We start from the raw sequence: 56,122 nt of genomic DNA, 5'->3' as shown, positions 1-56,122 counted from the left end.
GCCGGGACGAGCGCGGATCAGCGGTTGCGACTGCTTGAACAACAACTGATGGCGCGGGACAACCTGATCGGGGTGATCGAGCGTTTCGAGCTTTTTGCCGACACCGATCTGTCGCTCAGCCTCAGGGTCGCGCGGCTGCGCGAATCGGTGCGCATCACCCAGATCACCGATCCGAACGTGCCGTTCGGCGTGTCGCAGATGCCCACGGGGATGATGATTTCCGTGACATATGGCGATGCGGAAACCGCCGCCGCGATGGCCAATCTCTTCCTGTCGCAACTGGTTGAGCGCAACCGCGAACGGCGCTCCATCTCTGCATCGCGCAACCTTGAATTCTTTCAGACCGAAGCCCAGAGAATCGAGGGCGAGGTGGCCGAACTGGAATCGCGGATTGCCGATTTCAAGGAAAGCAATGCGCCCTACCTGCCCGAAGGGATCGCGGCACAGCGCGATGAACTGGGGGGTCTGCGCACGACCCTTCTTGAAATCGACCAGCGGATCATCGAACTTGAGGCGTCGCGAACCCGTCAGCGCGCCGAGGTGATCGAGCGCCAGCGCGCGCTGCTCGAAGAACAGCGGGCATTGATCAACACCCGAATTTCCGAGATCGAGGAGGTCATCGCGAGGGCACCGGAAATCGACCGGCAATTCGGGATACTGAACCGGCAGTTGGAGCAATTGCGTGAACAGTACAGCATCGTGACCCGCCGCGCGACCGAGGCCGAAATGGGTCAGCTTCTGGAAAGCCAGCAGCAATTCGAGCGGATCGAAATTCTGGAAACCGCGATGGCGCCCGAAAACCCGGTCTCGGGCAGCCGCAAGAAACGGGCGGCGCTGGGCGGGGTTATGAGCCTTTTGCTGGGTGTTGGCATCGCCTTTCTTCTGGAATTGCTCAACCCGGTGATCCGCACGCGGGCGCAGCTTGAACAGGCGCTGAACGTCAAGGCGGTGGTGGCGATCCCGAAACTGGAGCGGCCCAAGCAACGGCGCGGCCGCCGGTTCGTGATCCTGTCGGTGCTGTTGGCGCTGGGTGCGGCGCTGGTGCTGGGGTGGCAGGTGATCCGCGATGTCGTGGGCAGGGTGTTCGAAGCCTTGCAATGGCGCAAGACCCATGCCTGACCGGGTGGCCCGAGGCGGCGCGGGTCAATAACCGTAGCTGTAGCCCAGCGCGTCATCGCCCTCGGCCTGGTTGAGCACGACCCCGAGGAGCGGCACGTCCTCGCCGAGGCGGCGCATGGCCTCGTGCACCTCGTCCGGTTTGGTCTGACCGCCGCCCACGATCATCAGAATGCCGTCGAACTGATCCTTGAAGGCGATTACATCGTCGAACGCCAGTGCCGGGGGCAGGTCGAACAGCACGATATCGGGATCGAGCTCATCCACCATCCGGGCGAGTGCGAGCTTGGTTTCGGGGCCTCGAAGCACCTCGGCGGCATAGGGTTCGACCCGGTCGTTCATCGCCACGGCGAGGTTCGTGCCGATATTGAGCGCGTTGCGGCCCACACGTCTGAACAGGTCGGTCACGCCGGTCCGGCCTTGCAGGAAATCCCCCATGCTGCCCGGATCATCCACGCCAAGAACCGTCGCGACCGACGGGTTGCGCATGTCGAGATCCATCAGGATTGTGCGATGGGTTTCATAGCGCGATAGCGAAATGGCGAGGTTCACCGCCGTGAATGTCTTGCCGCAATCGCGGGTGGGCGATGTGATCGCGACGCGCGTCCAGCCGTGTTCGGCAAGCGTGTTGACCAGCCGGGTGCGCAGGACGTCGAATGCGCCATGGGCCGGGTCGTGGCGGGTGGCGGTGATGATCAGGTTGCGTTCGAGATGTCCGGCATCGACGGGTATGGACGCAAGTTGCGGCCATGAACGGCCGGGTGCGGGGGGCTCTGGCGTTGCGTCCGGGGATGTCGCGCCCTGATCTTCCTGATCCCTCGCGCGTGGCGGTTCCGGCGATGTTTGGGTCGACGCGGCGTCTTCGGGGCCGGGCGGGCGCGCAACATCATCATCGTCCGTGCTGGCCATGTCGGTCGAGATGTCGGGCATGTCCTCGGGCAGATCGGCGTCATCCGGCGAGGTGTCAGGGCTCTCCTCGGGGGCGGCCTTGGCGATTTCGGCAATCAGGCGGTCGCGCGCCGCGCGGTCGAGCCTGCGCCGTGTCTTGCGGGTGAGGGGGCGGTCGTCAGACATGGTGCCGCCCCGCCCGGATCGGCGGATGGCAAAGCCCGCACATGTGTTGCATCGCGCCTGTCACTCTCATGTCCTGCCTTTACACACCCTCTGGCCCCGGGTGTCACGATGGAATTCTCCATCTTTTGACCCGATAGAACAAGGAAATGGGGCCAAATTATGCCTATTGTTCGGAAATACGCATCAAAACCCCATCAGGTTGGCGCGCGTGATCGCCTGTTCGACAAAGCGCGCACGGTCGGTTTCAGGGCGCCAACCCAGCACCGCCTTGGGCCGCGAATTGTCGAAGGGCGAGAAATGCGCGCGGCTTTTCCAGTCCTTGAAGGATGCGCGGGTCAGCCCCTTGCGGCGCAGGATGCGGGTCTTGAGTTGGTATTTCACCGCGTCGGCGGCGCAAAACACCCAAAGCGGGCCGGGCGAGACGCGGATGCGCGCACCGAGCGCCCGGTGGATGGCTTCGAAATAGCCCCGTGCCGAGAGCATCGGCTCGCCCACGAGGTTGAAGCTCTGGCCCGCGGCCTCCTCGACCTCGATCATCCGCACCAGCGCCTCGGCGCAGTCGTCGATCAGCACGAAAGGCAGGATGTTGCGCCCGTGGCCCCAGATCCTGACCGCGCCCGCCCCGTGCCAGCGCCCGATGCCCCAATGCTGCAACGGCCCGCCATGGCCCACCACGATTCCGGGCCGGGCGATCACGATCTCGATGCCTGCCCCGTGCATGTCCATCAGTTGGCGTTCGCTTTCGGCCTTGGAACGGGCATAGATGTTGCGCGCCTCCAACGGGCCAAAGCCGGTCTCCTCGGTGATGGTCTGATGCGGGTCGGACATGTCGTAAGAGGCAATCGTGCCGGTATAGATCAGCCGCTTGACGCCCGCGTCGCGCGCCGCGCGGGCGATGCGCAGGCTCACCCCCACATCGTTTTCAAGCGCGGCCTCCCATGTCGTGTCGAGCGATTTGGCGAGGTTGTAGACATGGGTGATGCCCCGCATCGCATCGCGCAGTGCGTCCTCATCATAAAGCGAGGCCGAAACCGTTTCGACATGATTGGCGATGTCATCGAACGGGCCGGACGTGCCGCGCGAGAGCACCCGCACGTCATGGCCGCGCGCCACCAGCGCGCGGGTCAGGGCGCGACCGATGAAACCGGTGCCGCCGATCACCATCACGTCCGGTTTGGGCCGGCCCTTGGGGCGGGGCAGGTCGGGGTCGGGGCGCAGCCGGGCCAGCGTGGCGTCGATGGCCGCCATCACCTTGACCGCGCTGTCCCCCGAGAACCGGGCATCGGGTGCGCGGCCCGTGCGGATCGCACCATAGGTTTCGGCGCAAAGCCCGCGGAACGACAGCCCATAGGGCGATTTCTGGTTGAGCGAAGCAAGCTGACGCGCGGCGTTGCGCGCGCCTTCACGCAGATGCGCCCAGGATTGCGCGAGTTCTGCGCGAAGCGGGTTCAGCACGAGGTCCGAGGCGTTGGGCCGCGCGATCACCAGCGTGTCATTGGCGTAATCGAGCCGCGCCATGCCCGACGATCCGCGCAAGAGCACCGAGCGGTCGTCATGGGTTTCCACGAGGCTGAGGGTCAGGGTCACATCCACGCCGCCCGCCCGGGCGATGATGCGCCAGGATTGCGGCCTTGTGCCGCCGCCGGGCAGGGCGATCTCCTTGCCGGTCTCGACATGCAGGATCTCGGCCGGGCCGAAAAGGTCGATCAGGAACGCATAAAGATGCGGCCCCAGTTCGAGCAGCAGGTTGCGGCTTTCACGCAGGGGCCAGATGCCGAACGGGCCCGCGCGCAGGGGGGCGAAGGGGAACGCCCATGTGATTTCGGCAGTCGAGATGCGGCCCAGCCGCCCCTCTGCCAGCGCCGTTTTCAGCCGCTGGTAGGAGGGCAGACCGAGGAAATTGTGCCCGGCGGTGAATTGCACCCCGCGCGCCTTGGCGGCCTCGGCTATTTCACGCGTTTCATCGGCATTGAGCGCGACCGGCTTTTCCACCAGCACATGCAGCCCTGCATTGATGCATTTCATCGCCAGCGGATGGTGGAGCTGCGGCGGTGTCAGGATATGCACCGCATCGACCGCGCCAGCCGCAAGCATCTCGTCGAGATCGGTAAAGGATTGCACCCCGTAGGCGTCGGCGAACCCCTGCGCGGCGCTGGCCGATGGATCACAGACGGCGCTGAGCTCTACGCTCCTGGTGGCGCGCAGGGCGTCGGCATGCCAGCTTGCGATATATCCCGCCCCGACGAGGCCAACCCGTGTCTCTGCCATGCCGAAATCCCTTACTTGTATTCGATGATTTCCATGTCCCAGCCGCGCCGCTTGCGCTTGTGATACCGCATTGCGCCGATCAGGTTGGGAAATTTCGACAGAAAGAGCAGAACAGAATGTCGCATCGCGGTCGCCAGCGGCAGGCCGACGTCGTGCAGCCCTTTGACCGTGCGTCCATAGGACAGGGCATAGATGGCCAGCACCGCGAGGAAAAGCGGCCATGACAGGACCGCGCCCACGATTCCCAGGAATGGCAGCACCGCACCGAAAAGCCAGACCCGGCGCCGTTCCTTGATGAAATGGCCGGGATGCAGGTCGCCGACCTGGGCAAAGCCATGGCCCGAACGGACGGCACGCTGCCACCATTGGGCAAAGCTGTGCATCGCGGCGTCGTGATGGGTCATCGGCAGGGGCAGGCGATTGACGCGAAACCCCGCGTCGCGCACCCGCACGCAAAACTCTTCGTCCTCGCTGGCGATGACCTTCGGGTTGAACCCGCCGAGCCGGGCGAAAAGATCGCGCCGCACCATCATGTCGCCACCGCAGGCGTCGATATCGCCCACCGGACGGTGCCATTCGTAATCGCACATCTCGTTATAGATGCTGGCATGCGGGTCGATTTCGGCGCGCCAGCCGGTGATGATGCCGATATCGGGCGTTGCGTCCAGCGCCCGTGCCGCATGGGTCAGCCAGCCGGGCTCCAGCGTGCAGTCGCCATCGACGAATTGCACGTAATCGGGCGGCGGCAGATCGGTGGTCAGCGCCGCAAAACCGGCGTTGCGCGCGCGGGCGGCCGAAAAGGGCTCGCTGGTGTCGAGCAGCACAACCTGCGCCCCCGCTTCGCGGGCCGCGTCGACCGACCCGTCGGTCGAGCCGGAATCGACATAGACCAGCCGCGACGCCTCGCCCTGCATCGAGGCAAGGCAATTGACCAGCCGCTGGCCTTCGTTGCGCCCGATCACGACGGCGCTGATGATGGATTGGGTCATGACAGGGGGTCCGGTCGTTTGGGCGGGCGAGGCGTGCCCGGCGTGGCATAAGCGGCAAAGAGCGAGGCCAGGCGCGCGGCCTCGATCCGGCTGTTGAACTCGCGGGCAACAATTGCCCGTCCCCGCGCCGCCATGGCGCGCGCGCGGTCGGGATCGTCGAGCACGGCGGCGATGGCCCGGGCCAGCGCCCCTGCGTCGCCCGGCGGGCAAAGGTGACCGGTCTCGCCGTCGCGCACCAGTTCGGGAATGCCTGCGATCTGCGTCGTGACGACCGGGGTTTCACCTGCCAGTGCCTCCATCAGCACGACGGGCAGGCCTTCGGCAAAGCTGGGCAGGATCAGGAGATCGCTTTGCCCCAGCATGTCGGCGACCTCGGATTGCGAGCGGTAGCCCATGAAATCGACGCGGTCGGCAAGACCCAGCTCTCGCGCCAGCGCCTCGATCGCGGCGCGGTCCGGCCCGTCTCCGATGATTGCCAGATCGGGCGCGTCCGCCCCCATGCGGGCCAGCGCGTCAAACAGCACCGGCAGCCCCTTGACCGCCGCCAGCCGCCCCACGAACAGCGCCTGCCGCCCGCTGCGCTGTCGCGTGTGCGCATAGCGGGCGGGATCGACGCCGCAATGCACGATATGCAGCTTGTCCCAGTGATCCGGCGCGGAAAACGCCATCGCCTGTGATCGGCAGAACTCGGATATGCACGCGACAAAGGCGGCCCGGCGGATCTTCTCGTCAAGGCGCCAGTGGATCGGCTCGTAAAAGATGTCCGGCCCATGCAGGGTAAAGGAATAGGGGATGCCCGAGATTTCGGAGGCAAGCATCGCGACGGTGCAGCTCGACTTGGCGATATGGTTGTGCAGGTGGGTGACGCCGTGTTGCGCCATGTGGCGGGCCAGCAGGGCGGCTTCGGCGAAATAGATCAGTTGATAAAGCAGCGCCCGCGCGCCGCCCGGTGCGGTGCGGATGGCCAGCACCAGTGCGCGCAGCCAGGCCCCGGGGCGGCGCAAGAGCCAATGGAAATGTGCGCCGACAAGGCGGGCGGGGTTCTTCGCCGTCTCCAGCACGTGAAAGGTGCGGGCCGCCTCGGTGCGTTGTTCCTCGCCCACGTGATGTTCGGGCCCGGTGCGGCGGATCGAACAGGTCTCGACCGCAAGACCGGCGTCGCGCAGGCCCGCGACCTCGCGCTGGATGAACGTGTCGGTGGCGCGCGGATATTCGCCGGTGAGATAGGCGATCTTCATGGCCGCGTCTCCAGCGCGTCGCGCATCGCGTCGGCAAAACGCGTGGGCTGCCAGCCCAGCACCGCCCTTGCATGGGCGTTGGAATAACGCGCCGGGCGCATCCGCGCGCGCAAGGGGCGTGGGCGCAAGAGGCCCGGCAAACGCGGCGCAAGGCCGGGGACATGGGCCAGCCCCGGGGCCAGCCGGTCGAGGATACGCCACGAGAGCGGTAACACGAAGGAAGGCGCGCGGGGGCCAAGCGCGGACAGGAACTGTGCGCGGTCGGGCAGGTCGTCATCGACCAAAAGGACGGGCAGCATGCCGTGCCCGGGCGGGTCGGTTTCGGCGGCCAGCACCAGCGCCTCGGCGCAGGTTCGGACCGAGACGAGCGGGATCTGCCCCGCGCCGCCCAGCCGGATCAGCACCGGCCCGAGACGCGGCCCCAGATGCGCATTCCAGAGCCGCCCCGGCCCATAGACCGCCCCGGGCCGCGCGATCCATCCCGCAAGCCCGGCCTCGCGCACCATCTTCTCTTGCGCCAGCTTGGCGCGGGTATAGGCGTCGCGCGCGTCGGGGGCCTGTTCCAATGGGCCTGTCTCGTCGATCACCGTGTTTTCCGGCAGGGCATCGGCATCGTGCACCGCGACCGAGGAGACCAGCACCAGCCGGGGTTTGGGCGTGGTGGCACTCATTGCGTCGATGAGCGCCCGCGTCGGGGCGAGCGTGTCGCGCTGCATCGCCGCGTCATCGCCGCCCAGGGCGGCGGCACAATGGATCACCGCATCGACATCCCTGAGCGCCTTGGCCAGCGCGGCCCGGTCGTGCCCGAGGTCGAAGGCGATGCATTCCACGTCCCGCATCCCGGCAAACGCCGCACAGCTTTGTCGCACCAGCGCGCGCACCTTGTGGCCACGCGCCAGTGCCGCCGCGACCGCCTCGCGCCCGACGAAGCCGCCCGCCCCGGTCACAAGGAGGCTCAGCGCGCCCATGGCATCGGCTCCGGCTTGTCGCAGCGGCTGGTGATCTCGACCGCGCCGGTGCGGCCCGCGTTCTGAATGGCCAGCGTCACCTCGGTCAGGTGCAGCGCGAAATTTCCAGCAAGGCGCGCCGTGCGCCCCTCGGCGATGGCGTCGAGCATCTCGGCCGGGCCAAGCGCGAAATTCATCGCCGCGGCCCCGCGACGTTTCACCTTGGGATGGGTGGGGCCCTTGGGCTTGATCCGCTTGCCGACCGGGCTTTCCAGAAGGCGGCGGCGGATGCGCATGCGGCGGTGGAACCGCACCGGGGCGGCATTGTTCCAGGCCTCATTGACCGCCAGCACGCCGTTGTCGCCGATCACCCGAATCCGGTGGTCATGCGGTGCGGCGATCGAACAGGTCAGCCGCGCGGGCGGCCCGTCTTCGAAAAACAGTGTTGCCACCGAGAAATCGGGCGTGCCGCCCGTTCCGCCCGGCTTGTCGGGCAGGGTCTCGGCGCTGGCCGCGACCAGATGGGTGACCGGTCCGAACATGTTGATCAGCCAACTGAGGTAATAGCCCGCATGTTCGAGGGTGCAGCCGACGGCGAATTCATCCTGATACGGCCAGCGCGCGCCGCTCTCGCTGATCCAGCCCTGCACGGGGGCCTGTGGAATGAACCCGTCGTCAAGCTCGGCATAGACGAGGCGCTGCGCGCCGACCACGCCATCGCGCAGCGCACGGGCCAGCATCTGCGCCGCCTCGCCGAGCATCGACGAGGGCGCGGAGGCCAGTTGCAGCCCGGCGTCGCGCGCCATCTGTGCCACCTCGCGCGCCTCATCAAGGTCGAGCGCCATGGGCTTTTCGCAAAACACGTGATGCCCGGCAGTCAGCGCGGCGCGGTTGATCGCGCCATGCGAGGCCGGGTTGGTCAGGTTCAGGACCAGCCCGCCTTGGGGCAGCACGGCAAACGCCTGTTCGAGATCGGCGAATTCGGGGATGCTCCAATGCGCGCAAAACGCGCGCATCCGGGCCGCATCGCGATCATGCGCGCCGATGATGCGCAGACCGGGGAAGGTGGCCAGCCCTGCCATGTAGAGATCGGCGACAAAGCCGCAGCCGACAAGAACAACCGTTTTCATCGCCGTCCTCCATTGCATGACGGCGTCGCCCGAAGCCTGAGGCGGGCAGGGAAAACGGGGATTGCGGCCATACCGATCCGCCTCTTGGCTCTTGTCATCTCAGTCAAGCGGCTGCAGAACATTGAAAATTGTCATTACCGCGGCAAAACCCCGCAACAACGTGTTGTTTCAGGAGTCTGTCATGAAAGAACACCGGATTCCAGACAAGGCTGCAACCGCAAAGGGAATCGCGTGAAGATCCGGGTCGGAGAAGAGGAAATCGCGGTCAACCTGCCCGATGCCGATGCGCTTCTGGAGGCGGTGCGGCGGCGGATGCAATCGGGCGAGGGGTTCGCGCTGGCGACGATCAACCTCGATCACCTTGTGAAACTGCGTGGCGATTCGGGGTTTCTCGCGGCCTACCGCGCACAGGATTTCGTGGTGGCCGACGGCAATCCCATCGTCTGGCTGGCGCGGCTTGCGGGCAAGCGGCTGTCCCTTGTGCCGGGATCGGACATGGTGATGCCGCTGGCGCGGCTCGCGGCCGAAGAAGGGGTGAAACTGGGGCTTGTCGGCTCGACCGAGGAGAGCCTTTCGGCTGCTGGTGCGGCGCTGGAAACGGCGGTGCCGGGGCTTGAGATCGCCGCACGGATCGCGCCGCCCATGGGGTTCGACCCGGACGAGCCGCGGGCGGGCGAGATCCTGCGCGACTTGCAGACGGCGGGGGTCGGGCTGGTCTTTCTGGCGCTCGGCGCCCCCAAGCAGGAGAGGCTGGCCGCGCGCGGGCGGGCCGAGACTCCGGGCATCGGCTTTGCCTCGATCGGCGCCGGGCTTGATTTCCTGTCGGGGGCACAGAACCGGGCGCCCCGATGGGTGCGCGCCATCGCGATGGAATGGGCGTGGCGCATGTTCTCCGCGCCGGCCCGCCTCATGCCGCGCTACGCGCGTTGTTTCGCGATCCTGCCGGGGCATATGTGGCGCGCTTTGCGGATGCGCTGGCAAGACCGGTAAGGTCGGCCATCCCGGTCAATCGAGGCGCCGCAAGGGGGTGCGCCGCCCAAGCAGCCGGTCCTTGATCCGGGCCTTGAGACCGCGTGGCGGTGGGATCTCGACCGCCTGCTCGAACGTGGTTCCGGTGAGTGCCGGATCGTGCCAAAGCGCCAGTTCCGCCCCCCATGTCGCCGATTGCTCGGGCGCGATGCCATCGGGAATGCCCATGCGGGTGGCCAGCATCCCGGGCATCCAGTCGGAGATCACGATGTCGGGAAAGCGGTCGGCGAGATCCGCCACCAGCGCGCGGGTCAGGATGCGTGCCGCGCCCTTCGACACCGAATAGGCGGCCGAGGCGGGAAGCGGGTGCAGATCGGCGAAGGTCGCGACGTTGAGGATACGGCCAAACCCCGTTCCCGCCATCCGGTCGAGCGCGAGGCGGGTGGCGGCGAAGTTTCCTCCGAGATTGACATCGACGGTTTGCATGAAACTTTCGGGGGTTTCGTCGAACAGGTCGCGGCGCGGATAGAGTGCCGCGTTGTTGATCAGAAGGGTAAGGGGGCCAAGCGCGTCGACCTGCTCGAACGCGCTGCGCAGGCTGTTGAAATCGCTCACATCCGCCGTGATCGGCGTGATCCGGTTCGAGCCGTTTGCCGTCTCGGCGAGGCTTGCGGCATTGCGCCCCAATGCCGCCACCCGCATCCCCCGTGCAGCCAGTTCGCGCGCCAGCGCCCGGCCCAGCCCGCGCCCCGCGCCGGTGACAAGCGCCACGCCCGATTTCACCCTGTCGTCATCGCGCGCCATTCTTGCCCTCCCGGATGATGGCATCGGCCACGCGCAGCGCCTGCGCCGCGATGGAGAGCGAGGGGTTCACCCCCATCGAGGTGGGAAAGAACCCGGCATCCGCCCCCCAGAGATTGGCGATGCCATGCGCCCGCCCATCGCCACGCAGCACGGCGCGCGCCGGGTCGTCGCCAAAGCGCATCGTGCCCGAGGGGTGGCCGAAATTCAATTCCGGCCGGCGGGTCAGGAACATCTTGCGCTGGCCGCGCAACGCGCGCGCGATCTCGCGGCGGAAGAGGCGGCGGCGCGCGCGCAACTCGTCATGGATGCGATAGTCGACGGCAATCTCGTCGCTGTCGCCCTCGGGCGGCAGCACGCGGTTGTCGTCATAGGGCAGGTCTTCGAGCAGCCCGACGAAAATCTTGGCGGTACCTAGAAGCTTGGCCGCGATTGCCGCCGGTATGCGGGTAAGGCCCACCGCGCCGGGGATGCGCCCCAGTGCCGAGTTCTCGACCAACCCCCTGAGATACCATGCGATTTCACCGTAGGAGGCCGCCACCCCCATGGCCTGCACCATGCCCAGCCGCTGCCCCTCGCGCCAGTAAAGATCGCGCAGCCCCACCGCCTTAGACGGGCTTGGATCATCGCCACCGGGCCAGATCGCGAACATCTCGTTGAGGTGAAACATCAGGCCCCGCCCCACCAGCCCGCTGGCATTGGCGACGCCTTGCGGAAAGCTTTCAGAGGCCGACGCGAGGCAGAGCCGGGGCGAGCCGAACGCGCCTCCGGCCAGCACGACATGATCCGCCGTGAGGCTCAGCATTTCGCCCGCGCGTCGCGCCTCGATCCCGGTGATGCGCTCCCCGTCACCCTGAAGGCGCGTGACGGTGCAACGGTCGAGCAAGGCGGCGCTGCCAGTCGCCAAGGCCGGTTCCACCCCGGCGGAGCGCCCGTCCATCTTACAGGCGCGCGGGCATTTGAAACCAAGGCAGTCCTTGCAGCCGGGCAGATGGGCGATCGCGGAATGCAGCGCGTAGGGGTGCAGACCGGCCGCGCGAAACTGCTCGGTCAGCCGCGCATCGCCGCGCGACAGGGGCGGCGGCGCAGCAAGGTTGGGGCAGGGCGTGTCGGACAGCGGATCGGGCGTGCCGCAAACCCGGTAAAGTGCCTGCGCCCGGTCGAGCCACGGCGCGAATTCGGCCCATGACACGGGCCAGCCGCCGGTCGGATGCGGGCGCGCCTCGGAATGGTCGAGGTCATGCGGCTCGGGCCGCTCGAGCGTGGCGGCATAGAACACCGACGACCCGCCGACGCCCGCGCCAAGCGGGGCGAAAAACCGCGTTGCGCGCCCGTCCACATTGGCGCGCATCTGCCCGGGCCAGAACCCGCGCGCGACCCGCGCTTCGGGTACGAATATCCCGGGCGAGAGCGGCGTTTGCTCGGCCCGGTGCCCGGCGGGGCCTTTTTCGACGAAAAGCACCTTCAGCCCCGCCTCGGCCAGTGCGCGGCCCGCCGTGCCGCCGCCGATCCCGGTGCCGATCACGATCACGTCCCAATGCCGTTGCGCGATCTCGTGGCTCATGGTCCTGCCCCTTCGAACACTGGCGCGAACAGCGGTGCCAGCACCCGCGCGGCCCGGTTGGTCAGGTGGTTGTTGTCGAAATACCAGCTTTCACCGTCCTGCATCACCGAACATTCCGACGCATCGCACAGTTGCGGCCACGGGTCGATCAGATGCAGGCTTTCGGTTTCGACCCACGGCGCGAACAGCGCCTCGCCCGGCGCCGCCCGTGCCTGTGCCCGGTCGCGGGGCAGGGCGAGCGGTGCGTCCTCGGGCGTGATCCGCCCATGGGCAAGCTGCCGCGCCACCTCCCGGCTGTCATAGAAGGGAATTTCCGGCGGCTGGCGCAGCACGAATATCCGCTCGAACCTCTCGTCGAGAACCGGCAGGGTGGCGTCGAGCGCACGGGCAAAGACCGCCGGATTCGTCGCGCCGCCATGACCGGACAACGCGATGGTGTTCTGCGCATCTCGCCCCACGCCCGCACCGGTGGCGTAATAGGACCAGCGCCCCACCAACAGCAGGCTGTGCACCGCCTCAAGCGAGGTCAGCCCGGCGCGGATCGTGGCATTGGCCGTCGTGCAGGCCGCATCCTCGGCCCGGGTGGCATAGCTTTCGCGTTTCTCGATCCCGAACAGCGGCGGACAGCCCGCATGCCAGATGAGAAGCCCAGGCGTGCCCGCCTCCCACGCGGCCGTCTCGAGCCCCTCTTTCATCGCGCGCAGGTGGCTGTCGCCCCAGATCACGACACGCGGCGCCCCCTCGGGGCCGATGGGGCAAAGCTCGACCCCGGCAAAGGGACCGTTGGCCGGGGTGTGACAGCGCGAGAAATCCTGAAGAAAATCGGCCGACGCCGCGATATGCGGCCGGGTTTCGGAACCAAAGCGCCCCGGCATCCCGTCCTTGACATAGGCCAGCCCGCCAATCGCCAGCATCGCCCCGGTGGGCAGCGCCAGTGCGCCCAGCACCGGCCAGCCGCGCGCGCCCTCGATCTGCCGAAACGGCCGTTCGACATAGCGCCACGAGATCACCGCCAGCACAAAGGAAAGCGCCATCCAGCCCGCCGCCTCCCACGGGCCGGAATAGCCGTCGCGCCAGTATTTCGACAGCACCAGCACCGGCCAGTGCCAGAGATAGAGCGAATAGGATATTTGCCCGATGAACACCGGCAGCCGGGCCGCGAGCGCCCGGTTGACCGGGTTGGCCTGCCGCCCGTTCAGGATCAAGAGCACGGTGCCCGCCACCGGAATCGCCGCCTGCCACCCCGGAAAACCCTCGGCTTCGATCAGCGCCAGCCCGCCCAGCACCAGCGCAAGGCCCAGCCAGCTCAGCCCCGGGTGCCAGTCGAGCCGCGCCTGCCGCGACTGGCCATGGATCGCCAGAAGCACTCCGGCCAGAAGCTCCCACGCGCGGAACGGAAAAAGGTAAAACGCCGTGGTCTGGCTCATCGGTGTGATCCAGACCGAGGCGGCCAGCGAGGCGGCGAAACCGACCACCAAGGCCCAGAACAGCACCCGCCGCGATGCCCTCAGCACCAGCATCAGAAGCGGCAGCGCGATGTAGAACTGTTCCTCCACCGCCAAGGACCACGTGTGCAAGAGCGCCTTCACATCCGCGCCGATGTCGAAATACCCCTCACCGCGCCAGAACAGCACGTTCGACAAATAAACCGTCGCCGCGATCAGCGACTTGCCGAATTCGCGGAACTCGAAAGGCAGGAACACGAACCATGCGGCCATCGCGGTCACGCTCGCCATCGCGAAATAGGCCGGGGCCAGCCGCTTGACCCGCCGGATATAGAACCGCGCGAGGTGGAGCCGCCCGCTCTCGCTCATATCACGCCACAGGATGCCGCCGATCAGGTAACCCGAGATGACAAAGAACACATCGACCCCGGCAAAGCCCCCCGCCACGCCCGGCACGTCGAAATGATAAAGCACGACCGCCAGAACCGCGATCATGCGCAGCCCATCTATTTCGGGCCGATAGGCGGGGTGGGGCAGGGTCGAAATGGCGCTCTCCGGGGCTGGTTTGCGAAACGGCACAGGCTGACATGGTGTTTAATGCAAGAAAGGGGCAGAAATTGCACCGCTTCTTTGCGAATTTGCGGCAAGCGCGGAAACAGAACCGGAAAGGCGGGTTGTGAATGATTTGTGAGCGACCAGACGTCCCCCGGTTCAGTTTTCAGGACGCATCGTTCAGGAATCGTGTGACGGCCTTGAGCAACTCGCTTGGGGCCTCTTCCGGCAGGAAATGGCCGCCGGGAAGGGGTGCGAACTCTGGCCGTTGGCACCAGCGTTTCCATATACGTCGGACATCAAAGTGTTTTCCGATGACACCACGGTCGCCCCACAGGACCAGCGTAGGACAGGAGATCATTTTGCCCGCCTCTCGGTCGGCTTCGTCGTGCCGCGTGTCGATGTGGTAGCCAGCGCGAAAGCATTCGCACATCGCGGTGATCGCCTCTGGCGTAGTGTTCGCCGCAACATAAGATTGCATGGCGATATCGTCATAGGGAACTGGCCGATCGGACAAACCTTGAAGGATGAGCCGCAAAAAGAACTCCGGATCGCCGGAAATCAGCCGCTCCGGGATCGGGTAATCTTGCGTCAGAAACGAAAAATAGAAGTAGTCCTGGGCGATGTCCGCATTCAATCCGGCGTAGAAGTCCAGCGCCGGGATGATATCCAAGACGGCAAGTCGTGTGACAGCCTGCGGATGATCGAGCGCGAGCCGCCTCGCGACGCGCGCGCCACGGTCGTGGGCCACTAGGGCAAAGCGTTCATGGCCGAGCTCCCGCATGACGGCCAACTGTTCGGCGGCCATGTCCCGTTTCGTATAGGCGTTGGCACCTTCGGCATGGCCGGGTTTGTGCGTCTCGCCCCGGCCCCGAATGTCGGTCAGGACCACCGAGAAGTTCTCTGCCAGCGCCGGTGCAAGGTGGTGCCAGCACAAATGGGTTTGCGGATCCCCGTGGAGCATCAAGAGGGCTGGACCATTCCCTTTGCTCAGGGTCAGGACAGGCCCGCTGCCGGGATCAACGAATCGACGTTCGAAACCGGGAAGCAGCCGTGTATCCGCGTCTTCAAAGATGCTCATTCATCCACTCCTTGTAGTCTTTGATCGCGTCTTCGTTCCGCCGGAAGAAGGACCACCGCCCGATCTTGCGCACGGATACAAAACCCGCCCGGCGTAGCAGTTCCAGATGGCGGCTGACCGTCGGCTGGGCCATGGACAGCTTCTCGGTCAGAAGGGTGACACAGACCCCGATTTCGGATGGCTTGCCCGTTTCCTGATGTGCGAAATGGCGATCCGGCTCGGCGAGCCACGTGAGGACAGCGAGCCGCGCCTCGCCGGCAAGCGCCTTGGTTTGTTCAAGTCGGTTGGTCATGGTCGGCTAATACATCGTTAATTAGCTATTTGACAATATGTTAATCTCACCCCTCGGAATCCAAGGATGGGAAGCGGTAAGGTCTGGCTGCCAGGGGTATTCAAAAACGCCGGCCAAATGGCTGGACAACCATAATAGGAGGGCGTCATGCCGGTGAGGATCGAGAAGAACGGAGCGGTCTGGACGGTGATCCATTCCCGCGCGCAAGCGCGCAACGCGATGGATGTGGACCACGCGCGCGCGCTCTACGCCGCGTTTCTGGAGTTCGAGGCGGGTGACAGCGCATCCGTCGCCGTGTTCTGGGGCGAGGGCGGCGCGTTCTGCGCGGGTTGGGATCTCACCCAGGTCGCGGCCCTGGCCGAGGGCGAGGCGTGGGCGGCGCTCGATTTCACCGAAGAGGGGCACGTGATCGGCCCGATGGGGCCGTCGCGGCTCGATCTCTCCAAGCCGGTGATCGCCGCCATCGAGGGGCCTGCGGTGGCGGGTGGGATGGAGCTTGCCATCTGGGCAGACATGCGGGTGATGGGGCAGGGCGCGTTCATGGGCGTTTACTGCCGCCGCTGGGGTGTGCCGCTGATTGACGGGGGCACGGTGCGCCTGCCCCGGCTGGTGGGCGAGGGGCGCGCGATCGACCTGATCCTGACCGGGCGCAAGGTCACGGCGGAGGAGGCGCTGGATATCGGGCTTTGCGAATACGTGGTGCCCGACGGGCAGGCGCGCGCCCGGGCCGAGGAGATCGCCCACCAGATCGCCCGCTTTCCCCAGGGCTGCCTGCGCGCCGACCGCGCTTCGGCCCGGGCGCAGGCGGGGATGGCGCAACGCGCCGCCCTGCGCCAGGAATGGGAGGGCAGCAAGGACATGGTGCAAGCCGAAGGCGCCAAGGGTGCCGCGCGGTTTGCCGGGGGCAAGGGGCGGCATGGGGATTTCGGCGACATCTGATTGCGTGTAAGGCTGCGCGACACCGCGTGAAAGGCCGCCCCATGGACCCGCAATTCGACATCTTCCTCGCCACCGCCCCGGGGCTGGAGCCCGCCTTGCGTGACGAGGCGCAAGAGGCGGAGTTTGACGCGCCCCGCATGGTGCCCGGCGGGGTCGAAACGCGTGGCGGTTGGGCCGAGGTCTGGCGCGCGAACCTTGTCCTGCGCGGCGCGGGCCGGGTGCTGGTGCGGGTGGGCGCCTTCCGCGCCATGCACCTGGCACAGCTCGACAAGCGCGCGCGCAAATTCGACTGGGCCGCCTTCCTGCGCCCGGATGTGCCGGTGCGGGTCGAGGCCACCTGCCACAAGTCCCGCATCTATCACGACCGCGCCGCCGCCCAGCGGATCGAACGCGCCATATCCGAAACGCTGGGCGCGCCGGTTTCGCCCAAGGCCGCGCTGCGGGTGATGGTGCGGATCGAGGATGATCTTTGCACCATCAGCCTCGACACCTCGGGCGAGCCGCTGCACCGGCGCGGCCATAAACAGGCAGTGGGCAAGGCGCCGATGCGCGAAACGCTGGCGGCGCTCTTCCTGCGACAATGCGGGTTCACCGGCGGCGAACCGGTGCTCGACCCGATGTGCGGCTCGGGCACGTTCGTCATCGAGGCCGCCGAGATCGCCGCCGGTCTGCCCCCGGGGCGCGACCGGGAGTTTGCCTTCATGCAATTCGCAAACCATGACGCGGCGGGCTACGCAGCACTCCGGGCCGAGGCGCTGGCCCGGGCGGTCACACCCGCGCCGACGTTTCACGGCTTCGACCGCGACCAGGGTGCGATCCGCATGGCGACGCAGAATGCCGAGCGGGCGGGCGTGGGCGAATTCACCCGCTTTGCCTGCCAGTCGATCACCGATCTCGAACGCCCCGACGGTCCGCCCGGGTTGATGATCGTGAACCCGCCCTACGGCGCGCGGATCGGCAACAAGAAGCTGCTTTACGGGCTTTACGCCGCGCTGGGCCAGGTCGCGCAAGAGCGGCTTTCGGGCTGGCGCATCGCGCTTGTGACCAACGAGGCCGGGTTGGCCCGCGCCACCGGCCTGCCTTTTGCTGCCCCGGGGCTGCATGTCGCCCATGGCGGGCTCAAGGTGCGGCTCTGGCAGACTGGTCCGCTCCCCTGAGATGTTACAGATGCGCCGGTAAATCTGGAATTGGAGTAACAAAAGACTTGCTCCGAATCGCATTCGCGCATATCACCGACCATGCGGTCGGGTATTGGGAGATGCCCCGCCGCCCCCCGGTTTGCCGTAACGAAATCGGGGGCAAGGTCGGAAACGCGCGGGTGTTTCGCGCCGGATCGTGGCAGGATCGGCAGTGGACACCATTCGAGGAGAAACCATGCCTGACGCTTTCATCTGCGACGCCACCCGCACACCCATCGGCCGCTACGGCGGTGCGCTGTCTTCGATCCGCACCGACGATCTTGCCGCCCATCCCATTGCCGCGCTGATGGCGCGCAACCCGGATGTGGACTGGGCCAGCCTTGACGACGTGATCTATGGTTGCGCCAACCAGGCGGGCGAGGACAACCGCAATGTGGCGCGCATGGCGGCGCTTCTGGCCGGGCTGCCGGTCGATGTGCCCGGCGCCACGATCAACCGGCTTTGTGCCTCGGGGCTTGACGCCGTGGGCACCGTGTCGCGTGCGATCCGGGCGGGCGATTACGACATGGCGATTGCCGGTGGCGTGGAATCCATGTCACGCGCGCCTTTCGTGATGCCCAAGGCCGAAACCGCCTTTTCCCGCGCCAACGCGGTCTATGACACCACCATCGGCTGGCGTTTCGTCAATCCGAAGATGAAGGCGCAATACGGCATCGATTCCATGCCCCAGACGGCCGACAACGTCGCCGCTGACCATAACGTCAGCCGTGAGGATCAGGACGCTTTCGCCGCCCGGTCACAGGCGCGCTGGGACGCGGCGCAAAAGGCCGGCGTCTTCGCCGACGAGATCACCCCGGTCAACGTGCCACAGCGCAAGGGCGATCCCGTCGTGGTCGATACCGACGAACACCCCCGCCCCGGCACGGACGCGGAAAAGCTGGGCAAGCTCAAGGGCGTGAACGGCCCCGACCTGAGCGTGACCGCGGGCAATGCCAGCGGCGTCAATGACGGCGCGGCGGCGATGCTGATCGCCAGCGAAGCCGCGGCGGCGAAAAACGGCCTCACCCCGATGGCGCGCATCGTCGCCATGTCGGCGGCGGGGGTCGAGCCGCGGGTGATGGGCATCGGCCCGGTGCCAGCGAGCCAGAAAGTGCTGCGTCGCGCCGGGCTCAACATCGGCGAGATGGATGTGATAGAATTGAACGAGGCCTTCGCGGCCCAGGGCCTTGCCACGCTGCGTGCCCTTGGCGTGGCCGACGACGCCCCCCATGTGAATCCCAATGGCGGGGCCATCGCGATTGGCCACCCGCTGGGCATGTCGGGCGCGCGCATGGCGCTCTCGGCGGCCTATCAGTTGAAACGCACGGGCGGGCGCTATGCGCTCTGCACCATGTGCGTGGGCGTGGGCCAGGGTGCCGCGCTCATCCTTGAACGCGTCTGAGGGAGGACCCCGACATGTATGCACAGATGATCAAGACCGCCGGAACCGGGGTCAAACCCCGCGAAGAGATGACGCCCGAAGAGGCGGCGTTTCAGGACAGGATCGACGCGGATATCAAGATCGAGCCGAAGGACTGGATGCCCGACGAATACCGCGCCACGCTCGTCCGCCAGATTGGTCAGCACGCGCATTCCGAGATCGTCGGCCAATTGCCCGAAGGCAACTGGATTACCCGTGCGCCGACGCTCGAACGCAAGGCGATCCTGCTGGCCAAGGTGCAGGACGAGGCGGGCCACGGGCTTTACCTCTACTGCGCCGCCGAAACGCTGGGCGTTTCGCGGGACGAGTTGACCGAGGATCTGCTTTCGGGGCGGATGAAATATTCTTCGATCTTCAATTACCCCACGCTCAACTGGGCCGATATCGGCGCGGTGGGCTGGCTTGTCGATGGCGCCGCGATCATGAACCAGGTGCCGCTTCAGCGCACCTCCTACGGGCCTTACAGCCGCGCGATGATCCGCATCTGCAAGGAAGAGTCGTTCCACCAGCGCCAGGGCTATGACATCATGATGAAGATGGCCCAGGGCACCGAGGCGCAGAAAAAGATGGCGCAGGATGCGCTCAACCGCTTCTGGTATCCCTCGCTGATGATGTTCGGCCCCTCGGACAAGGAAAGCGTGCATTCGGCGCAATCCATGGCCTGGAAGATCAAGATCGACAGCAATGACGAATTGCGCCAGCGTTTCGTCGACCAGACCGTGCCGCAGGCCGAGTATCTTGGCCTGACGGTCCCCGATGACAAGCTCAAGTGGAACGAGGAACGCGGTCACTACGATTTCTCGGAACCCGACTGGACCGAGTTCTTCAATGTCCTCAAGGGCAAGGGCCCCTGCAACACCGAACGCATGAACGGCCGCAAGCGCGCCTGGGAAGACGGCGCATGGGTGCGCGACGGATTGATGGCCCATGCCCAGAAACGCGCCGCCCGCAAGGTTGCGGCGGAATAAGGAGACCGGCAGATGAAAAACGAATGGCCCCTGTGGGAAGTCTTCATCCGTGGCCAGCATGGCCTGTCGCACCGGCATGTCGGCTCGCTCCATGCGCCCGACGCGGAAATGGCCGTGAAGAACGCGCGCGACGTCTATACCCGCCGCAACGAGGGTGTGAGCATCTGGGTGGTCGAGGCGCGCCACATCACGGCGACCAATCCCGGCGACAAGGGCCCGATGTTCGAGCCGTCGGAATCGAAGATCTACCGCCACCCGACTTTTTTCGACATTCCCGATGACGTGGGGGCGATGTGATGGCGACCAAGGACCATTCCGCCGATCTCTTCGAATTCCTGCTGCGGATGGGTGACAACACGCTGATCCTCGGGCACCGCGTGTCCGAATGGTGCGGCCATGCGCCGGTGCTGGAAGAGGACATCGCGCTGGCCAACACCGCGCTTGATCTCATCGGCCAGACCCAACTCTGGCTCGGCCTCGCGGGCGAGGTCGAAGGGCAGGGCCGTTCGGCCGACGATCTGGCCTTCCTGCGCGACGCATGGGATTTTCGCAACGTGCTGCTGGTCGAACTGCCCAACGGCGATTTCGGGCAGACCCTGATGCGGCAATTCCTGTTCGATGCCTGGCAGGAGCTGATGCTCGATGCACTCAAGGGGTCAAGCGATGCGCGCGTCGCCGAGATCGCCGCCAAGGCCGCGAAAGAGGTGGCCTATCACGTCGAGCGCTCGGGCGACACGGTGATCGGGCTGGGCGACGGCACCGAGGAAAGCCACGCACGGATGCAGGCCGCGCTCGACTACCTTTATCCTTACGTGGGCGAGATGTTCGAAAGCGACGCGGTCGATGCCGCCATGGCCCAGGCGGGCATCGCCCCCGATCCGGCCAGCCTGCGCGACGCTTACGATGCGAAACTGGCCGCCGTGATGGGCGAGGCGACGCTGAGCACCCCCGACGACCGGTTTACCCATAATGGCGGGCGCACGGGGCGGATGCATACCGAACATCTCGGCCATATCCTGACCTCGATGCAATGGCTGCAACGCGCCTATCCGGGGGCGAGCTGGTAAACCCATGCAAGCGCCGGTGGAACAGATATGGAATTGGCTCGACCAGGTGCCCGACCCCGAGATCCCGGTGATCTCCCTCGTCGATCTGGGCATCATCCGGGGCGTCGAGTGGCGGGGCGATACGCTCCGTGTCACCGTTACGCCCACCTATTCCGGCTGTCCCGCGACCTCGGTGATCAATTTCGAGATCGAGAAGGCCCTGCGCGCCCACGGCATCGAGAAACTTGACCTCGAACGCCAGCTTTCGCCGCCCTGGACCACCGACTGGCTCACCGAAACGGGCCGCGACAAGCTCGAGAAATACGGCATCGCCCCGCCCCAGCCCGCCGGCGGCCCCGAACGCTGCCCGCATTGCGGCGGCAGCCAACTCGAACGCATCTCGCAATTCGGCTCCACCCCGTGCAAGGCGCAATGGCGCTGCAAGGACTGTCTTGAGCCCTTCGACTATTTCAAGTGCATCTGAGGAGACCGCGAATGGCGCGATTCCACGATCTCAAAGTCACCGACATCCACCGCACCATCCGCGACGCGGTGGTCCTGACCCTTGAACCCGACGATCCGGCGGCGTTCGATTTCATCCAGGGCCAATACCTGACCTTTCGCCACGATTTCGACGGCGAGGAACTGCGCCGCTCCTATTCGATCTGTTCGGGCAAGCAGGAAGGCAAGCTTCAGGTCGGGATCAAGCGGGTCGACGGTGGCGCCTTCTCGAATTTCGCCAACGAGGAATTGAAGGTCGGCGACACGCTTCAGGCGATGCAACCGATGGGCGGTTTTCACACGCCGCTCGACCCGGCCAATGCGAAGAACTATCTCGGTTTTGCCGGTGGTTCGGGCATCACGCCGGTGCTGTCGATCGTCAAAACCACCCTCGCGACCGAACCGCAATCGACCTTTACGCTGGTTTACGCCAACAGGGGCGTGGCTACGATCATGTTCCGCGAGGAACTGGAAGACCTGAAAAACCGGTATCTTGGCAGGCTTTCGGTGATCCATGTCCTCGAACAGGACGCACAGGAGATCGACCTGTTCACCGGCATGGTGACCGAGGAAAAATGCGCCGCCCTGTTCCGCGCATGGATCGACGTCGAAAGCGTGGATACCGCCTTCATCTGTGGCCCCGAACCGATGATGCTCGGCATCGCCAAGGCGTTGCGCGATCACGGGCTCAACGACGCCCAGATCAAGTTCGAGCTCTTCGCCAGCGCCCAGCCCGGCCGCCTCAAAAGCAAGGTCGTCTCGAAACAGGCGGGCAAACAGGCCAATCAGGCCGAGGTGGCCATCACGCTCGACGGTTCGACCCAGACCATCATGACGGCCAAGGACATGACCATTCTCGATGCCGCGCGGCAAAACGCGATGGATGCCCCCTTTGCCTGCACGGCGGGGGTCTGCTCGACCTGCCGCTGCCGGGTGATCGAGGGCGAGGTCGAAATGGTCGCCAACCACGCGCTCGAGGATTACGAGGTCGAAAAGGGATACGTGCTGTCGTGCCAGTCCTTCCCCGTCACCGACCGCGTCGTCGTCGATTACGACCAGTAAGGGCAACGATATGGATGACATGAGCCTCAAGGACTATCTTGCCCAGGGTGGCAAGCTCACCAGCCCGGCCAACGTGCCGCCGCGCTACCGCGCCGAGTTGTTGAAGCTGATGGCGACCTTTGTCGATTCCGAACTGGCCGGCGCGGCGGGCTTTGCCGACACGATCAATGACGGCCCCGGCATCAAGGAACGGATCGCGGCGGCCAAGATCGTGCTGGAAAAGACCGACAATGCCGACAAGGTTCTGAAAATCATGGGCGATTTCGGCGCGGATGAGGCGCGGTATGCCAATCATCACCCCTGGACCTCGCGGCTTGACCGTGACGCGGATATCGGCACAAGGCGGGTTGAGCAGGACATGCGCCTTGCCGTTTTCAACTACCCGCTTCAGGGCTGGGGGGATGCGGTGGTGATGAACCTCCTGATGGGGCAGGCCGTCGGCGTGCAGTTGGAGGAATTCACCAAAGTGAGCTATCAGCCGCTGGCCGAAGCCTTCCGCGAAATCGCGCCGGTCGAGGCGCGCCACGCCGAGCTTGCGTTCGAGGGCATGCAGCGCCTGAACGCTGAAGGGCTGGGCGCAAACCTTCAGAGCAGCGTCGATTACTGGTGGCCCCGCGTCGCGGCGAGTTTCGGCATCGGCAATCCCGACCGGTTCGAGGCGCTGCGGGCGATGGGCCTGCGCCACACCCCCAATGCCGAGTTGAAATCGGCATGGGAGGAGCGCGCAGGCGCAACGCTTGGTCAACTGGGATTAAGAACCGCCTGAGACCGTGCCAGCTTCCGTGACGGAATCTGCTCGAAACCCCGTCACGGATCTTTGCGTTGCACGCGACGTCAGTTGCCCCAGCCGCCCAGCCCGACCCCGAAATCGACACCCTTGGTGCCGAAATCATAGCCCAGGCTGACATCGCCATAAACGTCGTCGTCGAGATAGGCCGCGCCGATATTGGGCCGCAGGCTCTGCGACCCGAGCTTGTAATCGAGCCCGAGCGACACCACGCCCTCGTGCGGCGTGTCATCGGAAAAGGCGCGTGCGCCGATCGCCACGTCGCTTGTGCCGCCGCCAAAGACATAGGAAACGCCGAGCCCGAAGGCCGGATCGGCCTGCAGGGCAGGCGCGGAAAGCGCCAGCGCCAAACCGCTGGCAAGTGCGATACGTTTCATACTGGTCCTCCTTTCGTGGGCCGGTCGCATGATGCAACCGGTCTGTCCCAAGATAGGATGCCACACCTGCACGCGCCAACCATACGGCAGGAAACCGCGCGCCCGGCGTTCACACTGTCTTGAGTCCGCCCAGGGTGAGGTTGCTCACCAGCGTGGCATACTCGCGCCGCGCGGCCTCGTTGGCGTGGCTGTTCCACATGTAGAACCAGTTCAGCATCCCGAACACCGACATCGTGGCGGCGCGCAGCTTGGCGGGTTGGCCATCAAAGCGCTCGGGGGCAATACGCGACAGGATCGCGGCCATGTGGCCCACCATGTCGCGCTGATAGGATCTCAGGATCTTCTGTTGCTCCTCGGGCAGGGCGGAAAGGCCGCTGGCCTGCACCCGGTGTTCGTCATCCGCGCCCTGATAGGCCATCAGGATTTCCAGAACGATCTTGTGCAGCGCCTCTTCGGGCGGCCCGTCAGCGGGCCGGATCGCGCAGATCCGGTCGCGCAACCGGCTCAGGTAATTGTCGAGCAGATCGAAGAGCAGCGCATCCTTGCTGTCGTAGTAATGATAGATATTGGCCTTCGATATCCCGCATTCCCTTGCCAGCATCGCCATCGACGCCCGGTCGAACCCCTGCTCGGCAAAGACCTTGGCCGCCGATTTCAGGATCTGCGCGCGTTTCTCGCCGTGATCTTTCGCAATCGTCCGCGCCAAGGGTTCACTCCTTCGGGCGGTTGTCGACCACGCGCCGCGCCTTGCCCTGGCTGCGCTCGACCCCGCCTTCGGGATGCACCTCGATCTTGGTGGAAATCCCGACGACCGACTTGATGTGATGCGCCAACTCGCGGGCCGAAGCGGCGCGCGCCGCGTCGCCCGCCTGTTCCGGGGTGCACTCGGCATGGACGATCATCGCGTCCATCCGCTCCTTGCGGATCAGTTCGATCTGGAAATGCGGGGCGAGGCCCGCGCATTTCATGATCTGCTCCTCGATCTGGGTCGGGAACACGTTGACCCCGCGCAGGATGATCATGTCGTCCGAACGCCCGGTGATCTTTTCCATCCGCCGCATCGAGCGCGCCGTGCCCGGCAAGAGCCGGGTGAGATCGCGGGTGCGATAGCGGATCATCGGCAACCCCTCCTTGGTGAGCGTGGTAAAGACCAACTCGCCCATCTCGCCGTCTTCCACCACCTCGCCGGTTTCTGGATTGATGATCTCGGGAAAGAAATGATCCTCCCAGATGTGCAGCCCGTCCTTGGTCTCGACGCACTCATTCGCCACACCCGGCCCCATCACCTCGGAAAGCCCGTAAATATCAACGGCATGCATGTCGAACGCCTGTTCGACCTCGCCGCGCATCGCGTTGGTCCACGGCTCGGCGCCAAAGATGCCCACGTCGAGCGAGCAGTCGCGCGGGTCGATCCCCTGGCGCTGGAACTCTTCAAGGATATTGAGCATGTAGGACGGCGTCACCATGATCGTGCCGGGCTTGAAATCCTGGATCAGCGTGACCTGCCGCTCGGTCATCCCGCCCGAGATCGGCACCACCGTGCAGCCCAGATTCTCGGCCCCGTAATGCGCGCCCAGCCCCCCGGTGAAGAGGCCATAGCCATAGGCCACATGCACGATATCGCCGGGCCGGGTTCCGCTGGCCCGCATCGAGCGCGCCACGAGGTTCGCCCAGGTGTCGATGTCGCTTTGGGTATAGCCCACCACCGTCGGCTTGCCGGTCGTCCCCGACGAGGCATGCACCCGGATGATCCGGTCGCGCGGCACCGCAAAGAGGCCAAAGGGATAATTGTCGCGCAGGTCGGTCTTGGTGGTGAAGGGAAACTTCGCCAGGTCCGAAAGCGATTTCAGATCGTCGGGATGCACGCCCGCCGCATCGAACCGCTCGCGATACATCGGCACGTTGTCATAGGCATGGCGCAACGACCATTTCAGCCGCTCAAGCTGAAGCCCGCGAATCTCGTCGATCGAGGCGGTTTCGATCGGGTCGAGATCGGATTTATTCGGCGTCAGGTCTTTCATGGCGTTTTCCCCTTCATTCTTCGAACAACTGGCCCTTGATCGCGCGGGAAAATCCGCGAAATTCGGCGATCACCGTGCCGTCCTCTTTGGTCACTTTGATGTCGTAGATACCGCTGCGCCCCTGCAACGAAAGCTCTACCGCCTCGGCACGCAGCCGATCACCCGCGCGCCCCGGCACGAGATAGGAAATGAGGTTGTGCTGCGCCACCGTCGCCTGGTTGCGGCTGTTGCAGGCAAAGGCAAAGGCGCTGTCGGCGAGGCTGAACGTCACCCCGCCATGACAGATGCCATGCCCGTTGCAATGATGCTCGGCCACGGTCAGTTCGAGAACCGCGCGGCCTTCGTCCATCTCGGTGATTTCCATGCCGAACCACTTGCTGGCAGCGTCATCCGCCCACATCGCGGCGGCGGATGCCTCGGCGCGTTCTTTCGGGGTCATTTGCCTTTGAACTCCGGTTTGCGCTTGTCGAGAAAGGCACCTACGCCCTCGGCATAATCGGCGCTTTCACCGCATTCCTTCATGAACCGCGCTTCGAGATCGAGCTGCGCATCGAGCGTGTTGACATGCGCCGCCTCGATCGCCTGTTTCGTCCGGGCAAATCCCAGCGTCGGCCCGTTGGAAAGCGAGTCCGCCAAAGCCCGCGCCTCGCCCAGAAGCGCATCATCCGGCAGCGCCTTCCAGATCAGCCCCCACTGGGCCGCCTTTTCCGCCGGAAGTGGCTCGGCCGTCATCGCCAGCGCCTTGGCCCGCGCCTCGCCCAGAAGGCGGGTGAGATGCCAGCTTCCGCCGGTGTCGGGAATAAGGCCGACCTTTGAAAACGACTGGATGAATTTCGCGCTTTCGCCCGCCAGCACGATGTCACAGGCCAGCGCCACCGACGATCCCGCGCCCGCCGCCACGCCGTTGACCGCGCAGATGACGGGCATTTCCAGCGACCGGATCAGCCGCACCAGCGGCGCCCAGAAATCGCGCACCGTCACGCCAAGGTCGGGGGGGCCGTCCATCTTGCGCGGGTCGCGGTCGCCGAGATCCTGCCCGGCACAAAACCCGCGTCCCGAACCGGTCAGAAGCACCGCGCGCTTGCCATCGTCGCGCGCCCATTCCAGCGCCACGCGCAGCGCGTGATGCATCTCTTCGTTGAACGAATTGAGCTTGTCCGGCCGGTTCAGCGTGATCTCGGCCCATGTGCCGTTGTCACCGATCAGAATCGTGTCGCTCATGGTCTCCCCCCCCTCGCGTCTCCTCGGTTGCGAAGCTTGCATAAACCGAACGGTTGGTCAATAAAAGAGGCGAGTCCACCGGCTCCGACCGGGCGTGGGGGCCAGCCCCCACACCCCCGAGGTATTTCCGGTCAGATGAAGACCGGATTTCATCAGAGTCGCGACAGGCCGGGAGAACAAGGGGGGAAAGCGATGAGCATTCAACAGATCAACAGTTTCGTGGCCGAGGAGTGGCTTGCTCCGGCTGAGGGTGCGCGGCCGATTTCCAGCGCGATCACCGGCGCGGTGATGGCCGAGGCGGGCAACGATGCGCTCGATACGACCGCCATGCTGGCCCATGCGCGCGCGCATGGCGGCCCGGCGCTGCGCGCGATGACATTTCACCAGCGCGCGAAAATGCTCAAGGCGCTGGCGCTCTACCTTGGTGAGCGTAAACAGGCGCTTTACGATATCTCCTTTGACACCGGCGCCACGCAATCCGATCACCTGATCGATATCGACGGCGGCATCGGCACGCTTTTCGTCTTTGCCTCCAAGGGGCGGCGCGAATTGCCCGATGCGCACATCTATCTCGATGGCGGGCTCGAACAGCTTGGCCGCGAGGGGCGCTTTCTGGGGCAGCATGTCTGCACCTCGCTGCAAGGCGTGGCGGTGCATATCAACGCTTTCAACTTCCCGGTCTGGGGGATGCTGGAAAAGCTCGCGCCGAGTTTCCTGGCGGGCGTTCCGGCGATCGTGAAACCGGCAACCTCGACCTGTTACGTCACCGAACTGGCCGTGCGCATGATGCTGGAAAGCGGCATCCTGCCCGAGGGTGCGCTGCAATTCGTGGCCGGGGGGCTGGGCGACATGCTCGACCATCTGGGCGCGCAGGACGTGGTGGCCTTCACCGGCTCGGCCGACACCGCGCTCAAGCTGCGGGGGCATCCGAATCTTCTGTCGAACTCGGTGCGCTTTGCCGCCGAACAGGACAGTCTCAACGCCTCGATCCTGGGGCCGGATGTTACGCCCGAGGCACCCGAATTCGACCTCTTCGTGAAAGAGATCACCCGCGAGATGACCGCCAAGGCGGGGCAGAAATGCACCGCGATCCGCCGGATCATCGCACCGCAAGGATTGGTCCAGCCGGTGATCGAGGCGGTCAGCGCGCGGCTGGCCACGACACGGATCGGCGATCCGCGCGATCCGGCCACGCGCATGGGCGCGCTGGTCTCGACGGCACAACGCGACGATGTTCTAGCCAAGGCCGCGCTCATCGGCTCCGAGGCCGAGCGTGTCTTTGGCGATCCCGACGATCTGCCGATGAGCGGGCAGGGCGGGTTCGTCTCGCCGCTGCTGTTTCATTGCGCCGATCCCGACGCTGCACGGCGCGTGCATGACACCGAGGCTTTTGGCCCGGTCTCGACCGTGATGGGCTATCGTGACCCCGATCACGCGGTCACGCTGGCCAATCGCGGCGGCGGCAGCCTCGTCACTTCGCTCATCACCCGCGATGGCGATGTCGCGCGGCAGGTGGTGCTGGGGGCCGGGGCATGGCATGGCCGCATCTACATCAACAACGCCGACTCGATGAAGGAAAGCACCGGCCATGGCAGCCCCATGCCCCACATGGTGCATGGCGGCCCGGGCCGCGCGGGCGGCGGCGAGGAACTGGGCGGCATCCGCGGCGTCATGCATTACATGCAGCGCACCGCCGTTCAGGGCAGCCCCGACATCCTCACCGCCATCGGCGGTCGCTGGGTGCCCGGCGCGCGCGAGATCAAGGGCCCCGCCCATCCCTTCACCCGCCGCTATGGCGAGTTGTCGATCGGCGAGACGCTGCACACGGGCGCGCGCGAGATCAGCCTTGATGATATCGAGCATTTCGCGCAATTCACCGGCGACACCTTCTATGCCCACATGGACGAGGACGCAGCGGCGCGGAACCCGTTCTTCCCCGGCCGCGTCGCGCATGGCTACCTGCTGCTCTCCTTCGCTGCGGGGCTTTTCGTCGAGCCGAACGAAGGCCCGGTTCTCGCCAACACGGGGCTCGACAATCTGCGCTTCATGAAGCCGGTGCAGGCGGGCGACAGCATCCGCGTGCGCCTCTCCGTGAAGGCCAAGACACCGCGTAGCGCCGAGTATGGCGAGGTGCGCTGGCATGTGACGCTGTTCAACCAGGCCGATGAAACCGTCGCGGAATACGAGCTTTTGACGATGAACGCGTTCTGAGACGTGGCACGCCGGGCAGCGCGTGATATAAATGGAACATGGAAGACCGGCCACCCCTCGATCCGCCCCCCGCGATGAGCGCGCTGCTTGAGTGCGGCACGCTCAAGACATGGTCGGTGATCGTCACCATCCTCGGCGATCTGGCGGGGGCCCCCGAGGCGCATGTGCCCGGTCCGGTGCTTTCGGCCCTCACCGAACGGATGGGGCTTCGTGGACAGGCGATGCGCGTGGCGCTGCACCGGCTGCGCCGCGACGGCTGGATCACCTCGTCGCGCGACGGGCGCGCCTCGCGCTACATGCTCACCGGCCACGGCCTCGCGCTGACGCTGTCGGTCTCGGATCAGGTCTATGGCGCGGCACCGCCCGCGCCGCAGGGCTGGCGCATCGTCCTGGCCCCCTCGGGCGAGGCGATGACGGCGCTCGACCACCCCGATGCCATCCTGATCGCGCCGCGCGTGGCCCTCTTGCCCGAAGGGACCGGGCCGAACGGGGCCGAGGATGTGCCCGCGCCGCTGCTGGCCTGGGACGTGGCGCCCGGTGCCGTGCCGGGCTGGCTGGGCGAGACGCTGGCCCCGCCCGACATTACTCATGCCTATGCCCGCCTGACCCGTGCGCTTGCCCTTGCCGCCGAGGTGCCGTTGCCCCCTTCGCCGCTGGATCGTGCCGCCCTGCGGGTGCTGGCGCTGCACCAGTGGCGCAGGCTCGTGCTGCGCCATGGCCCGGGGCCAGAGGCGCTGATGGGGGCGCAATGGCCGGGGGCAAAGGCGCGTTCCGGCCTGACCCGGGTGATGCAGATCATTCCGCGCCCGGACCCCTGTGCGCTCGCTGAATCGTTATGACAGGATCGCGGGCCGCATGGCGCAGCATGCCGGCCGACCCGATACCCTATCCGCGCGGCATCTGGAGAATCACGTTGCGGCCCCGCTTCTGATAGCGAAGCTCGGTATCGCCAATGGCTTGCACCTGCCCGCCATCGAGCCGGTCGCCCACCTTGACCTTCTTGTAGCGCCCGTTCGACAGGCGCACCAGCGCCCGGCGCGCGCTGGGTTTGCCATACACCCCGATCAGGTTGACCTTGCGCAGGTTCAACTGGTTGCGCACGGTGGCCACCTTGGCGACGTTCGATCGCGACGGGATCGACGGGGCCACCGATTGCTGCCGGGGCACCGCCGCGGCAACCTGCGTGGCCTCTTGCGGCTCGGCCTCCTGCGCGCGCTCGACCACACTGGCAAAGTTGCGCGGTCGCGGCGCGGGCTTGGGCGATTCCGCCACCGCCTGCGCGGTGCCGGTCGTGTCGGCCTCTTCCTCGATCTTGGCGAGATCCTGTTCCGGCCGTGGCCGCGGGCGCACCCGGGCGATTTCGGCCCAGGTGATCCCGCCCAGGTTCTGCCGCTCATTGCTCTCGATCAGCCCCTCGGGCCGTGGCCTCGGGCGCAGCGCGGCCAGTTCCGCGCGCGCCTCGCGCGTCTCGTCCGTCTCGGGTTCTGCCGCGTCGGGCGCGCGGTCGGGCACGGCGCCGGGGGTGATCTCGGGTCGACCGCGGAACACGAGGAACCCCCCGGGGCTGAGCGTGCCATCCACGCTCGCCACCGCCAACCCGCGCTCGTCCAGATCGAACCGCGTGCCGCGCGGAAACGGCACGGCGGGCGTCGCCATCGCGTAATCGGTATCAAGCGAGGCAAGCTCGGGCAGGGCGACCGCGTCATGCTCTTCGACCCGCGGGTCGATCGAGGCGACATAAAGATCGTCGAGTGACTCCTGCGCGGGTTCCGATGGTGGCTCGGGCGCGCGCAGCCACACGCCCGTTACCGCATAGCGCGTCTGGGCCTCGTCCGGCGTCATGGCACGCGGTGGTTGCGGTTCCGACCGTGCCGGGGGCGCCTCGGCCTCCACCTCCTCCTCCGGCCAGATCTCCAGCGCGGCGGTTTCCACCTCGTCGGGGAACACCTCGTCCGGCTCCTGTTCGAGCGGGAGGGTCGGCACCATGGCCTCGTCGCCCTCGATGCTCAACTCGTCCACGCTGTCTTCGGGCAATGTCGCAATGATCGCATCGCGCGGGGCGAAAAAGCGCGCCAGGCCGTCGTCGACGAAGATCGACGCCCATGCCGCGACCCCGGCGAGAAACAGCAACAGAACCGCCGTCATGACGAGGCCCAGATACCTCGGCTTGCCGCCGATCGCCGCCTGTTTCTCCGCCGCGCTTTGCCGCGCGCCAAAGATCGTCATCCGCTCTTCTTCGCTCGCGATATCACCGATCGGGGCGGGCGGGATGTCGGGCGCACGATCCGGACCGGATGTGCCGATTTCCGGCTCCAACCGTGGCGCCTTGGATCGATCCCGGCGACTGAAAAACGACAGCCGCCTGCTGCGGGCGGGCGCGGCGCGCTGCGCCGTGATCGGTTCGCGGTCGGGCAGATCCTCGGGAGCAGCGGGGATAACAGGGGTATCGTCGGTATCGTCCGGCCGCGCTTCGGGTTCGGGATCGTCCGTGGCGGTTGCCGCGTCCTGCAACTCGGGCGTTTCTGCGGTTCCCACTGGCGGCGCGGCACCCGCCCCCGGGACGTTGACATCGGGTTCGATCGGGATCGTCGGGGCGGTCATATCCGTGGCCAGAGGCCGCCGCACGGCGGACAAATCGGGCAGCGGGCCAACCGTATCGCCCATGTCGTCGCGCCGGGCGCGGATGGTTGTAAAGGCCGGGATCGCCTCCGGCGCGCCGTCGCTCGCCGCGTGCTCTTCCGCCTCAGCCTCTGCCTCGCCCCCGGTGGGCGCGCTTGCCGGGCTTTCGTCGAATGCGGAAAAAGGCTCCGGCGGACCGGATGATGCCCCGGATGTGGCCTCGTCGGGGATGTCGTCACCGGGTTGAACCGGGGGAAGCTCCTGCGCTTCCGCCTCGTCCTCGTTCAGCGACAAAACCTCGGGCGGTGCATCCTCGGCGGTGCTCTCGGGGTCAACCGCGTGCCCGGCGTCGATATCGGCTTCGGCTTCTGATTCTGATGCGGGCTCGGCGTCTGGGTCCGCCTCGGGCAGGCGCGCCACCCCGGTCACCCGGATCGGCGCCATGTCGCGCTGCACGGTTTCGCCCTCGCTCAGAACCGTGTGCGCATGGGCCGTGGGGCCGAAAAACGGCTCACCCGAAAACTGCCCCTCGGGCGGGATTGCGACAAAGCTGATCGGGCCAAAGCCGTGTTCGGTCGCGAATTGCTCGGCCTCGGTCAGGGTTTCGCGGGCGACCGCCGCCACCTGCGTCTTGTCGCCCTCGACCGACCAGTCGAACACCAGGTCCTCGGCCGGATAGGGCGTCGCCCCGCTCAGCGCCGCACGGATCGCGTCCTGCCGCGCCGGCTCGTCCGTCATCCCGAGATCGAGCGCGAGATATTTGATCTGGTCGTTGGGAATGACCAGCTTGCTGGTCAGCTCCGCGCCGTTGATCTGCTGCGCGGTGTCCCGCAGCACGGCCAGCGCCCCGGACAGGTCCGAGGAATCCAGCGACACCTCTCCCACCCTGTTCCATCCGGGGAAGGCACGGTGCAAAAGTGCGATGCCGTCAAACGACAGGGCTAAGGCAAAACTGGGTTTCATGGGCGGCGATTTAACATTCTTTACCCGATCACGGGAGTCGGAATAGGAAACCCCGATATTATAGCAGCTTACCGCCGAGGGAAAGGCCGACGCGCAGCAGGCACACCGTGCGGCGCGTTAAGGTTTCTCGCCGCCCCGGCAACGTCATCGCCCGGCAGCCGGATGGCAGCCGGGCAGCAGCCGGGAGTCACCCCCCGTTTTTCGGCCATATCCGCCCGTTAACCATTTCAGGAATGAGCCTTTTCAAGCGCTTGCTCAAGATCGGCAATCAGGTCGTCGGCATTCTCGATCCCGATCGAGATCCGCACCACATCCGGCCCCGCCCCGGCCGCTTCCTGCTGCTCCGGGCTCAACTGCCGGTGGGTGGTCGACGCGGAATGGATCACAAGGCTGCGAGTATCGCCCAGGTTGGCCACGTGGCTGAACAATTCGAGGCTGTCCACGAACTTGACGCACGCCTCGTAACCGCCCTTGAGCGTGATGGTGAAAAGGCCACCCGCACCCTTGGGACAGATCCGCGCGACCCGGTCGTGATAGGGCGACGAGGGCAGACCGGCATAGGTCACGGCGGCGACATGTTCATATTTTTCAAGCCATTGCGAGACGATCTTCGCGTTCTCGACATGGCGTTCCATGCGCAGGGAAAGCGTTTCGATCCCCATCAGCGTGTAATGCGCGGCCTGCGGATTGAGTGTCATGCCCAGATCGCGCAGCCCCACGGCGATGCCATGAAAGGTAAAGGCCAGCGGGCCAAAAGTCTCGTGGAACTTGAGCCCATGATAGGCCGGTTCGGGCTCGCTCAGCGAAGGAAACTTGCCGCTGGCCGACCAGTCGAACGTGCCCGAATCCACGATCACGCCACCCGTCACCGTGCCGTTGCCGGTGAGGTATTTCGTCGCCGAATGGACCACCAGCGTCGCACCATGTTCGATCGGGCGGCACAGGTAGGGCGTGGCCGACGTGTTGTCGACGATCAGCGGTAGACCGGCGTTGTTTGATACTTCAGCCACTGCATCAAGATCGGTTATGTAACCACCTGGATTCGCGATACTTTCACAGAAAATGGCGCGGGTGTCATCGTCAATGGCGGCCGCCACTGCGTCGATATCGTCGAAATCCACGAACGTCGCCGACCACCCGAAACGCCTGATCGTCTGGCTGAACTGGGTCACCGACCCGCCGTAAAGCCGCGTGGACACCACGATGTTCTTGCCCGGCCCCATCAGCGGAAACAGCGCCATGATCTGTGCCGCGTGCCCCGACGAGCAGCAGACCGCGCCCGCCCCCCCTTCAAGCGCGGCGACGCGCTCTTGCAGCACGGCGACGGTCGGGTTGGTGAGGCGCGAGTAGATATAGCCCACTTCCTGCAGGTTGAAGAGCGCCGCGGCATGATCGGCATCGCGGAACACATAGGCCGTGGTCTGATAGATCGGCGTCTGCCGCGCCCCCGTCGCCGGATCGGGGCGTGCGCCCGCATGGATCTGAAGCGTGTCGAAACCGTAAGCCATGACTGGCCCTCCCTTGCGTTGAATTGCCACAGGATTAGGCCATTCCACCGCGCCGGACAACTGGCGCCGCCGCGCAAAGACGGTTTTTACCGCCCAGACCCGCCAGGCCAGAACATCCTTCATGCCAGAAACGCCAGATACGAATGCCCGTTCGCGATATTAACGCATCCAGAACCCTTCGCGTCTAAGACGGTTGCGAATGGCCTGTTCACGGCGTGGCAGATCGTTCTGGTCGAAAAGGGCGCGCGCCTTCTGGCCACGATTCTGATAAACCATGCGCTTGATCGGATCATATTGCTTGAGAACCTTCTTGATCCGGTTCGGTGCCGCCACCTCCTCCAGCGCGGCGACCACATGGTCGGCTTCGCGCGCATAGAGCATCGGAAAGAGGCGATAATGGCAACTCACCGTGCCATCAAGATACCCGTCAGGCAGGGCATCACGCCCGCCGCCAAGCCCATGGATCACCAACGGCAATGCGACCTGGTCAAGCCACGGGTCCATCACCTGCCCAATCAGTTCCGGCGGGGGATCATCGCGAATGGCCAGCGCATATGACAGGAATGTCTCGCCGAATATCCGGGGGCATTCATAAAAGAAGAACCCGGCGTTGAAATAGAGGTAGCGTCGCCAATATTCGTCCGGTTGCGACAGGTCGAGAGAACTCTCGAAATCGAGCCCGAACTTGTCATAGAGCGATTTCCATATCCGCCCGTATCCCGGCCCGTAAAGCTCGATCTGGGGCCACGTGCCCTCACGCCTCAGCGATGCGGTCGGGCGGCCGAAATCGAACGGCACCTGCATCAGGTCCCCGGTGATCAGGGTATCGGTATCGAAAAACACAAATGGTTCGCCCTCGGGCAGTGCGGCCAGGGCCTCGATCTTGTTCCCATAGGGATAGGATTCGCCGAAATAATTGTTTTCAAATGGTAATATTTCGACTTCAAGCTCGTCGAGAAGGGCCAGGACATCGCCATTTCCGATTCGCGGGTCCTTTTGCCACGCCGTGCCGGGTTGCGGCTCGGCGATGAACAGCCGTCCACGGAAATCCGGCGTGAAACGGCGCAGCGAAGCGGCGAACAGGAGCGCCTCATACTGCAACCGTCCGTTCTGGCCGACGACCATCACGTTGAATGTTTTGCCTTGTTGCGCCTTTGCGGCCATTATTTGAACTGCCCTTTGACTGCCTATCCCCACTATAGGCGAGCACGTCCGGCGCACAAAGGGCGATTGATTCATCTGTCGAGGAAAGGGATAGTCATGCTTGATCTGTTTTTCATCCTGATCGCGATCGGCCTTGGTTCAGCGAACAGCGGTAGCGGCGACACCGCGGCTGGACCGGGTGCGTTGGAAACCGTTGAATCGGGTGCATCGCCCCAGAGCTACGCGGCCGAACCGCAGGTGCCTAGCGGAAAATTCACCACGGCGACCGAGATCAAGCCAATCATGAACGCGACAAGGGCCAATTGGGTGGCGGTGCGGGAGTTTGACGGCAACGATCTGATATATATGACACATATTCTTTCGTGGCGGTGCGGGATGGTCGGGTTGAGATATGCGATCAATGACGGACCGATGCAGGATTGGCCGCTGGCTGGCTGTGACGAAGATACGGCGCAACCCAATGCGATCCCGCAGGATGCCACGATCTACGAGGTCCACCCCCTTGGGTCGATTGCCGCGGTCGAAGTGGAAATCATCTATGATGACCTGAGCCGCGACACGGCACGGTTCGACCGCAAATCAATCCTGATGCCCTGAGTGTTGCCGTCGTTTGGGATGATAGTGGTGGGCGACCTAGGAATCGAACCTAGCGTGCGTCTCCGCGAGGGAGTTACAGTCCCCTGCCACACCTTGCGGCCTGTCGCCCACTGTGTCGGCGTGATTACTTGCCAACCCCGGGGTCGTCAACAGGAAAATCCCATGATAAGCGGCGTCAAAACAGCAGTTTTTCAGAGGCGCGTATGAAGAAACCCGACTGGGTCATCGACAAGGAAAAAGCGCGCCGCGCGGCGGCTTCGGAAACCGTTTGGCTGTTCGGGCTCCATGCGGTGCGCGATGCGCTTTTGAACCCGCGCCGGGACAAACTGCGTCTCGTGGTGACTCGCAACGCCGCCGACAAACTGGCCTCAGCCATCGCGGAAAGCGACATCACGCCCGAGATTTCGGATGCCCGCAAATTCGCGGCTCCGCTCGATCCGCAATCCGTGCATCAGGGGGCCGCGCTCGAAGTCAGATCTCTCGACTGGGGGGCTTTGCCGGACCTGTGCATGGCCAGGGAAGGTCACGTGCCGCGCGTGATCTTGCTCGACCGCGTGACCGATCCGCATAACGTGGGCGCAATCCTGCGCTCGGCCGAAGTATTCGGTGCGTTGGCCGTTATCGCCCCTCGCCATCACTCGGCCCCTGAAACCGGGGCACTGGCCAAGACTGCCAGCGGTGCGCTTGAGCGCCAACCCTATCTGCGCGTGCGCAATCTTGCCCAAACGATCGAAGAACTCCGGTCGATGGGCTATCTCGTGCTGGGTCTTGATGGTGAGGCGGATCAGACCATTGAAGAGGCGCTTGAAGCGCGTCGTGACCGGCCGGTCGCGCTCGTCCTGGGCGCCGAGGGGCCGGGGCTGCGGCAAAAGACCAGGGAAACCTGCGATGCGCTTGTCCGAATTGCGTTTGCAGATGCGTTTGGATCCTTGAATGTCTCGAATGCGGCGGCTGTGGCGCTCTACGCTTCCTTGCCCCGGTAACGCGGTATTCACAGGTTTATTACATGCCCTTTATATCATCGGAATCACGCCTATCTCTTAGGCGAGGGTCGGGCACGGAACTCCCGCCCCTCTATTCACTGTCCCTCGTTCCGTGACTAGCGCCCGGTTTCGTCCGGGCGCTTTTTTTCCATGCCGGCAAAGCGTATGCAAGACGTATGAGTGAGTCGTATTCCGATGCGCATCTGCGCGACATCCTGTCCCGAACGAAGGTGATTGCCGTCGTCGGGGTTTCCATGAACGAGGTGCGGCCAAGCTTTTATGTCGCGCGATATCTCAACCTCAAGGGCTTCAGGGTTATCCCGGTCAATCCCGGCCACGCCGGCAAGGTGCTTTTCGGTGAGACGGTGCGGGCTTCGCTGTCCGAGATCGAAGACCCGGTGGACATGGTGGATATTTTTCGCCGCTCCGAACATGTGCCGCCGATTGTGGACGAGGCTCTGGAGTCGTTTCCCGACCTCCAGACAATCTGGTTGCAGATCGGTGTCGAAAGTCCCGAAGCTGCCGAAACGGCGCGCGCACGCGGCGTCGACGTGATCATGAACCGCTGTCCGAAAATCGAGTATCAGCGACTGTTCGGTGAGCTCAGGATGGGTGGGTTCAATACGGGCGTGATTTCCTCGAAATTGTAGGTTCAACACCCCTGTGCTATAAAGGCAGTCTTTGACGTCGATAAACGAATGCCCTTGCAGCAAAGGGGGAAATAAATGAAAAATGCTTCGTTATTTCTGGCATTGCTTATGACCATATTCACCATGGGCATGCCCGGATGCGCACCACCCGACGATGGAGGCTATGCCTATTCGGGCGAGTGATGGCCTTCGGACATGGCGCGCCCTTGTCGCCGTTCGGTGCGGTAAAGCCACGAAAGGGTTTCACCCCTTTGGTCGGGAGGCCTTTTCCGTCAACCCGCTTTGATTCTGGCGGCATTCAAGTTCGTGCATGACCGCATCGACCGTCACGCCTCGGGAATGGAGCATGACCAGCAGGTGAAACAGCACGTCGGCCGTTTCGGTGGTCAGCTTCTCACGATCTCCCTTGACCGCTTCGATGATTGCCTCGATGGCTTCCTCACCGAACTTCTCGGCCGCTTTCTCCGGCCCCTTGGCCAGAAGTTTCGCGGTCCAGCTTTCATCGGGTGACGCAGAGGCCCGGGCCGCGATGATCTTTTCCAAATCGTCGAGTGTCATTCGAGCCTCATGGGAATGCCGGTCGCGGCCATATGCTCCTTGGCTTGGCGGATCGTGTAATCGCCAAAATGAAAGATCGAGGCCGCGAGAACCGCATTCGCGCCGCCCTTGGTGATGCCTTCGACCAGATGATCCAGCGTGCCGACCCCGCCCGATGCAATGACTGGCACGTCAACGGCGTCGGAAATGGCGCGGGTCAGGGGCAGGTTGAAACCTGCGCGTGTGCCGTCACGATCCATCGATGTCAGCAGGATTTCACCGGCGCCTTTGCTGACAACCGTTCGGGCAAACTCCACGGCGTCAATGCCGGTCGGTTTGCGCCCGCCATGGGTAAATATCTCCCATTCTCCGGGGCTGACGGTCTTGGCGTCGATGGCGACCACGATACATTGGCTTCCGAACTGGTTGGCCGCCTCGGCCACGACGTCGGGATTTGCCACTGCGGCAGAGTTGAAACTGACCTTGTCGGCCCCGGCCAGAAGCAGCGCCCGAACATCGGCAACGCTGCGCACACCGCCGCCAACAGTGAGCGGAATGTAACATTGTTCGGCGGTTCGGCTGACGACGTCGAACATCGTCCCGCGGTTTTCATGCGTGGCATGTATGTCAAGAAAACAGATTTCGTCTGCACCAGCGTGATCGTAGGCGCGCGCCGATTCCACCGGATCGCCGGCATCGACCAGATCGACGAAATTCACCCCTTTGACCACACGGCCATCGGCAACGTCGAGACAGGGAATGATACGGGTCTTGAGCATGTTACCTCAGTATCGCCAATGCCTCGGGCAGATCAATCGCCCCGTCATAAAGCGCGCGACCGGAAATCGCGCCGTTCAACGGTGCCCCGCAATCGCGCAACGCCCTGAGGTCGTCCAGCGACGAGACCCCGCCCGATGCGATGACCGGAATGGAAACGGCATTGGCCAGCGCCGCCGTCGCCTCGATATTCGGGCCTTTCATTGCACCGTCACGCAGTATGTCGGTGTAAATAATGGCGGCAACGCCCGCATCCTCAAAGGACTTGGCAAGATCGGTCGCGTCGACATCTGTTTCCTCGGCCCAGCCTTTGGTTGCGACCTTGCCGTGGCGTGCATCAATCCCCACGGCGACCTGCCCGGGAAAACGGCGCGCGGCCTCACGCACGAGGTTCGGATTCTCGACGGCCACGGTGCCGAGTATCACCCGGGTCAGCCCCTTGGACAGCCATCGTTCGATCGTTTCCATGTTGCGAATGCCGCCGCCCAGTTGTGTGGGCAGATCGGTTTGCGCAAGGATCGCCTCGACGGCGGACGCGTTGACCGGCTCGCCGGCGAAAGCGCCGTTGAGATCGACAAGGTGCAGCCATTCACAGCCCGCCCGCATGAAATCGAGCGCCTGAGCGGCAGGGTTTTCGTTGAACACTGTCGAGCGGTTCATTTCACCATGCACAAGCCGCACGGCGTGGCCGTCCTTGAGGTCGATCGCGGGGTAGAGGATCATGACTTGCCGCCCTTTTTACTGCCTTCGCGCTTTGGCATGGTCCTGCGGAAAATGCAACGTGACCCAAGGAGAGGCTTGATTGCGACGGGGATGCCGCGCGAGGATCATTGAGGTATCATCGGGAGGTATGGATATGAAGAGAGTGATCATGGCCGCTGTAGCGGCGGCGTTATCGGCGGGGATGGCCGCGGCCGATCCTGCGGAAGGCATGTGGAAAACCGAGGTGGATGACGGGTCTTACGCACATATCGCGATGAAACCCTGCGGTGAAAATATTTGCGGGACCATTGCCCGGACGTTCAACTCGGATGGTGAATACAATTCGCCCAACAAGGGCAAGGTTCTCGTGCGGAACATGAAGCCTAGTGGTGATGGGAGCTATAGTGGACGGGTTTGGCGCCCGTCGAATGACAAGATTTATATCGGCAAGATGCAGGTCAAGGGCAACAGCCTGACGCTCAAGGGATGTGTGGCCGGTGGGCTGATTTGTTCGAGCCAGAAATGGACCCGGGTGAAGTAACCCGGACAAGGCATGACATGCGGACACACCGCTTTGCGAAACCAATGATAGGTCGAATCATGGAGGTGGTGTAGACATATGACCTGATCGGTCTGAAACGATAAGGTAAGGATATGCCGTATCTGCAGCATCCGATACTTGTTGCGGCAATCACATTCGCACTCTGGAGTGGCTTGGCTCATGGCGACGGATTGCCGGGGCTTTGGGTGACCGGGCCCGACTACAAGGGACAGGTCGGGCATGTTTCGATTTCGCCTTGCGGCGGGGCGCTTTGTGGAACGGTCACGCGGGCCTTTGACGAGGCCGGGCAACCGGTCAAGACACCCAATGTGGGCAAACGGGTCATCTGGGATGTCACCGGAACGGGTGATGGCCGCTACGAGGGTCTGATGCACATAAGCCAATTGGGCGCGACGGTGCGCGGAACATTTGAACTCAATGGCCCTCGACTCAAGGTGCGCGGATGCCTTGGCCCGGTTTGCCAGGCTCAGACATGGACCCGAGTCGAATGATCAGGGTCGCCACTTGAGAAAATTCTCGATGATGCGAAGGCCGGTCGTCTGGCTTTTCTCGGGGTGGAATTGCAGGCCGATGATGTTGTCGCGACCGACGATGGCCGTGATCTCTTCGCCATAATCGACATGGGCGATCCGTTCATCTGGATCGGTGACGCGGAAATGGTAGGAATGCACGAAATACGCGTGGCAGCCGGTGTCGATCCCGTTGAGAACAGGGTGCGGCCGGTCAATCACAAGGTCGTTCCACCCCATATGTGGCACTTTGAGTAATACGTCTTCGGGTTCGATCCGGCCCACCTCGCCGCCGATCCAGTCGAACCCGGGTGTTTCCTGATATTCCAGACCCTTGGTCGCCATCATCTGCATTCCGATGCAGATGCCCATGAAAGGCTTGGCACGGGTGATCACGGATTCCTCGATGGCCTCGAAAACGCCACGGTGGTCGAACAGTGCCTTGCGGCAAGCCGGAAAGGCCCCGTCGCCCGGAAGGACAATCCGATCCGCAACGCGGATCAGGTCGGGATCGGATGTGACATGCACCTCGCCCGCGCCGGTTTCGAGCGCCATGCGCTGAAAGGCCTTCTCGGCGGAATGCAGGTTGCCGGATTCATAGTCGATGATGGCCGTGATCATTTGAACTAGAGCGCCCCTTTTGTCGAAGGAACGGTGTCGGCCTTTCGCGGGTCCGTTTCGACCGCGTCACGCAACGCGCGTGCGACCGCCTTGAATGCCGCCTCGGCGATGTGGTGGCTGTTCAGACCGTGCAATGCCTCAACATGGAGGGTGATGCCACCATGCGTGCTGAGTGCCTGAAAAAACTCGCGCACCAACTCGGTGTCGAATGTTCCGATCTTGGTCGTCGGGAAATCGACATCCCAGACCAGATAGGGCCGTCCCGAAAGATCAAGCGCCGCCCGGACCAAGGCATCGTCCATCGGCAGCAGGCAAGAACCATAGCGGTGGATGCCGCGTTTATCACCAAGGGCCTGCGTCAGTGCCTGACCGATTGTAATTCCGACATCCTCGACCGTGTGGTGATCGTCAATGTGCAGATCGCCCTTGCAGCGCACTGTCATGTCAATCAACGAATGCCGGGCGAGCTGGTCCAGCATGTGATCGAAGAAGCCGACCCCGGTTTCATTGTCATAGCTGCCTTCCCCGTTGATATCGAGATCGACGCTGATGTTGGTCTCAGCCGTCTCGCGGGTGATCTGGGCCTTGCGCATCTGTGGTCCCTTCCGGTTTTCTGCGCTCGTTATACGCAGCCGGTTGAGCGCTTCCAAGTGCCCGGGTTCCTATCTGGTGCGATCGGGTCGGGGTGTAGCGCATCTGCATGTTCCCTTTTTACGGGAAATGTTGTTTTCTTGATTTGATTGCTTGTTGGGGTGGCTTGATTATGCGTCGTTATTTTCTAGGCCTCGGGTTGTTTTTCATCCTTCTGTCCGCATGCACCCAGGTCGACAAGGTGCATCGTCTTATTTCCCCCGAGAATGATCTCTGCCTGCCACTTTATCGAATTGGGCCGGACAATCTCGAAGCTCCGCGCCTGTTTGCCGGGCAGGATCACCCAATGCGGTGCTATCTGCAACAGCATGAGCTTCCTGTCATGCGCGATGCGTCAGGATTGTCCATGTGGGCGCGCGAAGCTGATCACCACGGGGCGGCTTTGCGCAACCCTGATCGCTACGCGCTGGCCTTTGTCGAGATGCATGACGAAAACCGCCTCCAGATGCAGGGACAACTGGATCAGTTGATCGAACATCTTGCGCGGAATCGTGCGTCGGGACGTCAGAACTATGTGGTGGCCTATATTCACGGTTGGCGACATGATGCGGCGATCCGGGATGGCGACCTTCAGAAATTTCGCCGCCTTCTGGGGTATTCCCGTGCGGCGATGAACGCGCGCTGCATCCAGAAAGCGCAATATTGTGATGCCGATTTGACCGGCGTATTCGTTGCCTGGCGCGGGCGCTCCTTCGCGGAACCGCCGCTTCAGGTCGATGCTGCGATGAGCCCCTATGTTCTGGGCGCTGTTCCGACGTTCTGGGGGCGTCGAGACGTCTCGACCCGATTGGGGGATGAATGGCGCGGGCACGCAGTTCTCGGACAGGTGCTCGACCGGATCGAGCACGTGCTTGACCGTGCCCCGGGCGATCCGCGCCGCGACAAGTTTCTGGTGTTTGCCCATTCGCTGGGTGGCAACATGTTGGCGTCGTTGATGGAAAAGCGCGCTCTGGAGGCAATCGACGCGCACCGAATGCCCACGTGGGATGGCGGGTTCGGCGCGCGGATGAAGCCGATCATCGGTGATCTTGTGGTCCTGGTCAATCCGGCCGCGGAAGCCCGCAAGTGGACATCGCTCCAGCGGGCCGAACGGGTGAAGGCCGGATTTGACCCGGGCGAGAACTATCTTGCGTCATATGGGTCTGGAACAACGACCTACAGCCCCCGAATTGGCAAGAAGATGCGTCGCTGGCGGGGCATGTATCCCCTTGATCAACGCCCGATTTACCTCACCATCACATCGGTTCGAAACTGGGGCTTTTCGGCAGGATTGGAGCGTCCGACCGAACATGACGAGGTGACTCGCGGGGTTTTTTCCCTTGCACAGCGGGTCGCGGGCAAGACATCCCGCGAGGATCAGGCAACGATCGGGCACCTGACCCCGCAATATGCCAAAGATCAGCCACGGTGGGTTCTCGAAGGAGACCCGGTTGGCGCCAGCCACGAAATCGCCGTCTTGCGTGGGGCATGGCGGGACGGGCGTTTTCATGAAAGTAGTTATGCCAATGCGGCCAATCCTGATCTGAGTTGGTGCGATCCGGCGAATGGCTGGCTGATCAATGCGCGCAGCCGTCCGGGGATGAGCAAGTATGGTCATGAATGGGATTATGGTCTTGCCCCGGAAGTGGTCGAAGGCTTGAGTGCATCGAGCCGCGCAAAGGTGTTGAAAGCCGTGGAAAATATCGCGCGCGGACGCAACGGCGCATCGGTGCAATGGAGGCATGCGCTTTATCTGCCGGGCATGAAGAATCGGTTTTCCGTGGCGACGGGAACCAGCCCCTTCTGGAATGTTCGGGCGCTCGATACCGCGATTCGTCGCCATGACAAATGGGCCAGCTATCCGACATGGTGCGCCATCAATCAGATCGTTCTGGATGATGTGACTGGCCAAACCCGAGCGGATGCCGATGTCCGTAAGCTTGAAGCTGTCGTGGAGGGGCTCGAGGCGCAGAAGCCGGTGGCAGAAGGCGTGGCGGCGGAAAAGATTCGGGCCGATTGATATTGCCGGGCGGCACGGGGATTGTGCAGCGCCCTTGCGCGTGTCAGTTTGTTGATGACGCTGCAAGAAAGGGACTTTGATGAGCTCTTGTGTTTTCGTTCAACTTCGCTGCAAACCCGGAACGACCTACAAGGTGGCCGAGGAGATCGTGTTGCGCGAGGTGCATTCGGAGTTGTATTCGACCAGCGGAAATTATGACCTGATCCTGAAAATGTATATTCCCAAGGATCAGGATGTGGGCAAATTCATCAATGACAAGTTGCTCGATATCGAAGGGATCGAACGGTCGTTGACGACACTGACCTTCAACGCGTTCTGACGTTCACAGGGGCAGAACAAGGTCATCATAAACGAAAAGGGCGCGGTCATCACCGCGCCTTTTTCGGTCCCCCTTGGGAAAATTGGAGCGGGCGATGAGATTCGAACTCACGACCCTTACCTTGGCAAGGTAATGCTCTACCCCTGAGCTACGCCCGCGTCCTTGGGTGACGCGGAGATATGAAATCTAACCGGGGGCTGCAAGAGAAAAAACGCGCCCCGGCCCAAGTTTTTCAAGATCCTGTGCCGGGCACTCTTTGGGAGGCGCGCTCTATTCCTCCAACTCGATCAAGAGATCCTTGGCATCGATCTGACCGCCGGGTGCGACATGAACCGACTTAACGGTGCCGGTGCGCTCCGCGTGGATGCCGGTTTCCATCTTCATGGCCTCGATGGTCAACAGAAGATCCCCCTCTTTGACAGGCTGCCCCGCCGCAACCACGACACTGGCCACGACGCCGGGCATGGGTGCGCCGACATGGTTCGGGTTTCCGACCTCGGCCTTTGGGCGCGCGGCAGTCTGGGCTTTCACAAGCCGGTTCGGAACACGGATGACGCGGGGCTGGCCATTCAGTTCGAAAAACACCTTCACATCGCCGTCTTCGCCCGTCTCGCCGATGGCCTGAAGCCGGATTTCGAGCGTCTTGCCGGGATCAATTTCGGCGCTGATCTCTTCTCCGGGTTCCATGCCGTAAAAGAAGGTTTTCGTGGGCAGGGTCCGCACCGGGCCATAGATGCGGTGGCGCCCCATGTAGTCGAGGAAAACCTTGGGATACATCAGGTATCCATTGAGATCTTCGGTATCGGTCTTGAGGCCTTCCAACTCCTCTGCGAGCTTCTTGTGTGCCGCGGCAAGGTCGACCGGTGCAAGGTGCTTGCCCGGGCGTTCGTTGTTGGGTTTTTCGGTCTTGAGAACCTTCTTGACGATGCTTTGGGGAAATCCGCCCGGTGGTTGGCCAAGATTTCCGCGCATCATGTCGATGACCGAGTCGGGGAACGCGACATCGGTTTCGGGGTCTTCGACATCGGCACGGTTGAGACCCTGGCTGACCATCATCAACGCCATGTCGCCAACGACCTTGGAGGATGGCGTGACCTTGACGATATCGCCGAACATGCGGTTCACGTCGGCATAGGCCTGCGCCACTTCGGGCCAGCGTTCTTCAAGCCCGAGCGAGCGCGCCTGTGCCTTGAGGTTGGTGAACTGGCCGCCTGGCATCTCGTGCAGGTAGACCTCGGACGCCGGAGCCTGAAGGCCGCTTTCGAAGGCACTGTATTGCGTGCGAACTGCTTCCCAATAGTGAGAGATTTCGCGGATGGATGCGATGTCGAGACCGGTGTCGCGTTCGCTATGGGCCAGTGCCTCGACGATCGAACCGAGGCACGGCTGCGAAGTGCCGCCGGAAAACGCATCCATCGCAGCGTCCGCGGCGTCCACTCCGGCCTCGGCCGCAGCCAGGACGGTGGCACCGGCGATGCCGCTCGTGTCATGGGTGTGAAAGTGGATCGGCAACCCGACCTCTTCCTTCAGCGCCTTGAAAAGGGCGCGCGCGGCGGATGGTTTGAGGAGCCCGGCCATGTCCTTGAGGCCCAGAACATGCGCTCCTGCTGCTTCGAGTTCCTTGGCCATGCCGACATAATATTTCAGGTCGTACTTTGCGCGGTCCGGGTCGAGAATATCGCCGGTATAGCAAATAGCCGCCTCGCAGACTCGGTCGTTTTCGACCACCGCATCCATGGCCACGCGCATGTTCTCGACCCAGTTGAGACTGTCGAAGACGCGGAAAACGTCGATCCCGGTTTCCGCTGCCTGGCGCACGAATTCCTGCACTACATTGTCTGGGTAGTTGGTATAGCCCACCCCGTTGGATGCGCGCAAAAGCATCTGTGTCAGCAGGTTCGGCATGCGCGTGCGCAAATCGCGCAGGCGCTGCCACGGGCATTCCTGCAGGAAGCGATAGGCGACATCGAAGGTGGCGCCGCCCCAGCATTCGACCGAGAAAAGCTGTGGCAGGTTCGCGGCATAGGCGGGTGCGATCTTGATCATGTCGATCGAGCGCATCCGCGTCGCCAGAAGCGATTGATGCCCGTCGCGCATGGTTGTGTCGGTCAGCAGCAACCGCCTTTGCGCTTTCATCCAGTCAGCGACGGCCTGGGGGCCCTTTTCGTCGAGCAGATTCTTGGTGCCAAAAGGGGCGAGCCCCGCGGGCACGTGGGGCGGGCGCGGGGGCTTCATCCCGGCGGGCGGTTTCGGTCGGCCCTGGGTTTCCGGATGACCGTTGACCGAGATGTCGGCGATATAGGTCAGAACCTTGGTGCCCCTGTCGCGGCGCTTCTTGAAATTGAAAAGCGCGGGCGTCTCGTCGATGAACTTGGTCGTGTATTCATTCGACAGAAACGTCGGATGCTTCAGCAGGTTCTCGACAAAGGCAATATTGGTCGAGACCCCGCGAATACGGAATTCGCGCAACGCACGATCCATCCTCGCGATGGCCATCTTAGGTGTCGGTGCCCACGCGGTGATCTTGGTCAGAAGGCTGTCGTAATAGCGCGTGATCACGCCACCGGCATAGGCCGTGCCGCCATCGAGCCGGATGCCCATGCCCGTGGCCGAGCGATAGGCAGTGATGCGGCCGTAATCGGGGATGAAGTTGTTCTGCGGGTCTTCGGTCGTCACCCGGCATTGCAGGGCGTGACCATTCAAGGTGACGTGATCCTGGTCGGGCTTTCCGGTCGCCTCCGCGATGGTTTTCCCTTCGGCGATAAGGATTTGCGCACGAACGATGTCGATGCCCGTCACCTCTTCGGTGACGGTATGTTCGACCTGCACGCGCGGGTTCACCTCGATGAAGTAGAACTGGCTGGTGTCCATATCCATCAGGAATTCGACCGTGCCGGCACATTCGTAATTCACATGCTTGCAGATCTTGTAGCCAAGCTCGCAGATCTCAGTGCGTTGAAGATCGGTCAGATAGGGGGCGGGGGCACGTTCCACGACCTTCTGATTGCGGCGCTGGACCGAGCAATCGCGCTCGAAAAGGTGATACATGCCGCCATGCTTGTCGCCCAGAATCTGAACCTCGACATGGCGGGCGCGGGTGATCATCTTTTCCAGGTAGCCCTCGCCATTGCCAAAAGCGGCCTCGGCCTCGCGACGGCCTTCGAGCACCTTTTCCTCAAGTTCTTCCGGCCTGGTGATCGGGCGCATGCCGCGACCGCCACCACCCCAGCTTGCCTTGAGCATCAAGGGATAGCCGACCGTGGCGGCCTCGGCGCGGATCGCGTCCATATCGTCACCCAGAACCTCGGTCGCCGGGATCACCGGCACGCCGGCCTCAACCGCCACGCGCCGTGCGCTGGCCTTGTCACCAAGGGCGCGCATGGTCTCGGCCCTGGGGCCGATGAAGGCGATACCATTCTGGTCGCAAGCATCTACGAAATCGGGGTTTTCCGAGAGAAGCCCGTAGCCCGGATGGATCGCGTCGGCGCCGCTTGCCTTGGCCACGCGGATGATTTCGTCAATCGCGAGATAGGCGGCAACCGGACCGAGCCCTTCGCCGATGCGATAGGCTTCGTCCGCTTTGAACCGGTGCAGCGATAACTTGTCCTCTTCGGCAAAGACGGCGACGGTGCGTTTGCCCATTTCGTTGACAGCACGCATGACGCGGATGGCGATTTCGCCCCGGTTCGCGATGAGGATTTTGTTGAATTCGGCCATGTTTTGCTGGGTCCCTCGAGCCTTGAACATACAGGTTCACACGCATTGCTAGCGTGATGCCGCAGTGCAGCGCAATACACGTGCTGCAATATTCCTGTAACATTGGCGGTCTGGGCCGTGTCCCGTTCACGACCGGTTTTGAACAAGGCGCGACGGAAGGTCGGTAAATCGTTGGATGCCGATCTGTCCCATGTTCGACACGATATCGCGGGTGAACATGTCGAGCAGGTGGTCGGGGCCGCGCGTTCCGAGCGCCGCCAGCGCGTAGTGCCAGGCCCGGCCCATCATCACGAAATCCGCACCGAGCGCCAATGCCCGCAGGATGTCGAGCCCTCCGGCGATGCCGCTGTCGAAGATGATTGGCAGGTCGGTCGCTTCGCGCATCGTGGGAAGAACCTCGATGCTTGCAGGCGCACCATCGAATTGCCGACCAGCGTGGTTCGAGAGCCAGACCCCGTCAACACCTTGATCTGCAAGATGTTTTGCCTCGTTCGGGTCCATCACACCCTTGAGGACAAGTGGCCCATCCCATGCCTCGCGCAGCGCGGCGAGGTAGGCCGCGTCGGGCGATGTGCGCAGCAGGTAGCCGATATGTTCGGTCGATGGCAGCGAGCGGTTGTCATCGACATAGGTTTCAATCGTTTTCAGCCGCGGGCGGCCTTGTCTGAGCGTGCCCAATGCCCATTCGGGGCGTTGCATCACCTGCCACAGGAGCCGCGGAGTGAGCCGCGGCGGTTGGGTCAGGCCCGAGCGTGTCTGTCGTTCGCGGCGCGAGGCGACCGGCACATCGACTGTCATCGCCAGGACCTTGAACCCGGCGTCTTTCACCCGTCCGACCAGATCGCGCATCACCCCGGGGTCCTTGGGGGGGTAAAGCTGAAACCAGGCATGATCGCCCAGAACGGGCGCGACATCCTCGGGCGTCTGACTGGCGACGGTGGAGAGGCAATAGGGGATGCCCGCCCGCGCCGCAGTTTTCGCCAGAAGTTTTTCCGCATTGGGCCAGATCAGACCGGACATGCCAACCGGCGCGATGCCAAATGGTAGCGCGATTTCCTTATCGAAAAGTTTAACCGACAGTTCGGGCGTCATGGTGCCGCGCAGGATCGAGGGGTGAAACAGCACCTCGTCGAGTTTTTCCCGGTTGCGGCGCAGGGTCGTTTCGCTGCCTGTGCCGCTGTCGAGATACTCGAAGACGAAATGCGGAATGCGTTGACGCGCGCGGGTGGCAAGATCGGGCAGGCCCGGGTATTTCGTGTGCAAATCCATGCACGTATTTGTTGGCGCGATGGGCGGGCTTGTCCACAGAAAACCAAGGGAACAAGGGGCGAACATCCCTTTATCTTGCTGTGACGACGCGTTACTCTGCTCGTTATGAACAGATTTGACGAAGAATACGAGGTTGCGGCCACCCCGCTTTCGGCCCGGGCAATGGCCGCGCGCCCGGCGCCCTATCTCGATGAGTTGAACCCGGCGCAGCGCGAGGCGGTCGAGGCGCTGGACGGGCCGGTTCTGATGCTGGCGGGGGCGGGTACGGGCAAGACCAAGGCGCTGATGGCGCGGATCGCGCACCTTATTAACACTGGGCGGGCGCGTCGCGATCAGATTTTGGCGGTGACTTTTACCAACAAGGCCGCAAAGGAGATGCAAGATCGACTCGCGAAAATGCCGTATAGAATTGATGGTGGCGTGAGGTGGATGGGAACATTTCATTCGATCTGTGTCAAGCTGCTGCGCCGTCATGCCGAGCTTGTGGGCCTGAAGTCGAATTTCACCATTCTCGACAAGGATGACCAGTTGCGCCTTTTGAAACAACTGGTTGCGGCGGCGAACATAGATGACAAACGCTGGCCTGCGCGGCAATTGGCGGGGATCATCGACCATTGGAAGAACCGCGCCTGGACACCGCAGAGCGTTCCGGCGGGCGAGGCGGGGGCCTATAATCACCGTGGCACTGAACTTTACGCACAATACCAGGTGCGGCTCAGGGAACTCAACGCGGTGGATTTCGGTGACCTGCTGCTGCATGTCGTGACGATTTTCCAGCAACATCAGGATGTTCTGGAGCAATATCAACGTTGGTTCCGCTATGTCCTGGTGGATGAATACCAGGATACCAACGTGGCCCAGTATCTGTGGCTGCGGCTGCTTGCGGGCGGGCACAAGAACATTTGCTGCGTGGGCGACGATGATCAGTCGATCTATGGCTGGCGCGGGGCGGAAGTGGGTAATATCCTTCGGTTTGAAAAGGATTTTCCCGGCGCCAAGGTGGTGCGGCTGGAACAGAATTACCGCTCGACCCCGCATATCCTCAAGGCCGCGTCCGGGGTGATCCGGGGCAACGAGGGGCGGTTGGGCAAGGATCTCTGGACCGATACGGAAGAGGGCGAGAAGGTGCGCCTGATCGGCCATTGGGACGGCGAGGAAGAGGCGCGCTGGATCGGTGAAGAGATCGAGGCGTCGCAACGGGGCACCCGTGGTATCCGCCCGTTTTCATTGAATGAAATCGCGATCCTGGTGCGCGCGTCGCACCAGATGCGGGCGTTTGAAGACCGATTCCTGACCATCGGAATGCCCTATCGCGTGATCGGCGGGCCGCGGTTTTACGAGCGGTTGGAGATCCGCGATGCGATGGCCTATTTCCGGCTGGTGGTGAGCCCCGATGATGGCCTTGCCTTTGAGCGGATCGTCAACACGCCCAAGCGGGGGTTGGGGGATGTGGCCCAGCAAAAGATCCAGAAGGCGGCGCGGGCGAATGGCGTGTCGCTTTTGGATGGAGCGAGAATCCTGATTGAATCCAAAGGGATCGGGGGCAAAGGTGCGGTAGAACTGGCGCGGCTTCTGGATGGGCTCGACCGATGGGGGCGCATGGCGGGTAGCCCGGAATTGAGCCATGTGGAACTGGCCGAGATCATCCTTGACGAATCCGGCTACACGGAGATGTGGCAGAACGACAAGACGCCCGAGGCGCCGGGGCGGCTCGAAAACCTCAAGGAACTGGTCAAGGCGCTGGAATCTTTTGAAAATTTGCAAGGATTCCTGGAGCATGTCAGCCTGATCATGGACAATGACAGCGATGAGCAGGACGAGAAGGTTTCGATCATGACGCTGCACGGCGCCAAGGGGCTGGAGTTTCCGGCGGTGTTCCTGCCGGGATGGGAGGATGGGCTGTTTCCGTCGCAGCGCTCGATGGACGAAAACGGGATCAAGGGATTGGAGGAAGAGCGGCGTCTCGCCTATGTCGGAATCACCCGGGCGGAGGAGCTTTGCACGATAAGTTTTGCTGGAAACAGAAGGGTTTACGGGCAATGGCAAAGCCAGATGCCAAGCCGGTTCATCGACGAATTGCCACAAGAGCACGTCGAGGTTCTCACCCCGCCGGGATTATATGGCGGGGGCTATGGCGCGGCGGCGACAGGTGGGATCGAGACGCGCGCGGCCGAGGCCAATGTCTATAACTCTCCGGGCTGGCGGCGGATGCAGGCGCGATCTCAACAACGGCCCGTAAGTCAGCCGAATAAAACGAAAAATCAGGTCATAGACCTTGAGGCGATCAGCAGTCACACGATGGGTGAGCGGGTGTTTCACCAGAAATTCGGCTATGGGAAAATCATCGGAATCGAGGGTGACAAGCTCGAGATCGATTTCGAAAAAGCCGGAGTGAAGAAGGTGGTCGCGCGCTTTGTGAGCGGGGCCGACGATATCCCGTTCTGAGAAAAGTTAACGTGGTTTTTCGGCGAAAAACCGGGGGGTGACTTCCGGCTGACATCCGGCTGCCGCCCGGCTGCCGGGGCAACCGCCTGCGATTAACACTTCATTAAGTAAACGTGGCGTGCGGTGGGGGTAGCAGCATGCCGAAGAGGATCACCTCATCGGTGGGTGTGGTGCGGTCGTCGGGAGGGGAAAGCGGTGGTGGCGCCGGTGCGCGGATACGAAAACGGCGGCACCCAGGGAGGAGGAGAGGATGCCGCCGTCTCTTGCATGCGGCAGGGTCTGGGAGGAGGAGCGACCCCGGCGCAATCCGGTTATTTAGGCGGCGGCGGGATCTGGGAGGAGGAGCGATCCCGCCGCCTGATCAGATGAACCCCAGGGAGGAGGAGAGGGGCCTCTGAATTCAAATTCAGTTTTGCGATCCGTAGACCGCTTCGTAGGCTGCCGAGCGGATGTTGCTGCGGCAAAGGCCGATTTCGGCCAGGTCGCGCGCATTCATCCCGGCAAGTTCCGCCACGGTGCGGCGGTAGAGGCGATAACGGTCAAAGCGTTCGACCAGCGCCTCGGCGCGGATGGCAAAACCGGCCAGCCCGTGATGGGGTGCGGTTTGGGTGTTGCCTGCGAATGCCATGTCGTTACCTTCTCGGATCGTGTTTGCGTTTCGTTGACATCAAGATAACCCAATGCTGCAGTTGCACAATGGCTGAATTCTCAATGCTGCCATGCAGCATTTGCATAGTTGACGCAGGGGAAATCGCGATTGAAGTCAAAGGGTTGCGTTCTCAAACCGATGCTATTTCAGGCATTGGGCTTGTGCTTTGAGCAAAAAGACGCAGGTATGATACATCTATGGACCACAGACAGGTCACAGGGGAAAAAATGAGTGTCACGCGCGAAAACATCTTGGCCGAGCTGGACCGAATCCAATTGCCCGACGGGGGGAGCCTGGTCTCTCACGAGATGGTTCGGGCGCTGTCGGTCGAGGGCGGACAGGTGCGATTCGTCATCGAGGCGGCGAATCCGGAGGATGCCCGCAAGATGGAGCCGATTCGTGCAGCGGCGGTAAAACTGATCGAGGAATTGCCGGGGGTCGATGGAGTTTCGGCCGTGTTGACCGCCCATGCCCCGGCGCAATCGGCGCAGAAGGCACCGCCGCAAAAGGCGCCTGCGCCGGATCTCAAGATCGGGGGCCACCCCAAGCCACAGGCCGCGAAGATCAAGCCCGCGGGCGTCAAGCGGATCATCTCGGTCGGGTCGGGCAAGGGCGGCGTCGGAAAATCGACGGTGAGCGCCAATCTCGCGGTGGCGCTGGCGCGGGCGGGCAAGCGCGTGGGCCTGCTCGATGCCGATATATACGGACCGAGCCAGCCGCGGATGATGGGGATCTCGGGCAAACCCCAGGCCAGTGCCGACAATCAGCTTCTGCCGCCCGAAGCCTATGGCGTGAAGGTCATGTCGATCGGGCTGATGCTGGAAGAGGGGCAGGCGGTGGTGTGGCGCGGGCCGATGCTGATGGGGGCGTTGCAGCAATTCCTGACCGAGGTGGCATGGGGCGATCTGGATGTGTTGATCGTCGACCTGCCGCCGGGAACGGGGGATGTTCTGCTCACGCTGGCGCAAAAGAGCGAGCTGGCCGGGGCGATCATGGTGTCGACGCCGCAGGATGTGGCGCTGCTCGATGCGCGCAAGGGGATCGACATGCTCAACCGGTTGGAAGTGCCGCTGATCGGGCTGATCGAGAACATGAGCGTCTATGTTTGCCCGAAATGCGGCCATGAAGAGCATGTGTTCGGCCAGGGCGGGGTCGAGGCCGAGGCGAAAAAGATCGGCGCACCGCTTCTGGCGCAATTGCCCATCGACCTTGAAACCCGGCTGGGTGGTGACGAGGGGCGGCCGATTGCGGCGGGCCCGGGGGTGATGTCGGAGGCGTATCAGCGCCTGGCCGGACGTTTGATCGAGGCCGGGGTGATCTGACGCGACCGCGATATGGGAAACCATGGGTCGGGACATGGGAATTGATGGGCCCGTGCGGTGATCCGGCCCTTTCCACGGCGAATCAAATGGCGAGAGCGGCGTGAATCAGGCGTGATTCGCGCCGTTTTTCATGGATTCTTGCCTGTTGTGGCGTGGCTTTCCGGGGGCTGGTGCGAATTTTCTGGGAAATCATGGGAAGTTTTTGGCCTCGGCGGCAGATACCATATCTAGTGATTTGAAATGGCATATTCCGCTAGGTTCAGTGTTTTCGGCCCCTGTTTTCCGTCAATATCTTGTTTCGGGGGTGTCTCTGAAACAAGATGATGGGTCATTTTGTTCAGAAAATAGTTGAAACCCATGAATTCCCATGGCATCCCTATAGACACGATGAGGACGGGAACAAGGGGCAAATAAAGACCCCGAACAAAAACTCCCAAGTCAGGTTTCATACAGGCACCCGCTTTCATCGCACAAGGAGATCCGGCGCGCGAGCGAGCAGACATCCCCCCAGGTGGCGCGCGCAGTCGGACACCCCGCACAAGCGGGACGAGGGCGGCGGATTGAACGGTGGCAGCAGTTCAATCCGCCGTTTTCTCTTTAAAGGCCCTGAAACCCGGTTTCGGGGCGAGGTATGACAAAAGGGGCCATGGGACAGTGACCCGCAGGTTCAGAGGCGAGAGCCATCACAAGGTGGATGCGAAGGGCAGGGTGTCGATCCCGGCCTCGTTTCGCCGTGTTCTGGAGGCGGGCGACCCGGATTGGACCGAGGGGCTCAACCCCAACCTGGTGATCGTCTATGGCGACCACCGCCGCAAATTCCTTGAATGCTACACGATCGAGGCGATCGACGAGGTGGATCGCAAGATCGACAAGTTGCCGCGCGGCTCGAAAGAGCGCAAGATCCTGCAACGGCTCTATCACGGGCAGAGCCTGCCCACCAACGTGGACGAGACCGGGCGGCTGGTGCTGCCGGCAAAGCTGCGCGAGAAGATCGGGCTTGAGAACGAGGCGTTCTTCATCGCGGCGGGCGATACGTTCCAGATCTGGAAGCCCGAGACCTATGACCAGGAGGAAATGGCCGAAACCGAGGCCTGGCTCGACGAGCAGCCCGAGGATTTCGACCCGCTGATCTTTCTTGACAAGGCGCGGGGTGAGGAATGATGGCACCCGCTGCGCGTGCCCCGGATGCTGCCCCCCATATCCCTGTTCTGCTGCGCCCGCTCTTGCGGGCGGTTTCACCTGTAACGGGTGTGTGGCTTGACGGGACATTCGGCGCGGGCGGCTATGCGCGGGCGCTGCTCGAGGCCGGGGCCGACAAGGTGATCGGGGTGGACCGTGACCCGGCGGTGTTCGAGATGGCCGAAAGCTGGGCCGGGGCGTATGGCGCGCGGCTTGAGCTGGTGCGGGGCCGGTTTTCGCAGCTTGACGACCTTGGCGCCGATCTCGACGGCGTGGTGCTCGATCTCGGGGTGAGCTCGATGCAGCTCGACCAGGCCGAGCGGGGATTTTCCTTCATGACCGATGGGCCGCTCGACATGCGGATGAGCCAGGAGGGGCCGAGCGCCGCCGATATCGTCAACAGCGCCGAGGAGGGCGCCTTGGCCGATATCCTCTATCACTATGGCGAGGAGCGGGCCAGCCGCCGGATCGCGCGCAATATCGTGCGGGCGCGGGCCGAGGCGCCGATCGAGACCACGCTGCAACTGGTGGCGATCATCGAGAAATCGCTGCCCCGGGCGAAACCGGGGCAGAGCCACCCCGCGACGCGCAGCTTTCAGGCGCTGCGGATCGCGGTGAATGACGAATACGGCGAGCTGGTGGCGGGGCTGGAGGCGGCCGAACGGGCGCTCAAACCCGGCGGGCAACTGGCGGTGGTGACGTTTCATTCGATCGAGGACCGGATCGTGAAGCGATTCTTCGCCGAGAAATCAAGCAGTGCGGGGGGCGGGGGCAGCCGCCATGCCCCGGTGCAGCAGAAATCAGCGCAGTTCGACGTGAAAACGCGCAAGGCGGTCGGGCCGGATGAGGCCGAGTTGGCCGAGAATCCGCGCAGCCGCAGCGCCAAGCTGCGCGTGGGGCGGCGCACGGAGATCCCGGCCGAGCCGGTGGACCGGGCCGCGATCGGCATGCCGCAATTGGGAAAAACAGGGAGAAAAGGGCGATGAGAACCCTGCTGAAGGTGGTGACGGCCATGGTGGTGATTGGGCTGGCCTTTTGGGCCTATCATGAAAACTATCGCACGCAGGAGGCGCTGTCGCAGACCGAGCGGTTGCAGCGCGACATCGGTGCGGCGCGCTCGCGTCTGGCGATGTTGCGCGCCGAATGGGCCTATCTCAACCGG

Annotated in this window: 52 protein-coding genes and 2 tRNA genes (2 of these 54 cut by a window edge); 25 read left to right on the top strand and 29 right to left on the bottom strand. The window is 63.6% G+C overall.

Annotation, left to right across the window (positions count from 1 at the left end; genetic code table 11):
• Positions 1–1,119, top strand: the 3' portion of a protein-coding gene (locus FLO80_RS04465; RefSeq protein WP_111363506.1) for a GumC family protein. It extends 192 nt beyond the left edge of the window; only the last 1,119 of its 1,311 coding nucleotides appear in the window; its start codon lies beyond the left edge, outside the window; its stop codon occupies positions 1,117–1,119.
• 24 nt (positions 1,120–1,143) lie between these two features.
• Here the strand turns inward: FLO80_RS04465 and FLO80_RS04460 are convergent, their stop codons facing one another.
• The 6 genes from FLO80_RS04460 to FLO80_RS04435 all read right to left on the bottom strand — a co-directional run bounded on the left by FLO80_RS04460 (position 1,144) and on the right by FLO80_RS04435 (position 8,762).
• Complete coding sequence (locus tag FLO80_RS04460; protein ID WP_246156556.1) at positions 1,144–2,190, bottom strand: CpsD/CapB family tyrosine-protein kinase; 1,047 nt, start codon at positions 2,188–2,190, stop codon at positions 1,144–1,146.
• Between the two features lie 183 nt (positions 2,191–2,373).
• Positions 2,374–4,458, bottom strand: coding sequence for an NAD-dependent epimerase/dehydratase family protein (locus FLO80_RS04455; protein ID WP_111363508.1), 2,085 nt, complete (start codon positions 4,456–4,458; stop codon positions 2,374–2,376).
• Positions 4,459–4,469: 11 nt separating this feature from the next.
• On the bottom strand, positions 4,470–5,447 hold the full coding sequence (locus tag FLO80_RS04450; RefSeq protein ID WP_111363510.1) for a glycosyltransferase family 2 protein: 978 nt from the start codon (positions 5,445–5,447) through the stop codon (positions 4,470–4,472).
• Positions 5,444–6,685, bottom strand: a complete 1,242-nt coding sequence (locus FLO80_RS04445) for a glycosyltransferase (RefSeq protein WP_111363512.1) — start codon at positions 6,683–6,685, stop codon at positions 5,444–5,446. Before FLO80_RS04445 ends, FLO80_RS04450 begins: the two co-directional genes overlap by 4 nt.
• Positions 6,682–7,653 (bottom strand): NAD-dependent epimerase/dehydratase family protein, encoded by a 972-nt coding sequence (locus FLO80_RS04440; protein WP_111363514.1) that lies wholly within the window; start codon positions 7,651–7,653, stop codon positions 6,682–6,684. Before FLO80_RS04440 ends, FLO80_RS04445 begins: the two co-directional genes overlap by 4 nt.
• Positions 7,641–8,762, bottom strand: a complete 1,122-nt coding sequence (locus tag FLO80_RS04435) for a Gfo/Idh/MocA family protein (protein WP_111363516.1) — start codon at positions 8,760–8,762, stop codon at positions 7,641–7,643. Before FLO80_RS04435 ends, FLO80_RS04440 begins: the two co-directional genes overlap by 13 nt.
• Before the next feature lie 231 nt (positions 8,763–8,993).
• On the opposite strand from FLO80_RS04435, the gene FLO80_RS04430 reads away from it, so the two are divergent.
• Positions 8,994–9,752: a WecB/TagA/CpsF family glycosyltransferase gene (locus FLO80_RS04430; RefSeq protein ID WP_246156554.1), complete on the top strand. Its 759-nt coding sequence runs from the start codon at positions 8,994–8,996 to the stop codon at positions 9,750–9,752.
• 15 nt (positions 9,753–9,767) lie between these two features.
• Here FLO80_RS04430 and FLO80_RS04425 read toward each other — a convergent pair whose 3' ends face one another.
• The 5 genes from FLO80_RS04425 to FLO80_RS04405 all read right to left on the bottom strand — a co-directional run bounded on the left by FLO80_RS04425 (position 9,768) and on the right by FLO80_RS04405 (position 15,466).
• Positions 9,768–10,535 (bottom strand): SDR family oxidoreductase, encoded by a 768-nt coding sequence (locus FLO80_RS04425; RefSeq protein ID WP_111363518.1) that lies wholly within the window; start codon positions 10,533–10,535, stop codon positions 9,768–9,770.
• Positions 10,522–12,096, bottom strand: a complete 1,575-nt coding sequence (locus tag FLO80_RS04420) for a GMC family oxidoreductase N-terminal domain-containing protein (protein ID WP_111363520.1) — start codon at positions 12,094–12,096, stop codon at positions 10,522–10,524. Before FLO80_RS04420 ends, FLO80_RS04425 begins: the two co-directional genes overlap by 14 nt.
• Positions 12,093–14,120, bottom strand: coding sequence for an acyltransferase family protein (locus FLO80_RS04415; RefSeq protein ID WP_281286956.1), 2,028 nt, complete (start codon positions 14,118–14,120; stop codon positions 12,093–12,095). Before FLO80_RS04415 ends, FLO80_RS04420 begins: the two co-directional genes overlap by 4 nt.
• Positions 14,121–14,259: 139 nt before the next feature.
• A complete protein-coding gene (locus tag FLO80_RS04410) occupies positions 14,260–15,174 on the bottom strand; it encodes an alpha/beta fold hydrolase (protein WP_111363522.1) in 915 nt (304 codons plus the stop codon).
• Positions 15,161–15,466, bottom strand: coding sequence for an ArsR/SmtB family transcription factor (locus FLO80_RS04405; protein ID WP_111363524.1), 306 nt, complete (start codon positions 15,464–15,466; stop codon positions 15,161–15,163). Before FLO80_RS04405 ends, FLO80_RS04410 begins: the two co-directional genes overlap by 14 nt.
• Before the next feature lie 147 nt (positions 15,467–15,613).
• Between FLO80_RS04405 and FLO80_RS04400 the strand changes: the two genes are divergently transcribed.
• From FLO80_RS04400 to FLO80_RS04360, 9 genes are all read left to right on the top strand, one after another.
• A complete protein-coding gene (locus FLO80_RS04400) occupies positions 15,614–16,405 on the top strand; it encodes a crotonase/enoyl-CoA hydratase family protein (protein WP_111363526.1) in 792 nt (263 codons plus the stop codon).
• A 41-nt stretch (positions 16,406–16,446) separates the two neighbouring features.
• A complete protein-coding gene (locus FLO80_RS04395) occupies positions 16,447–17,562 on the top strand; it encodes a THUMP domain-containing class I SAM-dependent RNA methyltransferase (RefSeq protein WP_111363528.1) in 1,116 nt (371 codons plus the stop codon).
• Between the two features lie 217 nt (positions 17,563–17,779).
• A complete protein-coding gene (pcaF, locus tag FLO80_RS04390) occupies positions 17,780–18,985 on the top strand; it encodes a 3-oxoadipyl-CoA thiolase (RefSeq protein ID WP_111363530.1) in 1,206 nt (401 codons plus the stop codon).
• A gap of 14 nt (positions 18,986–18,999) precedes the next feature.
• On the top strand, positions 19,000–19,992 hold the full coding sequence (paaA, locus tag FLO80_RS04385; protein ID WP_111363532.1) for a 1,2-phenylacetyl-CoA epoxidase subunit PaaA: 993 nt from the start codon (positions 19,000–19,002) through the stop codon (positions 19,990–19,992).
• A 12-nt stretch (positions 19,993–20,004) separates the two neighbouring features.
• Positions 20,005–20,289: a 1,2-phenylacetyl-CoA epoxidase subunit PaaB gene (gene paaB / locus FLO80_RS04380; protein ID WP_111363534.1), complete on the top strand. Its 285-nt coding sequence runs from the start codon at positions 20,005–20,007 to the stop codon at positions 20,287–20,289.
• Positions 20,289–21,059, top strand: coding sequence for a 1,2-phenylacetyl-CoA epoxidase subunit PaaC (gene paaC, locus FLO80_RS04375; protein WP_111363536.1), 771 nt, complete (start codon positions 20,289–20,291; stop codon positions 21,057–21,059). Before paaB ends, paaC begins: the two co-directional genes overlap by 1 nt.
• A 4-nt stretch (positions 21,060–21,063) precedes the next feature.
• On the top strand, positions 21,064–21,522 hold the full coding sequence (paaD, locus tag FLO80_RS04370) for a 1,2-phenylacetyl-CoA epoxidase subunit PaaD (RefSeq protein ID WP_111363538.1): 459 nt from the start codon (positions 21,064–21,066) through the stop codon (positions 21,520–21,522).
• An 11-nt stretch (positions 21,523–21,533) separates the two neighbouring features.
• Positions 21,534–22,601 (top strand): 1,2-phenylacetyl-CoA epoxidase subunit PaaE, encoded by a 1,068-nt coding sequence (gene paaE, locus FLO80_RS04365; RefSeq protein ID WP_111363540.1) that lies wholly within the window; start codon positions 21,534–21,536, stop codon positions 22,599–22,601.
• A 10-nt stretch (positions 22,602–22,611) separates the two neighbouring features.
• The gene (locus tag FLO80_RS04360) at positions 22,612–23,367 is read left to right on the top strand and encodes a Phenylacetic acid catabolic protein (RefSeq protein ID WP_111363542.1); all 756 of its coding nucleotides are present in this window, start codon (positions 22,612–22,614) and stop codon (positions 23,365–23,367) included.
• Positions 23,368–23,435: 68 nt separating this feature from the next.
• Here the strand turns inward: FLO80_RS04360 and FLO80_RS04355 are convergent, their stop codons facing one another.
• From FLO80_RS04355 to paaG, 5 genes are all read right to left on the bottom strand, one after another.
• Positions 23,436–23,765, bottom strand: a complete 330-nt coding sequence (locus FLO80_RS04355) for a hypothetical protein (protein ID WP_111363544.1) — start codon at positions 23,763–23,765, stop codon at positions 23,436–23,438.
• A gap of 109 nt (positions 23,766–23,874) precedes the next feature.
• A complete protein-coding gene (locus FLO80_RS04350) occupies positions 23,875–24,471 on the bottom strand; it encodes a TetR/AcrR family transcriptional regulator (protein ID WP_111363546.1) in 597 nt (198 codons plus the stop codon).
• A gap of 4 nt (positions 24,472–24,475) precedes the next feature.
• Entirely contained in the window at positions 24,476–25,786 is a 1,311-nt protein-coding gene (paaK, locus tag FLO80_RS04345; protein WP_111363548.1) for a phenylacetate--CoA ligase PaaK, read from the bottom strand.
• 13 nt (positions 25,787–25,799) lie between these two features.
• Positions 25,800–26,225 carry a hydroxyphenylacetyl-CoA thioesterase PaaI gene (gene paaI, locus FLO80_RS04340; RefSeq protein WP_111363550.1) on the bottom strand — a complete coding sequence of 142 codons (426 nt, stop codon included), beginning with the start codon at positions 26,223–26,225 and terminating at the stop codon, positions 25,800–25,802.
• Positions 26,222–27,007, bottom strand: a complete 786-nt coding sequence (gene paaG, locus FLO80_RS04335; RefSeq protein ID WP_111363552.1) for a 2-(1,2-epoxy-1,2-dihydrophenyl)acetyl-CoA isomerase PaaG — start codon at positions 27,005–27,007, stop codon at positions 26,222–26,224. Before paaG ends, paaI begins: the two co-directional genes overlap by 4 nt.
• A 192-nt stretch (positions 27,008–27,199) precedes the next feature.
• On the opposite strand from paaG, the gene paaZ reads away from it, so the two are divergent.
• Positions 27,200–29,218: a phenylacetic acid degradation bifunctional protein PaaZ gene (gene paaZ / locus FLO80_RS04330; RefSeq protein ID WP_111363554.1), complete on the top strand. Its 2,019-nt coding sequence runs from the start codon at positions 27,200–27,202 to the stop codon at positions 29,216–29,218.
• A gap of 74 nt (positions 29,219–29,292) precedes the next feature.
• Positions 29,293–30,057 (top strand): PaaX family transcriptional regulator C-terminal domain-containing protein, encoded by a 765-nt coding sequence (locus FLO80_RS04325; protein ID WP_188078212.1) that lies wholly within the window; start codon positions 29,293–29,295, stop codon positions 30,055–30,057.
• A gap of 46 nt (positions 30,058–30,103) precedes the next feature.
• On the opposite strand, the gene FLO80_RS04320 is transcribed toward FLO80_RS04325, so the two are convergent.
• The 3 genes from FLO80_RS04320 to FLO80_RS04310 all read right to left on the bottom strand — a co-directional run bounded on the left by FLO80_RS04320 (position 30,104) and on the right by FLO80_RS04310 (position 35,472).
• On the bottom strand, positions 30,104–32,800 hold the full coding sequence (locus tag FLO80_RS04320; protein WP_146611010.1) for a prolipoprotein diacylglyceryl transferase: 2,697 nt from the start codon (positions 32,798–32,800) through the stop codon (positions 30,104–30,106).
• Positions 32,801–33,027: 227 nt separating this feature from the next.
• Positions 33,028–34,308, bottom strand: coding sequence for an O-acetylhomoserine aminocarboxypropyltransferase/cysteine synthase family protein (locus FLO80_RS04315; protein ID WP_111363560.1), 1,281 nt, complete (start codon positions 34,306–34,308; stop codon positions 33,028–33,030).
• A 159-nt stretch (positions 34,309–34,467) separates the two neighbouring features.
• Positions 34,468–35,472 (bottom strand): GT-B fold glycosyltransferase domain-containing protein, encoded by a 1,005-nt coding sequence (locus FLO80_RS04310; protein ID WP_111363562.1) that lies wholly within the window; start codon positions 35,470–35,472, stop codon positions 34,468–34,470.
• 96 nt (positions 35,473–35,568) lie between these two features.
• Here FLO80_RS04310 and FLO80_RS04305 point away from each other — a divergent pair, with 96 nt between their 5' ends.
• Positions 35,569–36,069, top strand: a complete 501-nt coding sequence (locus FLO80_RS04305; protein ID WP_111363564.1) for a hypothetical protein — start codon at positions 35,569–35,571, stop codon at positions 36,067–36,069.
• Positions 36,070–36,094: 25 nt separating this feature from the next.
• Here the strand turns inward: FLO80_RS04305 and FLO80_RS04300 are convergent.
• Positions 36,095–36,178 (bottom strand) — tRNA-Tyr (locus FLO80_RS04300).
• A gap of 94 nt (positions 36,179–36,272) precedes the next feature.
• On the opposite strand from FLO80_RS04300, the gene rlmB reads away from it, so the two are divergent.
• A complete protein-coding gene (rlmB, locus tag FLO80_RS04295; protein ID WP_111363566.1) occupies positions 36,273–37,052 on the top strand; it encodes a 23S rRNA (guanosine(2251)-2'-O)-methyltransferase RlmB in 780 nt (259 codons plus the stop codon).
• 176 nt (positions 37,053–37,228) lie between these two features.
• Positions 37,229–37,702 (top strand): CoA-binding protein, encoded by a 474-nt coding sequence (locus tag FLO80_RS04290; protein ID WP_111363568.1) that lies wholly within the window; start codon positions 37,229–37,231, stop codon positions 37,700–37,702.
• Between the two features lie 243 nt (positions 37,703–37,945).
• On the opposite strand, the gene FLO80_RS04285 is transcribed toward FLO80_RS04290, so the two are convergent.
• Genes FLO80_RS04285 through hisA form a run of 3 tightly spaced genes read right to left on the bottom strand, consistent with a single transcriptional unit; the run spans position 37,946 to position 39,739 of the window.
• Positions 37,946–38,260 (bottom strand): phosphoribosyl-ATP diphosphatase, encoded by a 315-nt coding sequence (locus FLO80_RS04285; protein ID WP_111363570.1) that lies wholly within the window; start codon positions 38,258–38,260, stop codon positions 37,946–37,948.
• Positions 38,257–39,018, bottom strand: coding sequence for an imidazole glycerol phosphate synthase subunit HisF (gene hisF / locus FLO80_RS04280; protein WP_111363572.1), 762 nt, complete (start codon positions 39,016–39,018; stop codon positions 38,257–38,259). Before hisF ends, FLO80_RS04285 begins: the two co-directional genes overlap by 4 nt.
• 1 nt (position 39,019) lies before the next feature.
• Complete coding sequence (gene hisA / locus FLO80_RS04275; RefSeq protein WP_111363574.1) at positions 39,020–39,739, bottom strand: 1-(5-phosphoribosyl)-5-[(5-phosphoribosylamino)methylideneamino]imidazole-4-carboxamide isomerase; 720 nt, start codon at positions 39,737–39,739, stop codon at positions 39,020–39,022.
• 133 nt (positions 39,740–39,872) lie between these two features.
• Here hisA and FLO80_RS04270 point away from each other — a divergent pair, with 133 nt between their 5' ends.
• Together FLO80_RS04270 and FLO80_RS04265 are read left to right on the top strand one after the other, a co-directional pair.
• Positions 39,873–40,259 carry a DUF2147 domain-containing protein gene (locus FLO80_RS04270; protein WP_111364084.1) on the top strand — a complete coding sequence of 129 codons (387 nt, stop codon included), beginning with the start codon at positions 39,873–39,875 and terminating at the stop codon, positions 40,257–40,259.
• 113 nt (positions 40,260–40,372) lie between these two features.
• Positions 40,373–40,771, top strand: coding sequence for a DUF2147 domain-containing protein (locus tag FLO80_RS04265; protein ID WP_111363576.1), 399 nt, complete (start codon positions 40,373–40,375; stop codon positions 40,769–40,771).
• Here FLO80_RS04265 and hisH read toward each other — a convergent pair whose 3' ends face one another.
• Together hisH and hisB are read right to left on the bottom strand one after the other, a co-directional pair.
• Entirely contained in the window at positions 40,772–41,410 is a 639-nt protein-coding gene (hisH, locus tag FLO80_RS04260; RefSeq protein WP_111363578.1) for an imidazole glycerol phosphate synthase subunit HisH, read from the bottom strand. It lies immediately after the preceding gene.
• Positions 41,411–41,415: 5 nt separating this feature from the next.
• Positions 41,416–42,003: an imidazoleglycerol-phosphate dehydratase HisB gene (gene hisB, locus FLO80_RS04255; RefSeq protein WP_111363580.1), complete on the bottom strand. Its 588-nt coding sequence runs from the start codon at positions 42,001–42,003 to the stop codon at positions 41,416–41,418.
• A gap of 344 nt (positions 42,004–42,347) precedes the next feature.
• Here hisB and FLO80_RS04245 point away from each other — a divergent pair, with 344 nt between their 5' ends.
• Both FLO80_RS04245 and FLO80_RS04240 read left to right on the top strand, forming a co-directional pair.
• A complete protein-coding gene (locus tag FLO80_RS04245) occupies positions 42,348–44,060 on the top strand; it encodes a hypothetical protein (RefSeq protein ID WP_188078211.1) in 1,713 nt (570 codons plus the stop codon).
• A gap of 79 nt (positions 44,061–44,139) precedes the next feature.
• Positions 44,140–44,379, top strand: a complete 240-nt coding sequence (locus FLO80_RS04240) for an Lrp/AsnC ligand binding domain-containing protein (RefSeq protein ID WP_111363586.1) — start codon at positions 44,140–44,142, stop codon at positions 44,377–44,379.
• Between the two features lie 83 nt (positions 44,380–44,462).
• Here the strand turns inward: FLO80_RS04240 and FLO80_RS04235 are convergent.
• The 3 genes from FLO80_RS04235 to FLO80_RS04225 all read right to left on the bottom strand — a co-directional run bounded on the left by FLO80_RS04235 (position 44,463) and on the right by FLO80_RS04225 (position 49,365).
• Positions 44,463–44,537, bottom strand: a tRNA-Gly gene (locus tag FLO80_RS04235).
• Positions 44,538–44,649: 112 nt separating this feature from the next.
• A complete protein-coding gene (locus FLO80_RS04230) occupies positions 44,650–48,096 on the bottom strand; it encodes a pyruvate carboxylase (RefSeq protein WP_111363588.1) in 3,447 nt (1,148 codons plus the stop codon).
• A gap of 126 nt (positions 48,097–48,222) precedes the next feature.
• Entirely contained in the window at positions 48,223–49,365 is a 1,143-nt protein-coding gene (locus FLO80_RS04225) for an alpha-hydroxy acid oxidase (RefSeq protein WP_111363590.1), read from the bottom strand.
• Positions 49,366–49,470: 105 nt separating this feature from the next.
• Here FLO80_RS04225 and FLO80_RS04220 point away from each other — a divergent pair, with 105 nt between their 5' ends.
• Positions 49,471–51,810, top strand: a complete 2,340-nt coding sequence (locus tag FLO80_RS04220; protein WP_111363592.1) for an ATP-dependent helicase — start codon at positions 49,471–49,473, stop codon at positions 51,808–51,810.
• Between the two features lie 406 nt (positions 51,811–52,216).
• On the opposite strand, the gene FLO80_RS04215 is transcribed toward FLO80_RS04220, so the two are convergent.
• Complete coding sequence (locus FLO80_RS04215) at positions 52,217–52,438, bottom strand: DUF1127 domain-containing protein (protein WP_111363594.1); 222 nt, start codon at positions 52,436–52,438, stop codon at positions 52,217–52,219.
• Positions 52,439–52,686: 248 nt separating this feature from the next.
• Here FLO80_RS04215 and FLO80_RS04210 point away from each other — a divergent pair, with 248 nt between their 5' ends.
• The 4 genes from FLO80_RS04210 to ftsL all read left to right on the top strand — a co-directional run.
• Entirely contained in the window at positions 52,687–53,781 is a 1,095-nt protein-coding gene (locus tag FLO80_RS04210) for an Mrp/NBP35 family ATP-binding protein (RefSeq protein WP_111363596.1), read from the top strand.
• Between the two features lie 654 nt (positions 53,782–54,435).
• A complete protein-coding gene (gene mraZ, locus FLO80_RS04205) occupies positions 54,436–54,942 on the top strand; it encodes a division/cell wall cluster transcriptional repressor MraZ (RefSeq protein WP_111363598.1) in 507 nt (168 codons plus the stop codon).
• Entirely contained in the window at positions 54,942–55,946 is a 1,005-nt protein-coding gene (gene rsmH / locus FLO80_RS04200) for a 16S rRNA (cytosine(1402)-N(4))-methyltransferase RsmH (protein WP_111364087.1), read from the top strand. The genes mraZ and rsmH overlap by 1 nt, the downstream gene beginning before the upstream one ends.
• Positions 55,943–56,122 carry the 5' portion of a cell division protein FtsL gene (ftsL, locus tag FLO80_RS04195; RefSeq protein WP_111363600.1) on the top strand. The gene runs 165 nt beyond the window's last position, so 180 of the gene's 345 nt are visible here — the first part of the coding sequence; its start codon is at positions 55,943–55,945; the stop codon falls past the right edge of the window. Before rsmH ends, ftsL begins: the two co-directional genes overlap by 4 nt.

Source organism: Aquicoccus porphyridii (assembly GCF_008369105.1).
Classification (GTDB): Bacteria; Pseudomonadota; Alphaproteobacteria; order Rhodobacterales; family Rhodobacteraceae; genus Aquicoccus; species Aquicoccus porphyridii.
The sequence above is the reverse complement of the archived record's forward strand: the minus strand, read 5'-3'. Positions and strand labels throughout refer to the sequence as shown.

Coding starts and splice junctions, on each gene's coding strand:
- FLO80_RS04325 (WP_188078212.1), top strand. CDS start 29,293: ATGAGCGCGCTGCTTGAGTGCGGCACGCTCAAGACATGGTCGGTGATC.
- paaB (WP_111363534.1), top strand. CDS start 20,005: ATGAAAAACGAATGGCCCCTGTGGGAAGTCTTCATCCGTGGCCAGCAT.
- FLO80_RS04305 (WP_111363564.1), top strand. CDS start 35,569: ATGCTTGATCTGTTTTTCATCCTGATCGCGATCGGCCTTGGTTCAGCG.
- paaK (WP_111363548.1), bottom strand. CDS start 25,786: ATGAAAGACCTGACGCCGAATAAATCCGATCTCGACCCGATCGAAACC.
- FLO80_RS04355 (WP_111363544.1), bottom strand. CDS start 23,765: ATGAAACGTATCGCACTTGCCAGCGGTTTGGCGCTGGCGCTTTCCGCG.
- FLO80_RS04460 (WP_246156556.1), bottom strand. CDS start 2,190: ATGTCTGACGACCGCCCCCTCACCCGCAAGACACGGCGCAGGCTCGAC.
- FLO80_RS04420 (WP_111363520.1), bottom strand. CDS start 12,096: ATGAGCCACGAGATCGCGCAACGGCATTGGGACGTGATCGTGATCGGC.
- FLO80_RS04435 (WP_111363516.1), bottom strand. CDS start 8,762: ATGAAAACGGTTGTTCTTGTCGGCTGCGGCTTTGTCGCCGATCTCTAC.
- FLO80_RS04425 (WP_111363518.1), bottom strand. CDS start 10,535: ATGGCGCGCGATGACGACAGGGTGAAATCGGGCGTGGCGCTTGTCACC.
- FLO80_RS04400 (WP_111363526.1), top strand. CDS start 15,614: ATGCCGGTGAGGATCGAGAAGAACGGAGCGGTCTGGACGGTGATCCAT.
- FLO80_RS04285 (WP_111363570.1), bottom strand. CDS start 38,260: ATGACACTCGACGATTTGGAAAAGATCATCGCGGCCCGGGCCTCTGCG.
- hisA (WP_111363574.1), bottom strand. CDS start 39,739: ATGATCCTCTACCCCGCGATCGACCTCAAGGACGGCCACGCCGTGCGG.
- paaA (WP_111363532.1), top strand. CDS start 19,000: ATGTATGCACAGATGATCAAGACCGCCGGAACCGGGGTCAAACCCCGC.
- FLO80_RS04240 (WP_111363586.1), top strand. CDS start 44,140: ATGAGCTCTTGTGTTTTCGTTCAACTTCGCTGCAAACCCGGAACGACC.
- hisF (WP_111363572.1), bottom strand. CDS start 39,018: ATGCTCAAGACCCGTATCATTCCCTGTCTCGACGTTGCCGATGGCCGT.
- FLO80_RS04270 (WP_111364084.1), top strand. CDS start 39,873: ATGAAGAGAGTGATCATGGCCGCTGTAGCGGCGGCGTTATCGGCGGGG.
- FLO80_RS04245 (WP_188078211.1), top strand. CDS start 42,348: ATGCGGTGCTATCTGCAACAGCATGAGCTTCCTGTCATGCGCGATGCG.
- FLO80_RS04310 (WP_111363562.1), bottom strand. CDS start 35,472: ATGGCCGCAAAGGCGCAACAAGGCAAAACATTCAACGTGATGGTCGTC.
- paaG (WP_111363552.1), bottom strand. CDS start 27,007: ATGAGCGACACGATTCTGATCGGTGACAACGGCACATGGGCCGAGATC.
- FLO80_RS04320 (WP_146611010.1), bottom strand. CDS start 32,800: ATGAAACCCAGTTTTGCCTTAGCCCTGTCGTTTGACGGCATCGCACTT.
- FLO80_RS04290 (WP_111363568.1), top strand. CDS start 37,229: ATGAGTGAGTCGTATTCCGATGCGCATCTGCGCGACATCCTGTCCCGA.
- paaC (WP_111363536.1), top strand. CDS start 20,289: ATGGCGACCAAGGACCATTCCGCCGATCTCTTCGAATTCCTGCTGCGG.
- FLO80_RS04445 (WP_111363512.1), bottom strand. CDS start 6,685: ATGAAGATCGCCTATCTCACCGGCGAATATCCGCGCGCCACCGACACG.
- FLO80_RS04210 (WP_111363596.1), top strand. CDS start 52,687: ATGAGTGTCACGCGCGAAAACATCTTGGCCGAGCTGGACCGAATCCAA.
- hisB (WP_111363580.1), bottom strand. CDS start 42,003: ATGCGCAAGGCCCAGATCACCCGCGAGACGGCTGAGACCAACATCAGC.
- FLO80_RS04215 (WP_111363594.1), bottom strand. CDS start 52,438: ATGGCATTCGCAGGCAACACCCAAACCGCACCCCATCACGGGCTGGCC.
- paaZ (WP_111363554.1), top strand. CDS start 27,200: ATGAGCATTCAACAGATCAACAGTTTCGTGGCCGAGGAGTGGCTTGCT.
- FLO80_RS04395 (WP_111363528.1), top strand. CDS start 16,447: ATGGACCCGCAATTCGACATCTTCCTCGCCACCGCCCCGGGGCTGGAG.
- FLO80_RS04410 (WP_111363522.1), bottom strand. CDS start 15,174: ATGAGCATCTTTGAAGACGCGGATACACGGCTGCTTCCCGGTTTCGAA.
- hisH (WP_111363578.1), bottom strand. CDS start 41,410: ATGATCACGGCCATCATCGACTATGAATCCGGCAACCTGCATTCCGCC.
- rlmB (WP_111363566.1), top strand. CDS start 36,273: ATGAAGAAACCCGACTGGGTCATCGACAAGGAAAAAGCGCGCCGCGCG.
- paaD (WP_111363538.1), top strand. CDS start 21,064: ATGCAAGCGCCGGTGGAACAGATATGGAATTGGCTCGACCAGGTGCCC.
- FLO80_RS04440 (WP_111363514.1), bottom strand. CDS start 7,653: ATGGGCGCGCTGAGCCTCCTTGTGACCGGGGCGGGCGGCTTCGTCGGG.
- FLO80_RS04450 (WP_111363510.1), bottom strand. CDS start 5,447: ATGACCCAATCCATCATCAGCGCCGTCGTGATCGGGCGCAACGAAGGC.
- rsmH (WP_111364087.1), top strand. CDS start 54,942: ATGGCACCCGCTGCGCGTGCCCCGGATGCTGCCCCCCATATCCCTGTT.
- paaE (WP_111363540.1), top strand. CDS start 21,534: ATGGCGCGATTCCACGATCTCAAAGTCACCGACATCCACCGCACCATC.
- FLO80_RS04405 (WP_111363524.1), bottom strand. CDS start 15,466: ATGACCAACCGACTTGAACAAACCAAGGCGCTTGCCGGCGAGGCGCGG.
- paaI (WP_111363550.1), bottom strand. CDS start 26,225: ATGACCCCGAAAGAACGCGCCGAGGCATCCGCCGCCGCGATGTGGGCG.
- FLO80_RS04455 (WP_111363508.1), bottom strand. CDS start 4,458: ATGGCAGAGACACGGGTTGGCCTCGTCGGGGCGGGATATATCGCAAGC.
- FLO80_RS04230 (WP_111363588.1), bottom strand. CDS start 48,096: ATGGCCGAATTCAACAAAATCCTCATCGCGAACCGGGGCGAAATCGCC.
- FLO80_RS04225 (WP_111363590.1), bottom strand. CDS start 49,365: ATGGATTTGCACACGAAATACCCGGGCCTGCCCGATCTTGCCACCCGC.
- FLO80_RS04265 (WP_111363576.1), top strand. CDS start 40,373: ATGCCGTATCTGCAGCATCCGATACTTGTTGCGGCAATCACATTCGCA.
- FLO80_RS04220 (WP_111363592.1), top strand. CDS start 49,471: ATGAACAGATTTGACGAAGAATACGAGGTTGCGGCCACCCCGCTTTCG.
- FLO80_RS04315 (WP_111363560.1), bottom strand. CDS start 34,308: ATGGCTTACGGTTTCGACACGCTTCAGATCCATGCGGGCGCACGCCCC.
- pcaF (WP_111363530.1), top strand. CDS start 17,780: ATGCCTGACGCTTTCATCTGCGACGCCACCCGCACACCCATCGGCCGC.
- FLO80_RS04360 (WP_111363542.1), top strand. CDS start 22,612: ATGGATGACATGAGCCTCAAGGACTATCTTGCCCAGGGTGGCAAGCTC.